This is a genomic window from Nocardioides luteus (assembly GCF_014648595.1).
Classification (GTDB): domain Bacteria; phylum Actinomycetota; class Actinomycetes; order Propionibacteriales; family Nocardioidaceae; genus Nocardioides; species Nocardioides luteus.
Genome location: NZ_BMRK01000009.1, coordinates 111,971 through 163,192, shown reverse-complemented (window position 1 = coordinate 163,192; position 51,222 = coordinate 111,971). Strand labels below are relative to the sequence as shown.

Annotated in this window: 51 protein-coding genes (1 of these 51 running past the window's edge); 32 read left to right on the top strand and 19 right to left on the bottom strand. The window is 69.6% G+C overall.

Annotated features, from left to right (window positions below):
- Positions 1 to 297 precede the first annotated feature (297 nt).
- From clpB to IEY81_RS13340, 4 genes are all read left to right on the top strand, one after another.
- Positions 298 to 2,880: an ATP-dependent chaperone ClpB gene (clpB, locus tag IEY81_RS13355; protein ID WP_189118964.1), complete on the top strand. Its 2,583-nt coding sequence runs from the start codon at positions 298 to 300 to the stop codon at positions 2,878 to 2,880.
- A gap of 189 nt (positions 2,881 to 3,069) precedes the next feature.
- A complete protein-coding gene (locus IEY81_RS13350) occupies positions 3,070 to 3,702 on the top strand; it encodes a chloramphenicol phosphotransferase CPT family protein (RefSeq protein WP_189118963.1) in 633 nt (210 codons plus the stop codon).
- Between the two features lie 90 nt (positions 3,703 to 3,792).
- Complete coding sequence (locus IEY81_RS13345) at positions 3,793 to 4,881, top strand: hypothetical protein (protein ID WP_189118962.1); 1,089 nt, start codon at positions 3,793 to 3,795, stop codon at positions 4,879 to 4,881.
- Between the two features lie 41 nt (positions 4,882 to 4,922).
- The gene (locus IEY81_RS13340; RefSeq protein WP_189118961.1) at positions 4,923 to 5,669 is read left to right on the top strand and encodes a hypothetical protein; all 747 of its coding nucleotides are present in this window, start codon (positions 4,923 to 4,925) and stop codon (positions 5,667 to 5,669) included.
- Here the strand turns inward: IEY81_RS13340 and IEY81_RS13335 are convergent.
- Together IEY81_RS13335 and pyrE are read right to left on the bottom strand one after the other, a co-directional pair.
- Positions 5,666 to 6,340 carry a DedA family protein gene (locus IEY81_RS13335; RefSeq protein ID WP_189118960.1) on the bottom strand — a complete coding sequence of 225 codons (675 nt, stop codon included), beginning with the start codon at positions 6,338 to 6,340 and terminating at the stop codon, positions 5,666 to 5,668. The two genes, IEY81_RS13340 and IEY81_RS13335, sit on opposite strands and share 4 nt — an antisense overlap.
- Before the next feature lie 70 nt (positions 6,341 to 6,410).
- On the bottom strand, positions 6,411 to 6,947 hold the full coding sequence (gene pyrE / locus IEY81_RS13330; protein WP_189118959.1) for an orotate phosphoribosyltransferase: 537 nt from the start codon (positions 6,945 to 6,947) through the stop codon (positions 6,411 to 6,413).
- 19 nt (positions 6,948 to 6,966) lie between these two features.
- Here pyrE and IEY81_RS13325 point away from each other — a divergent pair, with 19 nt between their 5' ends.
- A complete protein-coding gene (locus IEY81_RS13325) occupies positions 6,967 to 8,157 on the top strand; it encodes an aminotransferase class I/II-fold pyridoxal phosphate-dependent enzyme (protein WP_229787826.1) in 1,191 nt (396 codons plus the stop codon).
- 4 nt (positions 8,158 to 8,161) lie between these two features.
- Here IEY81_RS13325 and IEY81_RS13320 read toward each other — a convergent pair whose 3' ends face one another.
- Positions 8,162 to 8,920, bottom strand: a complete 759-nt coding sequence (locus IEY81_RS13320) for a DedA family protein (RefSeq protein ID WP_229787824.1) — start codon at positions 8,918 to 8,920, stop codon at positions 8,162 to 8,164.
- 86 nt (positions 8,921 to 9,006) lie between these two features.
- Here IEY81_RS13320 and IEY81_RS13315 point away from each other — a divergent pair, with 86 nt between their 5' ends.
- Complete coding sequence (locus IEY81_RS13315) at positions 9,007 to 9,696, top strand: TrmH family RNA methyltransferase (RefSeq protein WP_189118957.1); 690 nt, start codon at positions 9,007 to 9,009, stop codon at positions 9,694 to 9,696.
- Between the two features lie 71 nt (positions 9,697 to 9,767).
- On the opposite strand, the gene IEY81_RS13310 is transcribed toward IEY81_RS13315, so the two are convergent.
- From IEY81_RS13310 to IEY81_RS13295, 4 genes are all read right to left on the bottom strand, one after another.
- Positions 9,768 to 10,544 carry a septum formation family protein gene (locus IEY81_RS13310; RefSeq protein WP_189118956.1) on the bottom strand — a complete coding sequence of 259 codons (777 nt, stop codon included), beginning with the start codon at positions 10,542 to 10,544 and terminating at the stop codon, positions 9,768 to 9,770.
- A 207-nt stretch (positions 10,545 to 10,751) separates the two neighbouring features.
- The gene (locus tag IEY81_RS13305; protein ID WP_189118955.1) at positions 10,752 to 11,315 is read right to left on the bottom strand and encodes a dihydrofolate reductase family protein; all 564 of its coding nucleotides are present in this window, start codon (positions 11,313 to 11,315) and stop codon (positions 10,752 to 10,754) included.
- A 53-nt stretch (positions 11,316 to 11,368) separates the two neighbouring features.
- Positions 11,369 to 11,869: a SigE family RNA polymerase sigma factor gene (locus tag IEY81_RS13300; protein ID WP_189118954.1), complete on the bottom strand. Its 501-nt coding sequence runs from the start codon at positions 11,867 to 11,869 to the stop codon at positions 11,369 to 11,371.
- On the bottom strand, positions 11,866 to 13,005 hold the full coding sequence (locus tag IEY81_RS13295) for a hypothetical protein (RefSeq protein WP_189118953.1): 1,140 nt from the start codon (positions 13,003 to 13,005) through the stop codon (positions 11,866 to 11,868). The genes IEY81_RS13300 and IEY81_RS13295 overlap by 4 nt, the downstream gene beginning before the upstream one ends.
- A 161-nt stretch (positions 13,006 to 13,166) precedes the next feature.
- Between IEY81_RS13295 and fbaA the strand changes: the two genes are divergently transcribed.
- From fbaA to IEY81_RS13275, 4 genes are all read left to right on the top strand, one after another.
- Positions 13,167 to 14,189, top strand: coding sequence for a class II fructose-bisphosphate aldolase (gene fbaA, locus IEY81_RS13290; protein WP_189118952.1), 1,023 nt, complete (start codon positions 13,167 to 13,169; stop codon positions 14,187 to 14,189).
- Positions 14,190 to 14,379: 190 nt separating this feature from the next.
- Positions 14,380 to 16,170: a fibronectin type III domain-containing protein gene (locus IEY81_RS13285; protein WP_189118951.1), complete on the top strand. Its 1,791-nt coding sequence runs from the start codon at positions 14,380 to 14,382 to the stop codon at positions 16,168 to 16,170.
- 625 nt (positions 16,171 to 16,795) lie between these two features.
- Positions 16,796 to 17,518 carry a FadR/GntR family transcriptional regulator gene (locus IEY81_RS13280; RefSeq protein WP_189118950.1) on the top strand — a complete coding sequence of 241 codons (723 nt, stop codon included), beginning with the start codon at positions 16,796 to 16,798 and terminating at the stop codon, positions 17,516 to 17,518.
- Positions 17,515 to 18,174, top strand: coding sequence for a cache domain-containing protein (locus IEY81_RS13275; RefSeq protein WP_189118949.1), 660 nt, complete (start codon positions 17,515 to 17,517; stop codon positions 18,172 to 18,174). The genes IEY81_RS13280 and IEY81_RS13275 overlap by 4 nt, the downstream gene beginning before the upstream one ends.
- Here the strand turns inward: IEY81_RS13275 and IEY81_RS13270 are convergent.
- Positions 18,171 to 19,673, bottom strand: coding sequence for a DHA2 family efflux MFS transporter permease subunit (locus IEY81_RS13270; RefSeq protein WP_189118948.1), 1,503 nt, complete (start codon positions 19,671 to 19,673; stop codon positions 18,171 to 18,173). The two genes, IEY81_RS13275 and IEY81_RS13270, sit on opposite strands and share 4 nt — an antisense overlap.
- A gap of 87 nt (positions 19,674 to 19,760) precedes the next feature.
- On the opposite strand from IEY81_RS13270, the gene IEY81_RS13265 reads away from it, so the two are divergent.
- The 5 genes from IEY81_RS13265 to IEY81_RS13245 all read left to right on the top strand — a co-directional run bounded on the left by IEY81_RS13265 (position 19,761) and on the right by IEY81_RS13245 (position 25,387).
- On the top strand, positions 19,761 to 20,174 hold the full coding sequence (locus IEY81_RS13265; RefSeq protein ID WP_229787822.1) for a DUF3151 domain-containing protein: 414 nt from the start codon (positions 19,761 to 19,763) through the stop codon (positions 20,172 to 20,174).
- Between the two features lie 111 nt (positions 20,175 to 20,285).
- Positions 20,286 to 21,755, top strand: coding sequence for a lysine--tRNA ligase (lysS, locus tag IEY81_RS13260; RefSeq protein ID WP_189118996.1), 1,470 nt, complete (start codon positions 20,286 to 20,288; stop codon positions 21,753 to 21,755).
- 155 nt (positions 21,756 to 21,910) lie between these two features.
- On the top strand, positions 21,911 to 22,894 hold the full coding sequence (locus IEY81_RS13255; RefSeq protein WP_189118947.1) for a response regulator transcription factor: 984 nt from the start codon (positions 21,911 to 21,913) through the stop codon (positions 22,892 to 22,894).
- Positions 22,895 to 23,085: 191 nt separating this feature from the next.
- Positions 23,086 to 24,384 (top strand): adenylosuccinate synthase, encoded by a 1,299-nt coding sequence (locus tag IEY81_RS13250; RefSeq protein ID WP_189118946.1) that lies wholly within the window; start codon positions 23,086 to 23,088, stop codon positions 24,382 to 24,384.
- A gap of 175 nt (positions 24,385 to 24,559) precedes the next feature.
- Positions 24,560 to 25,387 carry a putative endonuclease domain-containing protein gene (locus IEY81_RS13245; RefSeq protein WP_189118945.1) on the top strand — a complete coding sequence of 276 codons (828 nt, stop codon included), beginning with the start codon at positions 24,560 to 24,562 and terminating at the stop codon, positions 25,385 to 25,387.
- A gap of 2 nt (positions 25,388 to 25,389) precedes the next feature.
- Here IEY81_RS13245 and IEY81_RS13240 read toward each other — a convergent pair whose 3' ends face one another.
- The 3 genes from IEY81_RS13240 to IEY81_RS13230 form a co-directional block, all read right to left on the bottom strand.
- A complete protein-coding gene (locus tag IEY81_RS13240) occupies positions 25,390 to 25,671 on the bottom strand; it encodes a hypothetical protein (protein WP_189118944.1) in 282 nt (93 codons plus the stop codon).
- Positions 25,672 to 25,692: 21 nt separating this feature from the next.
- Positions 25,693 to 26,979 (bottom strand): phosphoribosylamine--glycine ligase, encoded by a 1,287-nt coding sequence (purD, locus tag IEY81_RS13235; protein WP_189118943.1) that lies wholly within the window; start codon positions 26,977 to 26,979, stop codon positions 25,693 to 25,695.
- Between the two features lie 76 nt (positions 26,980 to 27,055).
- A complete protein-coding gene (locus IEY81_RS13230; protein WP_189118942.1) occupies positions 27,056 to 28,270 on the bottom strand; it encodes a DUF4032 domain-containing protein in 1,215 nt (404 codons plus the stop codon).
- Positions 28,271 to 28,324: 54 nt separating this feature from the next.
- Between IEY81_RS13230 and purB the strand changes: the two genes are divergently transcribed.
- From purB to IEY81_RS13215, 3 genes are all read left to right on the top strand, one after another.
- Positions 28,325 to 29,740 (top strand): adenylosuccinate lyase, encoded by a 1,416-nt coding sequence (purB, locus tag IEY81_RS13225; RefSeq protein WP_444544154.1) that lies wholly within the window; start codon positions 28,325 to 28,327, stop codon positions 29,738 to 29,740.
- Positions 29,741 to 29,790: 50 nt separating this feature from the next.
- The gene (locus IEY81_RS13220; protein ID WP_229787820.1) at positions 29,791 to 30,165 is read left to right on the top strand and encodes an NUDIX hydrolase; all 375 of its coding nucleotides are present in this window, start codon (positions 29,791 to 29,793) and stop codon (positions 30,163 to 30,165) included.
- Between the two features lie 141 nt (positions 30,166 to 30,306).
- Entirely contained in the window at positions 30,307 to 31,206 is a 900-nt protein-coding gene (locus IEY81_RS13215; RefSeq protein WP_189118940.1) for an oxygenase MpaB family protein, read from the top strand.
- A gap of 4 nt (positions 31,207 to 31,210) precedes the next feature.
- Here IEY81_RS13215 and IEY81_RS13210 read toward each other — a convergent pair whose 3' ends face one another.
- On the bottom strand, positions 31,211 to 31,528 hold the full coding sequence (locus IEY81_RS13210) for an antibiotic biosynthesis monooxygenase family protein (RefSeq protein ID WP_189118939.1): 318 nt from the start codon (positions 31,526 to 31,528) through the stop codon (positions 31,211 to 31,213).
- 57 nt (positions 31,529 to 31,585) lie between these two features.
- Between IEY81_RS13210 and IEY81_RS13205 the strand changes: the two genes are divergently transcribed.
- A complete protein-coding gene (locus IEY81_RS13205; RefSeq protein ID WP_189118938.1) occupies positions 31,586 to 32,164 on the top strand; it encodes a putative antibiotic biosynthesis monooxygenase in 579 nt (192 codons plus the stop codon).
- Between the two features lie 8 nt (positions 32,165 to 32,172).
- Here the strand turns inward: IEY81_RS13205 and IEY81_RS13200 are convergent, their stop codons facing one another.
- Complete coding sequence (locus tag IEY81_RS13200; protein WP_189118937.1) at positions 32,173 to 32,490, bottom strand: ArsR/SmtB family transcription factor; 318 nt, start codon at positions 32,488 to 32,490, stop codon at positions 32,173 to 32,175.
- Between the two features lie 86 nt (positions 32,491 to 32,576).
- On the opposite strand from IEY81_RS13200, the gene IEY81_RS13195 reads away from it, so the two are divergent.
- Complete coding sequence (locus IEY81_RS13195) at positions 32,577 to 33,785, top strand: MFS transporter (RefSeq protein WP_229787818.1); 1,209 nt, start codon at positions 32,577 to 32,579, stop codon at positions 33,783 to 33,785.
- Positions 33,786 to 33,800: 15 nt separating this feature from the next.
- Here IEY81_RS13195 and IEY81_RS13190 read toward each other — a convergent pair whose 3' ends face one another.
- A complete protein-coding gene (locus IEY81_RS13190) occupies positions 33,801 to 34,400 on the bottom strand; it encodes a cytidine/deoxycytidylate deaminase family protein (protein ID WP_229787816.1) in 600 nt (199 codons plus the stop codon).
- An 8-nt stretch (positions 34,401 to 34,408) separates the two neighbouring features.
- Positions 34,409 to 35,005 (bottom strand): HIT family protein, encoded by a 597-nt coding sequence (locus tag IEY81_RS13185; RefSeq protein WP_189118934.1) that lies wholly within the window; start codon positions 35,003 to 35,005, stop codon positions 34,409 to 34,411.
- A gap of 150 nt (positions 35,006 to 35,155) precedes the next feature.
- Between IEY81_RS13185 and IEY81_RS13180 the strand changes: the two genes are divergently transcribed.
- Positions 35,156 to 36,064 carry a phosphoribosylaminoimidazolesuccinocarboxamide synthase gene (locus tag IEY81_RS13180; RefSeq protein WP_189118933.1) on the top strand — a complete coding sequence of 303 codons (909 nt, stop codon included), beginning with the start codon at positions 35,156 to 35,158 and terminating at the stop codon, positions 36,062 to 36,064.
- A gap of 93 nt (positions 36,065 to 36,157) precedes the next feature.
- Positions 36,158 to 37,720, top strand: a complete 1,563-nt coding sequence (locus IEY81_RS13175) for a long-chain-fatty-acid--CoA ligase (protein ID WP_189118932.1) — start codon at positions 36,158 to 36,160, stop codon at positions 37,718 to 37,720.
- A 214-nt stretch (positions 37,721 to 37,934) separates the two neighbouring features.
- Here IEY81_RS13175 and IEY81_RS13170 read toward each other — a convergent pair whose 3' ends face one another.
- Positions 37,935 to 39,155 carry an MFS transporter gene (locus IEY81_RS13170; protein WP_189118931.1) on the bottom strand — a complete coding sequence of 407 codons (1,221 nt, stop codon included), beginning with the start codon at positions 39,153 to 39,155 and terminating at the stop codon, positions 37,935 to 37,937.
- A 79-nt stretch (positions 39,156 to 39,234) separates the two neighbouring features.
- On the opposite strand from IEY81_RS13170, the gene purS reads away from it, so the two are divergent.
- Together purS and purQ are read left to right on the top strand one after the other, a co-directional pair.
- Positions 39,235 to 39,498 (top strand): phosphoribosylformylglycinamidine synthase subunit PurS, encoded by a 264-nt coding sequence (gene purS / locus IEY81_RS13165; RefSeq protein WP_189118930.1) that lies wholly within the window; start codon positions 39,235 to 39,237, stop codon positions 39,496 to 39,498.
- Positions 39,495 to 40,163 carry a phosphoribosylformylglycinamidine synthase subunit PurQ gene (gene purQ, locus IEY81_RS13160; RefSeq protein WP_189118929.1) on the top strand — a complete coding sequence of 223 codons (669 nt, stop codon included), beginning with the start codon at positions 39,495 to 39,497 and terminating at the stop codon, positions 40,161 to 40,163. The genes purS and purQ overlap by 4 nt, the downstream gene beginning before the upstream one ends.
- A 74-nt stretch (positions 40,164 to 40,237) precedes the next feature.
- Here purQ and IEY81_RS13155 read toward each other — a convergent pair whose 3' ends face one another.
- The gene (locus IEY81_RS13155) at positions 40,238 to 41,686 is read right to left on the bottom strand and encodes an MFS transporter (RefSeq protein ID WP_189118928.1); all 1,449 of its coding nucleotides are present in this window, start codon (positions 41,684 to 41,686) and stop codon (positions 40,238 to 40,240) included.
- Positions 41,687 to 41,861: 175 nt separating this feature from the next.
- Between IEY81_RS13155 and IEY81_RS13150 the strand changes: the two genes are divergently transcribed.
- From IEY81_RS13150 to IEY81_RS13135, 4 genes are all read left to right on the top strand, one after another.
- Positions 41,862 to 42,413 (top strand): TetR/AcrR family transcriptional regulator, encoded by a 552-nt coding sequence (locus IEY81_RS13150; protein WP_189118927.1) that lies wholly within the window; start codon positions 41,862 to 41,864, stop codon positions 42,411 to 42,413.
- A gap of 35 nt (positions 42,414 to 42,448) precedes the next feature.
- Complete coding sequence (locus tag IEY81_RS13145) at positions 42,449 to 42,955, top strand: YflT domain-containing protein (protein ID WP_189118926.1); 507 nt, start codon at positions 42,449 to 42,451, stop codon at positions 42,953 to 42,955.
- 134 nt (positions 42,956 to 43,089) lie between these two features.
- Positions 43,090 to 43,701, top strand: coding sequence for a hypothetical protein (locus tag IEY81_RS13140; protein WP_189118925.1), 612 nt, complete (start codon positions 43,090 to 43,092; stop codon positions 43,699 to 43,701).
- Positions 43,701 to 44,324 (top strand): hypothetical protein, encoded by a 624-nt coding sequence (locus tag IEY81_RS13135; protein ID WP_189118924.1) that lies wholly within the window; start codon positions 43,701 to 43,703, stop codon positions 44,322 to 44,324. The genes IEY81_RS13140 and IEY81_RS13135 overlap by 1 nt, the downstream gene beginning before the upstream one ends.
- Before the next feature lie 46 nt (positions 44,325 to 44,370).
- Here the strand turns inward: IEY81_RS13135 and IEY81_RS13130 are convergent, their stop codons facing one another.
- Entirely contained in the window at positions 44,371 to 45,687 is a 1,317-nt protein-coding gene (locus IEY81_RS13130; RefSeq protein ID WP_229787815.1) for a glycoside hydrolase domain-containing protein, read from the bottom strand.
- 201 nt (positions 45,688 to 45,888) lie between these two features.
- On the opposite strand from IEY81_RS13130, the gene IEY81_RS13125 reads away from it, so the two are divergent.
- A complete protein-coding gene (locus IEY81_RS13125; RefSeq protein WP_189118922.1) occupies positions 45,889 to 46,533 on the top strand; it encodes a hypothetical protein in 645 nt (214 codons plus the stop codon).
- Between the two features lie 38 nt (positions 46,534 to 46,571).
- On the top strand, positions 46,572 to 48,860 hold the full coding sequence (gene purL, locus IEY81_RS13120; protein WP_189118921.1) for a phosphoribosylformylglycinamidine synthase subunit PurL: 2,289 nt from the start codon (positions 46,572 to 46,574) through the stop codon (positions 48,858 to 48,860).
- On the opposite strand, the gene IEY81_RS13115 is transcribed toward purL, so the two are convergent.
- Entirely contained in the window at positions 48,779 to 49,537 is a 759-nt protein-coding gene (locus tag IEY81_RS13115) for a DUF2306 domain-containing protein (protein WP_189118920.1), read from the bottom strand. The two genes, purL and IEY81_RS13115, sit on opposite strands and share 82 nt — an antisense overlap.
- Before the next feature lie 102 nt (positions 49,538 to 49,639).
- Here IEY81_RS13115 and IEY81_RS13110 point away from each other — a divergent pair, with 102 nt between their 5' ends.
- Entirely contained in the window at positions 49,640 to 50,371 is a 732-nt protein-coding gene (locus tag IEY81_RS13110; RefSeq protein ID WP_229787814.1) for a TetR/AcrR family transcriptional regulator, read from the top strand.
- A 41-nt stretch (positions 50,372 to 50,412) separates the two neighbouring features.
- A protein-coding gene (locus IEY81_RS13105; protein WP_189118918.1) for a CAP domain-containing protein crosses the window boundary here: on the top strand, positions 50,413 to 51,222 show its 5' portion. Its footprint extends 267 nt past the window's final position; the window shows 810 of its 1,077 coding nt (coding positions 1-810); its start codon is at positions 50,413 to 50,415; its stop codon lies off the right edge, out of view.

The window sequence follows — 51,222 nt, the reverse complement described above, 5'->3', positions numbered from 1 at the left end:
CGAGTCGGCGCATCTGCCCCGCTGTAGGTCGCCGAGTCGGCGCGTCTGCCTCGTTGTGAGACGCCGAGTCGGCGCGTTTGCCCCAAATCCCTGAGTCTACGGGCGTTTTGTGAGGCAGTTGCGCCGACTGGGCGTCCGTACGTGGGGCAGATGCGCCGAGTCGGCGGATTGACAGCGACCGCCTAGACTTTTCAAAGTTGAGTGGAACAGACTCAACTTTGGTTGTGTTGAGATGGATGCGGGTGATGGGCACTCGCGACAGACTTGGGCGTTCACCCGGGAGGAGTGCAGACACTGATGAGCCAGTTTTCGGCAGACAAGTTCACCACCAGGGCTCGCGAGGCGATCGAGGCCGCGCAGCTCTCCGCCACGACGGCGGGCAACACCTCGACCGAGCCGGTCCATCTGCTCGGCGCGCTGCTGCAGGACGAGGGCACCGCGACCTCGATGGTCAGCAAGTCCGGGGTGGACGCCGACGAGCTGAGGCGTGCGGCCGAGGCCGAGCTCGCCGGGCTCCCGCGTGCCAGTGGGTCGACGGTGCAGCAGCCCGCGGCCTCGGGTGCGCTGACCCGCGTCCTGGCGGGGGCGATCACGCTGGCCACGTCGATGAAGGACGACTACGCCGCGACCGAGCACATGCTGATCTCGCTGGCCACGGTCGAGTCGTCGGCGCAGAAGGTGCTCAAGAAGGCCGGGCTCACCGAGAAGGGCCTTCGTGAGTCGCTCACGGCAGTACGCGGCAACCGCCGGGTGACCAGCCAGGACGCCGAGGACTCCTACGAGGCGCTGGAGAAGTACTCCCAGGACCTCACCGAGGCCGCCGAGCGCGGCAAGCTCGACCCGGTCATCGGCCGCGACTCCGAGATCCGCCGCGTCATCCAGGTCCTCAGCCGCCGCACCAAGAACAACCCGGTCCTCATCGGCGAGCCCGGCGTCGGCAAGACGGCCGTCGTCGAAGGCCTCGCGCAGCGGATCATCGCCGGCGACGTACCCGACTCCCTGAAGGGTCGCCGCGTCCTCTCGCTCGACCTGGCGGCGATGGTCGCCGGTGCGCAGTACCGCGGCCAGTTCGAGGAGCGCCTCAAGGCCGTCCTGGAGGAGATCAAGGCCGCCGAGGGGCAGGTCATCACCTTCATCGACGAGCTCCACACCGTCGTCGGCGCGGGTGCCGGTGGCGACTCCGCGATGGACGCCGGCAACATGCTCAAGCCGATGCTCGCCCGAGGTGAGCTCCACATGATCGGCGCGACCACGCTCGACGAATACCGCGAGCGCATCGAGAAGGACCCCGCGCTGGAGCGCCGCTTCCAGCAGGTCTTCGTCGGTGAGCCGTCGGTCGAGGACACCGTCCAGATCCTGCGCGGCATCCAGGAGAAGTACGAGGCCCACCACGGTGTCCGCATCACCGATGCCGCGCTGGTGGCCGCGGCGTCCCTCTCCGACCGCTACATCACCGGCCGCCAGCTGCCCGACAAGGCGATCGACCTCATCGACGAGGCCGCCTCCCGGCTGCGGATGGAGATCGAGTCCTCCCCGGAGGAGATCGACCAGCTCCGCCGCAGCGTCGACCGGCTGAAGATGGAGGAGTTCGCGCTCTCCAAGGAGTCTGACGACGCCTCGCTCGAGCGCCACGCCGCGCTGCGCAAGGAGCTCGCCGACAAGGAGGAGGAGCTGCGCGCGCTGGAGGCTCGCTGGGAGCAGGAGAAGGCTTCGCTCGAGGGCGAAGGCGCCCTGCGCAAGCAGCTCGACGCGCTGCGCATCGAGGCCGAGCGGCTGCAGCGTGAAGGCTCGCTGGGAGAGGCCTCCGAGATCCTCTACGGCAAGATCCCGGCCCTCGAGGAGCAGATCGCCAAGGCAGCCGCCGTCGAGGACGAGGTCACCGACCGGCTGGTCGGCGAGGAGGTCGCGGCCCAGCAGATCGCCGAGGTGGTCGAGGCCTGGACCGGCATCCCGACCGGCAAGATGCTCCAGGGCGAGCAGGCGAAGCTGCTCGAGATGGAGAAGGAGATCGGTCGCCGGCTGATCGGGCAGAAGTCCGCGGTCACCGCGGTCGCCGACGCCGTACGCCGCTCCCGAGCGGGCATCGCCGACCCCAACCGCCCCACCGGCTCGTTCCTCTTCCTCGGGCCGACCGGCACCGGTAAGACCGAGCTCGCCAAGTCGCTGGCCGACTTCCTCTTCGACGACGAGCGCGCGATCGTACGCATCGACATGTCCGAGTACTCCGAGAAGCACTCGGTCGCCCGGCTCGTCGGAGCGCCTCCGGGCTACGTCGGTTACGACGAGGGCGGTCAGCTCACCGAGGCGGTGCGCCGCCGCCCCTACTCGGTGGTGCTGCTCGACGAGGTCGAGAAGGCCCACCCCGAGGTCTTCGACATCCTGCTGCAGGTGCTCGACGACGGCCGGCTCACCGACGGCCAGGGTCGCACGATCGACTTCCGCAACACCCTCCTCATCCTCACCTCCAACCTCGGCTCGAACTTCCTGGTCGACCCGGTCATGGAGGACCACGAGAAGCGGGAGTCGGTGATGGCGGTGGTTCGGGCGTCGTTCAAGCCCGAGTTCCTCAACCGCCTCGACGAGGTCGTCATGTTCGACGCCCTCTCGCTCGCCGACCTCACCAAGATCGTCGACATCCAGCTCGGCATGCTCGAGAAGCGCCTCGCCGCTCGTCGCATCTCGATCTCCGTCACCCCCGAGGCTCGGGAGTGGCTCGCCGAGACCGGCTACGACCCGGCGTACGGAGCCCGGCCCCTGCGCCGCCTCATCCAGTCCGCCATCGGCGACCCGCTCGCCCGGATGCTCATCGGCGGTGAGATCTCCGACGGTGGCGAGGTCATCGTCGACCGAGACGGCGACGGTCTCACCCTGAAGGGCTGACCCCACCCGCCGAGTCGGCACTTCTGACGGTCGAAACAGCACTTGTGGGCGACGAAACTCCAGTTTCGTCGCCCACAAGTGCATTCTTGGCGGGATGATCGAACCCCTGCGCGCGCCCTGCACGCCCTGGGCGAGGACCCGACAGACCATCTCGAGGTGCGCTGAACCGCCGGGCACTAGGCTCGCCGCGTGCCCACCGGACGGATCATCCTGCTCAACGGCGCGTCGAGCTCGGGCAAGAGCAGCGTCGGGCGCGAGCTGCTGCCGCTGCTGGAGGACCCGTGGTTCTTCGTGCCGGTCGACGAGATCAGCGGGATGCGGTCGACGGTGCACACGCGGGTGCTCGACGACACCGAGATCGCGGAGATGCTGCGGCGTACGCGACTCGGCTACCACCGCGCCGTCGCCGCGCTGGCCTCGGCCGGCAACGACGTGATCATGGACTACCCGCTCAGCGAGACCTGGCGCCTCGACGACCTGCTCGAGGTGCTCGACGGCTACGACGTCACCCTCGTCGATGTCTGGTGCGCACCCGACGAGCTCGAACGGCGTGAGACCGCCCGCGGCGACCGGCCGGCCGGGCTCGCCAGGTCTCAGACCCTCGTGTACGCCCACGGCGACCGCGACCTCCGGGTCGACACCACCACGGCCACCCCCGCCGCGTGCGCGAAGGAGATCGCCGCAGCGCTCCCCACGATCGTCGCGCCCAAGGCTTTCGACCGCCTTCGCGCAGACCGTGCCGAGGCGTCACCCCCGTCGGCCGAGGCGTCACGTACGTCGGCCGAGACGGCAGCCACCCGCCCACTCGACCAGCGCGAGTGACGCCTCGGGCGACCGGGGCGCCCTCTCGGCAGACCGGGGTGCGCCCTCGCCGCGAGCAGGGTTGGCCGGGATGAGAAAATGACTTCCAACATGTCTGAAACGAAGCTTCCCCGCCCCGGTCAGGCCACCCTCGCCGGGTGGCTCATCGTGCTCGGCTCCCTGCTCACCGTGGTGACGGCCTGGGACCAGATCGCCGGGCTGCGCAGCCTGGACACTCGGGAGCGGGTGGAGAAGGTGCTGGCCGAGCCGCCGCTGGCCGGTACGGGCATCGACCTCAACAGCATCCTCGACATCATGCACGTGATGGCGCTGGTCACCGGTGCGATGGCGGCCGCGGCGGTGATCCTCGGCTGGCACGTGCTGAAGCGCAGCAAGCAGGCCCGGCTCGCGCTCACGGTCATCGCGGCGCCGCTCTTCTTCACCGGGATGTTCGCCGGAGGCTTCTGGTCGACGATGGCGGCTGTCGCCGTCGTGCTCCTGTGGATGTCGCCCACGCGTGACTGGTTCGACGGGGTCGCGCCGGTCGAGCGGGAGGCCTCGGCAGCCTCGACCACCGGGACGCGGGAGGTCTCGACAGGCTCGACCACCGGGGAGCGGGAGGTCTCGACAGGCTCGACCACCGGTCCTACAGAGGTGTCGTCCGGGGTCCGGCTCTCCGAGCGCCAGCCGCCGCCGTGGAGCGGCCCGGTGGCCCAGCAGACCGCCGCAGCGCCGACGCGCCGCCCGGGTGCGGTGATGGCCGCGGCCGCGCTGACCTGGATCGGCTCCGGGTTCACCGCGCTGATGATGCTCGCCTCGGCGGTGACCGCGACGGCCAACCCCGACCTGATCCTCGAGCAGGTGCGCAAGCAGGCGGAGAGCGACCCGGCGATGCGCGAGGTCGCGCAGCTCTACACCACCGACGTCATCGTCGCCTCGGCCTGGGTGATGGCCGTCCTGGTGACCCTGGTCTGCATCGCCGCGGGAGTCTTCGCGGCCCTCGCGCTGCGCCGCCACTCCTGGGCCCGGGTCGCGCTGATGATCTCCGCCGGTGTCTCGGGGCTCACCCTGCTCCTCTTCGCCCTCGCGTTCCCGCCGGCGGTGGTCCTCTTCGGTGCCGCGGTGGCGACCTTCTCGTTCCTGCTGCGTCCCGAGGTCAACGCGTGGTTCCGCGGCCGAAGCGAAGGGTCGAGGGCTTAAAGCCGCGCCGGTGACCCCACCGGCCGGATAGGCTCCGCCGCATGTCAGATCAGTACGGCTCCTTCGACAACCCCTACGGCGGCAAGCCGCCGTTCCAGGGGCAGGAGCCGCCGCCCCCGACGCCGTACGCCTCGCCGCAGCAGCCCACACCCCAGCAGCCGGCACCCCAGCAGCCGGCGCAGCCCCAGGGGTGGGGCCAGCAGCCCCAGGGCTACGGCCAGGTGCCGCCCGCGTACGGCCAGGTGCCCCCGGCCTACGGTCAGTACGCGATGGGGCAGCAGCCTCCGGCGTACCGTCCCTACTACCCGCCGCCCGACCCCGACGCGCGCCCGGGAACGGTCACCGCGGCCTCGGTGATGACGATCGTCGGCTCGGTGACCGCGCTGCTGATCACGCTGTTCATGGTGCCGGCGGGAATCTCCGACTACAACGACCCGACGTCCTCGGACAAGGACGTCACGCTGGTGATGGTGATCTGGTTCATCGTCTGCGGCGTGCTGAGCCTGATCTCGACCGTGCTGGGGATCTGGGTGCTCTTCCGCTCCAGACCCGCCCGCATCCTGCTCACCGTCGTCGGCTCGCTGGCCGCGCTGCTCTCGCTCATCACGATCGTCTACCCGGCGCTGATCATCGCCGCGCTGGTGATGTTGTACGCAGGCAGAGCAGGTCACTGGTTCGCCCACCGGACCCCCGGCGACCCCCTGCAGCCCCAGTCGGTCCCGGGCGCCCCGCCCGTGGGGCCGACGCCGCCGGCGGGTCCGACCCCACCGACGCATCACCAGCTCTAGGAGACGTAGGTGTCGTCCTTGGCGCCGTTCTCGGTGCCGCGGACGAGCTTGTAGATTCGGAACCCGACCCAGGCCACGACCGCGATGACGACGACGGCGATGACGATGTTCTGGAAGCGACCGACGATCGGTTCGACCTTCTCCCAGTTGTCGCCGAGCTGGTAGCCGGCGACGACGAAGATGGTGTTCCAGACCGCGGAGCCGATGGTGGTCAGGAGCAGGAACTTCCAGATCGGCATCCGGGTGACCCCGGCCGGGACCGAGATCAGGGACCGGAAGATCGGGATGAAGCGGCCGAAGAAGACCGTCCAGGCGCCGTACTTCTCGAAGAAGGCTTCGGTCTTCTCCAGGTCGGAGGTCTTGACCAGGGGGAGCTTCTCGCCGACCCAGTAGACGCGCTCGCGGCCGATGAGGGCGCCGACGAGGTAGAGCGCCAGCGCACCCACGACCGATCCCAGCGTGGTCCAGATCAGCGCCTCGGCGATGGTGAAGCGTCCCTGGGCGGCGGTGAACCCGGCCAGCGGCAGGATGATCTCGGAGGGCAGGGGCGGGAAGAGGTTCTCCAGGGCGATGCCGAGTCCGGCGCCGACGGGGCCGAGCTTGTCCATCAGGTCGACCGCCCAGCCGGCGACGCCGGTGAGCTCCTCGGGCTGGGTGGCGGTGAGGATCATGAGGCTCTCTTCGAAGTGGTTCGGGGTGGGGCCGGGCGGCCGAAGCCTAGCGACCGAGGTCTTGGAGCCCCTAGGAGGCCGCGTTGACCGCGTCGAGGTCGGCCCGGGTCAGCACGGAGCGGATCTCCAGCGAGACGTCACGCAGGGACTCACCGGGCTCGGGCGACCGGTCGATCGCACACACGACAGTGTCCACGATCGCGCCAAGCGGCCGCAGCGCGTTGACCGCGTCACGCACGGCACCACCGGAGGTGATCACGTCCTCGATCAGCGTGACCTTCTTCCCGGAGAAGGACGGCCCCTCGGCGAGCTTGGCCGTGCCGTACTCCTTGGCCTTCTTCCGGATGAAGGTCGCCGGGATGCCGGTCTTGGCCGACACCATGGTCACGATCGGGATGCCGCCGAGCTCGAGACCGCCGAGCAGCTCGGTGTCCTCCGGCAGCAGCTCCACCATCCGCGCCGCCACCCGGTCCAGCAGAGCCGGGTCCGCCTCGAAGAGGTACTTGTCGAAGTAGGTGTCGCTGACCTGCCCCGAGCGGAGGGTGAACTCCCCGTGGAGGCGGCAGGTGGCGTCGATGTCGGCAGCGAGGGCAGCGTCGGTTGTCACGGTGAATAGCCTAAGTCCCATGAGTGAGCGCCAGCGAACGACCGTGACCGCGCGACGACTCGACGGCATCCCGCCGACGATCTTCTCCCAGATGTCCGCGCTGGCGGTCGCCACCGGCGCCGTCAACCTCGGCCAGGGCTTCCCCGACGTGGACGGTCCGGAGCGGATCATCGAGGAGGCCGTCTCCGCGCTGCACGACGGACGCAACCAGTACGCCCCGGGCCCCGGCATCCCGGCGCTGCGGGAGGCGGTCGCCGCCCATCAGCAGCGCCACTACGACCTCACCTTCGACCCCGCGCGCGAGGTGGCGGTGACCACCGGTGCCACCGAGGGGATCGCGACGGCGATCCTCGCCCTGGTCGACCCGGGCGACGAGGTGATCCTCGTCGAGCCCTACTACGACAGCTACCCGGCCATGGTGCAGTTCGCCGGCGGCGTACGTCGCCCGGTGACGCTCAGCCTGGACGCCTCGGCCGAGGGTGGCCGGCTCCCGCGCGAGGCCCTCGAGGCAGCCGCCTCGGAGAAGTCGAAGATGCTGCTGCTCAACTCCCCGCACAACCCGACCGGCACCGTGCTCACCCGCGAGGAGCTCGAGACCGTCGCCACCTTCGCGCGCGACCACGACCTCGTCGTCGTCTCGGACGAGGTCTACGAGCACCTGACGTTCGACGGCACCGATCACATCCCGATCGCCACGCTCCCCGGCATGCGCGAGCGCACCCTGACCCTGTCGAGCATCGGCAAGTCGTTCTCGTTCACCGGCTGGAAGGTCGGCTGGGCGACCGGCCCGGAACACCTCGTCCAGGCGCTGCTCGGCGCCAAGCAGTGGATGACGTTCACCTCGGGTGCGCCGCTGCAGCCGGCCGCTGCGTACGCCCTCGACCACCTCGACCGCTGGCCCAAAGAGCTCGCGCTCGACCTGCAGGAGCGGCGCGACCTCCTCTGCGACGGGCTGAAGCAGATCGGCCTGGACGTGACGATCCCGGAGGGCACCTACTTCGCGGTCTCCGACATCTCCGACCTGGGCTGGCGCGACGGGCTCGAGTTCTGCGAGGCGCTGCCCGACCGGGCCGGGGTCGTGGCGATCCCGCTGCAGGGCTTCTACGATTCCGACGCGGGCAAGCACCTGGTCCGGTGGACCTTCACCAAGCAGCGCGACGTGATCGAGGAGGCCCTCGACCGGCTCGCGCGCGGCACGCTGAAGAAGTAGCGCCTCAGCGGTCGGCGCCGCGCTCGAGGCGGTGGTCGGCCTCGTCGTCGGCCGGGGCGCGCGGTGCGACCGCAGAGTCGAGCGAGGGCCCGTCCGAGCCCGACGTGTCGCCGTCCGCCGCCAGCCGCGCAGCCGTACGCCGCCGGCGGAACCACTCCACCATCGCCGGCGCGAACGCGAGCGCGAAGAGCAGCAGGATCAGGTAGTCGATGTTGTCGGCCAGCCAGGGCCAGCGGGCCCCGACGAAGAAGCCGAACAGCGTGATCGTGAGCACCCAGAGCGCGCCGCCGACCAGGCTCCAGACGTAGAACTTGCGGCGGTCCATGTGGGTGACGCCGGCGACGACGGTGACGTAGGTGCGGATGAAGGCGATGAACCGGCCGATCACCAGCGCCTTGCTGCCGTGCTTGTCGAAGAACTCACGGGTCTGGTCGAGATGGCTCTGCTTGAGGAGCCGGCCGTTGCGTTGATAGAGGCGCGGCCCGATCTTGCGACCGATCTCGTAGCCCGTCACGTTGCCGGCGAACGCGGCCGCGAGGAAGAAGAGCATCGCGATCACGATCTCCAGCCCCGGCGGCCCGAAGAAGATGTCGATCTTGCCGGTCGCGATGAAGATCCCGAGGGCGATCAGCAGGCTGTCGCCGGGCAGGAACGGGAAGAAGAGCCCGCACTCGACGAAGATGATGACCAGGCTGATCCAGAAGAGCGGCTCGCCGAATGTCGCCAGGAGGAAGTCCGGACTCATCCACTCCAATCCGGCCATCATCGGAGCAAAGCTCCCCACACCTGTCACGGCCACTACGGTACCCATAGGTAACAACTCTTGTTGTCGAATAATGTGACTCGGCGATGAACGAGACACCACCGTCCGAGGACGAGCCCAGAGCGCCGTACGACCCGATGCCCCATGGGCAGCCGGAGGTCGGTGTCGGCCCGTGGCAGGGGGAGTGGCCCGAGGGCGACCACTGGGACCCGGAGCTGCTCGCGAGGGGCGACCGCCGCAACGTGGTCGACCGCTACCGCTACTGGAGCCTCGAGGCGATCGTCGCCGACCTCGACACGCGCCGCCACGACTTCCACGTCGCGATCGAGAACTGGCAGCACGACTTCAACATCGGGACGATCGTGCGCACCGCCAACGCCTTCCTCGCCGCCGAGGTCCACATCGTCGGCAACCGCCGCTGGAACCGGCGCGGAGCGATGGTCACCGACCGCTACCAGCACGTCCATCACCACCCGGACGTGCCGGCTCTCGCCGCGTACCTCCATGAACGAGACGTACGCCTCCTCGGCATCGACAATCTGCCAGGCTCGCTCCACCTGGAGACGATGGAGCTGCCGCGGTCGGTCTGCTTCCTCTTCGGGCAGGAGGGCCCCGGTCTCTCCGAGCAGGCCCGGGCGAGTGTCGACGGCACCTTCTCGATCGCGCAGTTCGGCTCGACCCGGTCGATCAACGCCTCCGCCGCTGCGGCCATCGCGATGCACTCCTGGGTGGTCCAGCACGCCGACCTCTCCGGCGAGGAGACCTGGCGCGGCTGACGGGCGCGCGTGAAAAGCAACGGCCCCCCGGGCGAAACCCGGGGGACCGAAAGCGGCGAGCGATCAGCGGGTCACTTGCTGGTCTTCGCGAAGCAGACGACCCAGTGGTCGCCGGTCTGCCACTCGTACTTGCTCGGGGCCACGAAGGCTCGCGTCCGGCTCGGGCACTTCTTGGCGACCGCGCGCTGGAACGACGCCATCGAGGGATAGGCCGTGCCCGACTTCTTGACCGCGGAGATCGACTTGTAGCTGTGCGAGCTCAGGCAGGAGTACGGCCCGAGGAGCTTCCCGCTCAGGCAGCCGCGCGTGCGCTGGGTCAGCGCGACGCCCTCGAGGAACTTCGACCGGTTGGTCGGCAGGTTCTTCAGCGAGCCCTTGCCCGGCAGCACGACGTCGCAGCGGAACCAGCGCTGACCGGCCTTGAACTGCGCGGCGTTCGGCACGTAGAAGGCGGTGGTGTACGCCGACTGGTTGCGCTTGGCGTACGTGCTGCCCAGCTTCGCCTTCAGCGCGCGGATGCACGTCTTGGAGATGTGCTCCGCGCTGGCCGGCCTCAGGATGGAGGCCTCGGTGCGGGTCGTGCCCGAGAGGAGCTTGCCCACCGCGATCGTCTTGGCGGTGTGGGCCTTGCCGCAGGAGACCTTCTTGCCGGTCTGCGACATGGCCTGGTAGGCCTGCCAGCCGTAGTTGTAGCAGGTGCCCACCTTGGGCTTCGACGCAACGGCCGCCCCGGCGGGGGCGGGGGTGAGGCCGATGAGGGAGAAGACGCCGACGATGAGCCCCAGGACGAGGGGGAGCATCATCGGCTTCTGCGCAGGCGCGACGGCGCCGGCACGAAGACGAGTCATTGATCGTGCTTTCGATTCAGTCGGATGTGGCCGCTGAATCTTCCCAGCGGTATGCCCATCGGGGCATAGTCAATTCGGGTGGTTGTAATCGAGTTACGCCCCGCTGGCCAGCGCCCCTTGCCCGACCCGCTAACGTTTACTTTGGGTCGCCCGGATGTGCTCCTTCAACAGGAGTGTGGCCTCGGGGCCGGGCGGCAGCGGGGGTCCTCAGGCCCGGTCCACCTGATAGCGGATCTTCACCTGCTCGCCGGACCGCATCACGTCCAGAACCCGCATCCGCTCGCTGGTGATCCGGCGGGGGAGCAGCGGCGCTCCGGCCCCCAGCGTGACCGGGCAGATCCCGACCACGACCTCGTCGAGCAGCCGGGCGTCGTCGAACTGGCCGACCAGGTCCCCGCCGCCCACGATCCAGATCCCGCCGTCGACGGTGGCCGCGACCTCGTCGTACACCGGTCGCACGTCGCCCTGCACGAAGTGCACCTCCGTCCCCTGGATCGCCGGCAGGTCGGTCGCATGGGTGAACACCCACGCCGGCCGGTCCTCGTAGAACTGCTGCCACTGCTCCGGTCCAGTGAGCATCTCCGGGTGATGGTCGATCATCCAGCGGTACGTCGTGGCGCCGATCACCAGCGCCGCCGACTCCGCCATCAGCCGCTCCCAGGACGTCTCGTCGTCGCCGTGGGGCGTCTCGTAGAGCCACTCCAGCCCGTTGTTCTCGTCGGCGATGTAGCCGTCCAGCGATGTCGCGGTGAAGTAGGTGACCTTGGGCATGCTCCTGAGGCTAGGACGCTCAGGAGCATGCCCGCCCGACCGTTCTTGCTCGATCAGGCTCGGGACGCGTCCCCCGACTCCATACGGGTACGCAGCGCCGCGAGGCCGCGCGAGGAGTGGCTCTTCACGGTGCCCTCGCCGATGCGGAGCTCCCGCGCCGTCTCGGCGACCGACAGCTGCAGCCAGTGGCGCAGCACGACCACCTTCCGCTGCATCTCGGGCAGCGCCTGCAGGGCCTCGAAGAGCTCCGACCGGTCCTCGACCTGCTCGGTCTGCGCAGCCGGGCCCGCCCGTTCCGGCAGGTCGCCCGAGCGCTCCCGCTTCCACCACGGCCGCCGGGTCTGGTCGATGTGCGCCCGGACCAGGATCGTCCGGACGTACGCCTCCTCCGATCCCGGCGTCACCCGCCGCCACGAGGCGTACAGCTTGACCAGCGCGGTCTGCACCAGGTCGTCGGCCCGGTGCCAGTCACCGCACAGCGCGTACGCCACCCGCACCAGGTGCGGTCGCCGAGCGGCGACGAACGCGGTGAAGGTCTCGTCGTGCGCGCTCATCGCCACAGCCCCTGTCCCGGGGAGCTGCTCTGGTTTAGCGCAGCGGCGAACTCCGCGAGGGTGAGCGGCCGGCGGTCCTCGGCGCGCGGAGCAGGGACGACGGAGTACGCAACGGCCATCGTGACGCCGTCACGCTCGCGGGCCAGGACGTAGCGCTCCTGCTCTCCGACCTGGATGCGAGCGACCGCGGTCCGTGACGCCCGCTCGGAGAAGGCGGGGTCGGCAATGTCCGGCTCAGCCGCCTGCTCGAGGATCGCGACGTTCTCCTCGGCAGGGACTAGCTCCGAGCCGGAGCCGAACTCGACCGTGGTGGTCGTCGTTCCGCTGAAGGGGGAGTGCTCGGGGCTGAGTTGCGGACGACTCTTCTTCTCGTAGTCCGACAGCCACTCCTCGAAGGTCTGGCCCGGGATCGCGTAGAGCTCGATGTCGGCCTCGGCCTCGGACATCCCGACTCGGGCGCCGCTGTGGACGAGCCAGCGTTGGGCGCCGTCGCGCTCGACGATCGCCGCAGCGGATTCCCACGGCGCGTCATAACCGAGCGGGTTGGAGATCTCTCGGACGACATCCCAGCCGCCGCTGCCGACCTCGAGCTCGCCGTTCTCCCAGATGGGCTCGAGCGGGTTCAGCATGAGGCCGTCGACCCAGGCTCGGAGATCTTCGGTCGAGGTGCGGGCGGCGTCGACGAAGGCGATGTCGTAGGGCGTGTCGAAGAAGGCGTAGATCGTCGTGGTGCCGTCCGTCGCAGCGACCGCCAGTCTGTTGCCGGACGTGAGCGGGCCGACCCGGTCGACCTCGGTCCAGCCCTCCTGGAAGGTGGTCTCGCCGGTGCCGAAGTCATAGGCGACCGGTGCCAGGTCGCTCAACGGGATGTCGACAGGTGGCGGCCATTCCTCCTCGGCCGTCTCTTCGCCGGCTGACTGGGACGCGATCGGCGGCGTCGGGGTGGCTCGCTCGCGCGCGGGGTCGACCACCATGCCGATGCCGACCACCGCGATCACCGCGGCGACCGTGCCGGCCACGACGGCGATCCGCCGGCGGCGTACGAGCCTCTTCCCGTCCGCCACGAGCGCGGCCGGGTCCGGTCCTGCGGGCGGGGGTTGGGGGATCGCCCGTTCGAGGGTTTCCTGCCAGTCCATGATGCCTCCAAGGTCAGTCTCACCTGTGGATACGGATCTCGTGGCAGATCGGTTGTCCTGCTTGATCGATCCAACTCCGAGCGTTGGTACCGGGCGGTAGAACGCCCATTACGCTGGCCACCAGCGCACCGGTCGACAACGGATCTCAAGGAGACCCCCAGATGCCCATCGCCACCCCCGAGAAGTACGCCGAGATGCTCGCGACCGCGAAGGAGAAGGGGTTCGCCTTCCCGGCGATCAACGTCTCCTCGTCGCAGACGCTCAACGCGGCGCTGGCCGGCTTCGCGGAGGCGGGCTCGGACGGCATCATCCAGATCTCCACAGGTGGCGCGGAATACCTCTCCGGCCCCACGGTCAAGAACATGGTGACCGGCTCGGTGGCCTTCGCGGCCTACGCGACCGAGGTCGCCAAGTCCTACGACGTCAACATCGCGCTGCACACCGACCACTGCCCCAAGGACAAGCTCGACGGCTTCGTACGTCCTCTGCTCGAGCTCTCCTCCGAGCGCGTCCAGCGCGGTGAGCTGCCGCTGTTCCAGAGCCACATGTGGGACGGCTCCGCGGTGCCGCTCGACGAGAACCTGCAGATCGCCGAGGAGCTGCTGGCGCTGGCCAAGTCGGCCCACATCCTGCTCGAGATCGAGGTCGGTGTCGTCGGTGGCGAGGAGGACGGCATCGTCGGCGCGATCGACGACAAGCTCTACTCGACCCCCGAGGACGCCATCGCCACCGCCGAGGCGCTCGGCACCGAGGGCTACCTGACCGCGCTCACCTTCGGCAACGTGCACGGTGTCTACAAGCCGGGCAACGTCAAGCTCCGTCCCTCGATCCTGCGCGACGCCCAGGACGCGGTCGTCGCCAAGCTGGGTCTGCCCGCCGGCTCCAAGCCGTTCGACCTCGTCTTCCACGGCGGCTCGGGCTCCAGCGCCGAGGAGATCGCCGAGGCGGTGTCCTACGGCGTGGTCAAGATGAACATCGACACCGACACCCAGTACGCCTACACCCGACCCGTCGCCGGCCACATGCTGGCCAACTACGACGGCGTACTCAAGGTCGACGGCGAGGTCGGAAACAAGAAGCAGTACGATCCTCGCGTCTGGGGCAAGCTCGCTGAAGCCGGAATGGCTGCTCGGGTGGTCGAGGGAGCCCAGCATCTCGGTTCTGCGGGCAACTCCATCGGCTGAGCAACACGCCGGGGATGGGCCAATGGTCCCGGTTCGGAAAACGTTGTGGCACACGGCATAGCAAACTCGGGCTTATGTCGTTGTGCCGGTCATTGGTAAAGCGATTCAATGCCCTGGCTGGACGGCGACCCTCGGGTAGTTGAGGTCGGACCGTCCCCTCGGCGTTGATCTTGGGAGGGACATCCTCGGTATGGAAACCACTGCGCGAAACCGCACAATCGGCGGGATCGTCATAGGCGCAATCATTCTGATTCTGCTGCTCGTCTTGTTCTCGTGCACCGTCAACGGTGACCCGCAGAGCTCGCCGGAGAAGAAGGATCCGACGACCGGGGAGTCCTCGCTCCCCAGCGATCCTGACACGCTGGAGCCCGAGGAGAAGCCGTCGGAGTCCGAGTCCGCTTCGGACGAGGCCGACCCGAACGACATCGTCCCGGCCGCCAACACCGGCGTGACCTTCATCCCTGCGGGCAACGTCCCCTCGGGCAGCACCCCGACCTGTGAGCTCGACCCGAGCGCCTGTGAGGACACTCGTCCTCCGGGTGCCGGTGTGGACGTGTGTGAGATCCGTCCGGATCTGACGATGTGCCAGGAGCCGGAGCCGACTCCGACGGACCCGCCGACGGACCCGGGTGAGGGTGACGGTGGCGACGAAGGCGAGGACGAGACCTGCTGGCTTCCGCTCATCTGCCCGCCTGGTGATGGCGATGGCGATGGCGGTGGCGACGACGATGGCGGCGACGACGAGGACAACACGTCTCCCAACCCCGTCATGGGCGATGTGAAGTGTGAGGTCCTCAGCCCGACCGAGATTCGTCTGTCTTGGCCGAAGGCGAAGGACGACAAGGACGAGGACGTTTCTTACACCATCGATGGTCGTCCGCGCATCGACCGGCAAGAGACCATGGGCCTCGGTGGCGTGTTCAAGGGGCTAACCCCTGGCACGGACTACGAGTTCGAGGTAAGGGCCACCGACAGGGATGGCAACAACTCCGATTGGTCTGAGGTTCAGTGCTCGACGAAGGACGACACCGAGAACCCGTCCGAGCCGGGGCAGTTGAAGATCGAGCACATCACGAGCACGACGGCTGACCTGTCGTGGAAGTCGTCGACCGATGACTCTGGCGTTGACCACTACGAGATCAATTGGATGCCGGAAGACGGTGGTCGAGGTGGATCCGACGAGACCGACGGAACGGACCTCTACATCGAAGGCCTCGATCCTGAGACGACCTACATCTTCAACGTCGTTGCTGTAGACATCGTCGACAAGTCGTCGAGCATCGCCTCTATCAAGGGCACCACGCTCGTTGAAGACACTGAGGCGCCGAAGGTTCCGTCAAACGTCAAGATCGAGCGCATCGACAACGACACGGTCCGTGTGTCTTGGGGTGCCAGCACTGACAACCAGTCGCGCGCATCGTCCATCAAGTACGACGTCACGGTCACTGGGGGGCTCCTCCCGGCGCGCGGTTCCGTGACAGGCGAGACGAGCGTCAATGTCGATTACCTCGCACTGTTGGCGGGCGACATCACCGCTGCGGTAACCGCGACTGACGAGGCAGGCAACACCTCGGAGGCCGGAACGGGTCAGGAGACTGAGACTGAGCCTGCGGAGCGGCAGCGTCCCACGATTCGTTCGAGCACTCCGGGCAAGGACAGGTCCGACGCTCCGGCCGACGAGCCGAGCTCGACGGAGCCGTCCGAGGAGCCCTCGGAGGAGCCGTCCGAGGAGAAGTCGCCGCTGCTCCCGGGTCTGGACAAGGTTCTGCCGGGTGGCGACGAGAAGCAGTCCGAGGCCCCGGTTGAGGAGAAGTCCGAGGAGCCTGTCGAGGAGGCGGAGCCGACCAAGTCGGAGAGCCCCGCTGAGAAGGCCACCGAGGACGCCGCCGAGGAGGAGGAGACTCCTGCCGAGGAGGACGACCGCAACCTGCTCGAGAAGATCGGTGACTCGCTGACCAGCGCCGTCGCTGCGGTGTTCTGACCGATCACACGCTGAAAGACAGGGCGGGAAGAGTCGAGAGGCTCTTCCCGCCCTGTTGCGTACTGGAACGGTTGCGCTCGGCGCGGCCGGACGCTCGCCCGAGGTACTTCGCTACGCACCACCCCTCGGCTGGCCGGGCCGTTCACCGAGTTACCTCGGCGAGCGCGCACTTCCTTCGTGGAGTTCGCCGAGGGAGGTGACTGTTCACCGAGGTACCTCGGTCAGCATCCGCCTCGGCCGCCCCGCCCCGGCCGTTCACCGAGTTACGTCGGTGCGCATGCACTTCCTTGGTGGAGTTCGCCGAGGGAGGTGACTGTTCACCGAGGTACCTCGGTGAGCGGGCGGGCCTCGACGGGCTCGACCACCGGGACGGGAAGGCTCGGGCGAACCGCAAAACCAAGGAGTCGGATGCCCAGCGCCCCCCACAAGCCCTGGACATCCGACGATCTTGGGCGACCGACTCAAGTTTGCTTCGGCCGTGCGCTCAGGTTAGGCATAGAAACGCCCGCGAATCCAGAAAGTTAAGGCGAAATTCATAAAAAACCGTGCCGATTCGAACAGAATCGAACACAACTGTCAGACGAAACATCTGGATCCATACATTAGAGTCTCGGATGTGCGCGTCATGACGTCACGAGCCCGTGCGGCCATCTTCGCCCCGATCGGCGACGAGGGCCGAGCGACACGCGTCGAGAACCGGCTGGCCGAGGCGATCCGCTCCGGAGTGCTCGCTCATGGCGAGCGGCTGCCGAGCGAGCCCGAGCTCGCCCAGATGCTCGGCGTCGCGACGGTGACGGCGCGGGAGGCACTGGTCGCGCTGCGCGCGAAAGGTCTGGTGGTGACGTCGCGTGGTCGCGGTGGCGGGTCGTTCGTCCGTGCTCCGAAGAGCGTAGACCTGGTCGAGGACCGGCTCGCGGCGATGTCGCGGATCGAGCTGCGCGACCGGGCGACCTTCTACCAGGTGGTGCTGGCCGGGTGCGCGGAGATCGCGGCGGAGCGTACCGACCCTGACGAGGTCGAGGACCTGCGTGACCTGCTGATCCCGCTCAACGTCAGCGACGTGGCGCGCTGGCGCAGCGCCGACAGCGAGCTCTACCTCTCGGTGGCCGCGCTGACGCAGTCGGCCCGGATGACCCGCGAGGTCGTCCGCCAGGAGGCCGACTTCGGTGCGCTGCTCCGGATCCCGCTCAACGAGCCGGGCTTCCGGGAGGCGACGGCGATCCGTCATCAGGAGCTTGTCGATGCCCTCGCTTCGGGGGATGCTGTCAGAGCACGCGAGAGCGTACGTGAGCACATCGCTCACTCCCTCGAACGCTTGGCCGAGATCCATGAGGCGGTGCGACGATGACCGAGACGATGACCCCGATCGACTGCGTGACCCAGGTCGAGCAGCATTTCGGGCCGATCGTGACCGAGCTCGAGCGCGTACGCAGCGAGGTGACCGCCCTCTTCGAAGCCGGCCAGGTCACCGCTGCCGCGCTGCGAGACCGGCTCGAGCCCGGGTCGCTGACGTTCCTGCGCAACCCCAACCTCGTCGGCGGCGGCTTCGTGGTCACCCCGGGCGTGCTCAGCGACCGCCGCCTCTACCTCGCCTGGTGGCAAGGGGAGGAGCGCGAGTTCCTCGGCGACGCCGATGCGCCGGCCACAGGAGAGGCGATCGACTACACCCGCCAGCCGTGGTACCGCACCCCCGAGCGCACCGGCGAGATGACCCTCGTCGGGCCGTACGTCGACTTCGTCTGCACCGACGAGTACGTCATGACCACGACGATGCCGGTCTACGCGGGCGGCCGCATGGTCGGCGTCGCCGGGGCGGACACCCTGATCGAGACGCTGGAGACGATGTTGCTGCCCGGGCTGCGCGAGGCGGGCGCGACGCTGGTCAACGGCGCCGGCAAGGCGGTCGTCTCCGCCGACCCGCAGCTGGCCACCGGTGACCCGCTGACCACCGCGCGCGACATGATCCCGTGCCGCGGGCTGCCGCTCTCGGTCGCGCTCTCCTAGACCGCCGGGCTCGCGGGAGCCGCCGGGCTCGCCGGCTTCGCCATGTGGCGCGGAGTCGTGAAGAAGAGCACCGCGACGAACCCGACCGCCAGCGCGACCGCCGGCAGCAGCATCACCTCGGACATCGACTCGGCGAACTTCGAGGCGACCGCCGGCGGGATGGCGGAACCGGTCGCGTTCTCGTGCCCGCCCGCCAGCGACCCGCCCAGCCCGTGGGCGTTGAGACGGAGGTCGATGAGCACGGCGACCGCGGCAGAGCCGATCACCGAGCCGACCAGCCGGGTGGCGTTGTAGACCCCGGAGCCGGCCCCGGCCACACGCATCGGCACGTTGCGGGTGGCGGTCGCGGCCAGCGGTGACCAGACCGCCGCCGAGCCGAGCCCGAAGACCGCCATCGGCAGCAGCAGCTGCCACAACGGGGAGTCGACGGTCATCGGCACCGAGAGCCAGAAGAGCGAGACGGAGCAGAGGAAGAACGCGGCGCCGGTGAGCAGGCGCGGGTGCATCCGGTCGGTCAGCCGGCCGACGAACGGCGCGGCGACGAAGGAGACCGCGGCCATCGGCACCAGCAGCAGCGAGGCCTCGAGAGCGGTGTAGCCGCGGACCAGCTGGGCGTAGAGCATCAGGGGGAAGCCCTGGGCGACGGCGGCGAAGCCCATCGTGGAGATCGCCAGGCTGGAGACGGAGAAGTTGCGGTCGGTGAAGATGTGCAGCGGCACCAGCGGCTCCTTGCGGTTGCGCGCCTGCCACCACACGAAGAGCCCCATGATCGCGACACCACCGATCACGAGGGCCCAGGTGAGAAGGTCCCACCCGCGCTGCTCGCCGTTCTGCAGGCCGAAGACGACGCAGAACATCCCGACGCCGCTGAGCACCACCCCGAGCCAGTCGAAGACGTGGGCATGGGTCTCCAGCCGGGGGACGAGGATCCAGTTGAGGACGATCGCGACGACGCCGATCGGCACGTTGACGAAGAAGATCCACTCCCAGCCGCCGGCGGCGACCAGCGCACCACCGGCCAGCGGCCCGACCAGCGTCGCGATGCCGGCGGTGGCGCCCCACAGCGCCATCGCCGAGCCGCGGCGCTCGGACGGGAAGATCCGGGTGATCGTCGCCATCGTCTGCGGCGTCATCATCGCCGCACCGAGCCCCTGCACGGCCCGAGCGGCCACCAGCGACTCGATGCTCCCGGCGAGCCCGCACCACAGCGAGGAGACCGTGAAGACGGCCAGACCGGCGAGGTAGACCCACTTCGGGCCGAACCGGTCACCGAGCCGGCCCATGATCAGCACCGGGATGGCGTAGGTCAGCATGTAGGCGCTGGTCACCCAGAGCACGGCGTTGGCGCTGGCGTCGAGCTCGGCCATGATGTCGGGCGTCGCGACGGTCACGATCGTCATGTCGACCAGCAGCATGAAGAAGCCGATGCACAGCGCGAACAGCGCCCGCCAGGGATGCTCGGTCGTGGCCGAGGTCGGGGCGCCGGTCGTCTGGGTCATGGTCACAGTCAACACCCGACCACCCACATTCCCGGGATCGCTCTGCCCGCCGAGGAGCTGTCGGTGACGACGGGCACAATGGTGGTCATGACGCACCAGGACCTGATGGCCGGCCCGCCGCCGACCCACCTCCCCGCCGACCCCGCGACCGACGAGCTGACCGCCGGCACCGATCCCGCCGAGGTCGTCCGCAACCACCCGGCCTCGCCCGCCGCCTGGGCCGCCCTCGCCACCGCCGCCAAGGAGTCCGGCGCCGAGGACGTGACCATCTACGCCTACGCCCGCGTCGGCTACCACCGCTCGCTCGACATGCTCCGCCGCAACGGCTGGAAGGGCCACGGCCCGGTGCCGTGGGAGCACGAGCCCAATCGCGGGTTCCTGACCAGCCTCGCCCTCCTCGCCGAGCAGGCCAAGGCGATCGGTGAGACCGAGGAGTGGGAGCGCTGCAGCGAGTTCCTCCGCGACAGCAGCCCGACGGCGTACGACACCCTTCTGGGGTGACTTACCGAATCGCGTAGGACCAGCGATTTCGCCTAGCCTTGCCCTGTGACTGAGCAGACCACCGACGCCGCTGTCCCGGGCCCCGACGAGCCCAGCTTCGACGAGCAGAGCATGGTGCGCCGCGAGAAGCGCGAGCGCCTGCTGGCCGAGGGCAAGAAGGCGTACGCCATCGAGGTCGGCCGCACCCACACGCTCGCCGAGGTGCGCGAGGCCTACGCGGACGAGCTCGAGGCCGGCGAGGAGACCCAGGACGTGGTCACCGTCGCCGGCCGGGTCATGTTCGTCCGCAACACCGGCAAGCTCGCCTTCGCGACGCTGCAGGAGGGCATCGGCACCCGCCTCCAGGTGATGCTCTCGCTCGCCGAGGTGGGCGAGGAGGCGCTGGCCGAGTGGAAGAGCCTGGTCGACCTCGGTGACCACGTCGCCGTCACCGGCCGGGTCATCTCCTCGCGTCGCGGCGAGCTGTCCATCATGGCCTCGAGCTGGCAGATGGCCTCCAAGGCGCTGCGCCCGCTGCCGGTGCTCCACAAGGACCTCTCCGAGGAGGCGCGCGTCCGCCAGCGCTACGCCGACCTGATCGTGCGCCAGGAGGCGCGCGACATGGTCCGCACCCGTGCGGCGATCACCCAGGCGGTGCGCCGCCGCCTGGAGGACGACGGCTACCTCGAGGTCGAGACGCCGGTCCTGCAGCTCATCCACGGCGGCGCCCACGCGCGTCCGTTCAACACCCACATGAACGCCTTCGACCAGCAGATGTCGCTGCGGATCGCGCTCGAGCTCAACCTCAAGAAGGCTGTCGTCGGCGGCGTCGACAAGGTCTACGAGATCGGCCGCATCTTCCGCAACGAGGGTGTCGACTCGACCCACAGCCCCGAGTTCACGATGGTCGAGGCCTACCAGGCCTACGGCGACCAGTTCACCATCGCCGAGATGCTCAAGGGCCTCTTCCTCGCCGCCGCCGACGCGGTCGGCTCGCGCCAGATCGAGGTGTCGACGGGCGAGACCGGCGAGACGCAGGTCATCGACCTCGACGGCGAGTGGACGTGGCTCCCGGTCTACCAGGGCGTCTCTGAAGCGGTCGGCGTCGAGGTCACCCCCGACACCGACCTGGACACGCTGCGGGCCATCGCCGACAAGCACGGCGTCGAGCTCGACCCGGCCTGGGAGGCCGGCAAGGTCGTCATGGAGCTGTGCGGCGAGCTGGTCGAGCCCCACCTGCTGCAGCCGACCTTCCTGTGCGACTTCCCGGCCATCGCCCAGCCGCTGGCCCGGCTCAATGACGACGAGCCGCGCCAGGTGCTCGCCTGGGACCTGATCATCGGCGGTGTCGAGCGCGGCACCGGCTTCACCGAGCTGATCGACCCGGTCGTGCAGCGCGAGATCCTCACTGCCCAGTCGCTGATGGCCGCCGGCGGCGACCCCGAGGCGATGCAGCTCGACGAGGACTTCCTGCGCGCGCTGGAGTACGGCGCCCCGCCGATGGGTGGCATGGGCTTCGGGCTCGACCGGATGATCATGCTCTTCACCGGCGCCGGGATCCGGGAGACGATCCTCTTCCCGCTGCTCAAGCCGGAGGCCTGAGGCGGCGGGGCGAGCCTGCTCGCTCCGCCGACCCGAAGGGATCGAGCGAGCCCCGCTACCGCGAGCGTGCGAGCGGTGGCGACGGGCGGGTCGAGATCCACGCTCGGAGTGACGCTGAGGCGAGCGGCGCTTCCTGAGCATCTAGAGTGCCAGGTATGGAGATCGGCCGGTCGCAGACGCTGATGACCGCGCTCGGGTTCGACCCGGGCTCGGCACAGCTCTACAGCCGCCTGCTTCCGCTCAACGGCTGGCCGTTGGTGGTCGTGGCGGCGACGCTCTCGACCTCCGAGGAGGAGCTGAGACAGGAGGCCGCGCCGCTGATCGAGAGCGGCGTCATCTGCGTCGGCGAGACGCTGACCGTGCTCAGCCCGCCCGCGGTGGTCGCCCACATGCTGGAGCGCGCCGCGACCAGGGCCCAGGACGCCCACGACCACCTGCTCAAGATCTCCCAGTCGGTGCCCTACGTCGCCGGCACCGCCGCCCGGATCCCAGGTCCGATCGGCGAGGAACACCCGATCGACGGCGAGGTGATCGCCACCGAGTTCACCCCCGAGACCTTCGAGCGGCTCGTCTCGGCGACCTCAGGGGAGATGATGTGGCTGCGCCCGTCGGTGACCGTGCACCCCTCGGAGATGCGGTTCATCTCGGTCATCGAGGCCACCATCAAGGCAGGCCGCCGCTGCCGCGGCATCTACCCGGCGACGGCGTGGAAGAACTCGCCCGACGTGCTGCGGATGCGCGCCGAGATCGGCGAGGAGATCCGCATCCTGCCGCGCGTCTCCACCCACCTGATGGTGGTCGGCAGCACCCATGCGATGTTCCCGGACCCGCTCGGTCCGGTCCAGCAGCCGATGGTCAACGTGCGCCAGCGCGGCATCGTCGAGGTCGTCACCAACTACTACGAGGAGCTCTGGCGACGGGCGATGCCGGTCGACGGTCTCGACGAGGAGCCGTCGGCCGAACGCCGCCTGCTGCTCGCCGAGCTGGCCAGCGGCGCCCAGGACGAGCAGATCGCCCGGCGGCTCGGGGTCTCGCTGCGTACGGTCCGTCGAAGGGTCGCCGAGCTGCTCGAGGAGCTCAACGCGACCTCCCGTTTCGAGGCCGGTGTGGAGGCCGCCCGGCGCCACTGGATCGACTGAGGATCACGTCCACCGGCGCGCTTCGTTGTGACCCGGAGGCGTACGTCTTGCTAGTGTGTTGTCGCAAGAGCCCTGGTCTTGCCGGGGTTTTCTGCATTTCAGATGGATTCAGCACACACACACTAATTGAATGGTGCGTCGAGCAGCCGCCGGAAGGCGGAGGGACTCCGTCCGCAGCGAAGGAGCAACACATGCCCGCGATCACGATCATCGGAGCCCAGTGGGGCGACGAAGGCAAGGGCAAGGCGACCGACCTTCTCGGTGAGCACGTCGACTACGTCGTGAAGTTCAACGGCGGCAACAACGCGGGTCACACGGTGGTGATCCCCCAGGAGAACGGCCCGAGCGAGAAGTACGCCCTCCACCTGCTGCCCAGCGGCATCCTGACCCCGGGCGTGACGCCGGTGATCGGCAACGGCGTCGTCGTCGACCTCGCCGTCCTCTTCGAGGAGCTCAACGGTCTGGAGGAGCGCGGCGTCGACATCACCAAGCTGAAGCTCTCCGCCAGCGCCCATGTCATCGCCGACTACAACCGCCAGCTCGACAAGGTCACCGAGCGGTTCCTCGGGTCCCGCAAGATCGGCACCACCGGCCGCGGCATCGGCCCGACCTACGCCGACAAGGTCAACCGTGTCGGCATCCGCGTCCAGGACCTCTTCGACGAGAAGATCCTGCGCGGCAAGGTCGAGGGCGCGCTCGAGCTGAAGAACCAGGTGCTCTCCAAGATCTACAACCGCCGCGGCTTCACCGTCGACGCGATCGTCGAGGACCTGCTCTCCTACGCCGACCGCATCGCGCCGATGGTCTGCGACACCGGCCTGCTGCTCCACGAGGCGCTCGACAAGGGCGAGACCGTGCTGCTCGAGGGCGGCCAGGCGACCCTGCTCGACGTCGACCACGGCACCTACCCGTTCGTGACCTCCTCCAACGCCACCTCGGGCGGTGCCTGCACCGGCTCCGGCATCCCGCCGACCCGCATCGACCGCGTGGTCGCGATCGTGAAGGCCTACACCACCCGCGTGGGCGAGGGCCCGTTCCCGACCGAGCTCTTCGACGCCTCCGGCGACTACCTGCGCGACAACGGCCACGAGTTCGGCACCACCACCGGCCGCCCGCGCCGCTGCGGCTGGTACGACGCCGTCATCGCCCGCTACGCCGCCCGCGTCAACGGCGTCACCGACTTCGTCCTCACCAAGCTCGACGTCCTCGGCGGCCTCGACGAGATCCCGGTCTGCGTGGCCTACGACGTCGACGGCGTCCGCCACGACGAGATGCCCGTCAACCAGTCCGACTTCCACCACGCCAAGCCGATCTACGAGATGCTGCCCGGCTGGAAGGAAGACATCTCCGGCGCCCGGTCGTTCGACGATCTGCCCGCCAACGCCCAGGCCTACGTGAAGTACGTCGAGGAGATCTCCGGCGCCCCCATGTCCGTCATCGGAGTCGGCCCGGCGCGGGACGAGACGGTCATCATCAACTCGCTGACCTGAGGTTGTGAAGCTGAGCGTGGCCCATAGATCACGCTCAGCTTCACAGCTCGGCGTTTTCCACAGCCCTCCCTCTTTGGCGTTGCGGCATCCCGTTTCCCGAGGTCTCGTGTTCGCATGAAGGAGCAGGGATGGCGAGCGGTCGCGGCCGCGCAGGCCGGGTTGATCACCCGTCGGGATGACGAGATGGAGCATCGCGCACCGCGTCGCGTCCGAGCGCTGGCAACTGCTGTCGCCGACCGTGGTCGCGACTGTCACCGGCGAGCTCACGGACGAGCAGCGGATCTGGAACGCAGTGCTGCACGCCGGCCCCGGCGCGATGGCCGGTGGGCTCACCGCGGCCTCGCTCGCCGGCCTGAGGAACTGGGATCGGGACCAGATCACCGTCCTCGTGCCGTATGAGCGCGGCCGGCCGAGTGCGCTCGACGGCGTCGGGTTCGTGCGGAGCCGGCGACGGTTGCGATCCGTCGGCTCGCCGCCACGATGCCGCGTCGAGCCGGCGGTGCTGCTCTTCGCCGCCTCCGACCGGTCGGAGCGGTCGGCTCAGGGCGTGCTCGCAGCCGCGGTCCAGCAACAGCTCACCAGCCCGCAGCGCCTGCTGGAGTGGCTGGATCGACTGGCGCCGCTGAGGCGCGCCGCGACGTTGCGACGGGCTGTCGAAGACATCGAGGGAGGTGCTCAGTCGCTTGCGGAGATGGATGTTCGGCGGATGTGCCGCGACCTCGGGCTGGCCAGACCGACGCGCCAGGTGAAGCGCCGCGATGCCGACGGGCGGGTCCGCTACACCGACTGCGAGTGGCGGCTTCCCAGCGGCCGAATCCTCGTGCTGGAGGTCGATGGTGGGTTCCACATGGAGATCGAGCACTGGGAGGACGACCTGGCGCGGCAGCGGGCACTCACCGCCCCCGATCGGATCATCGTCCGCTGCACAGCCCGTGAGCTCCGCGACGAGCCGGAGCGGGTGGGGCGAGACCTGCGTGCGCTGGGCGTGCCGCTCGCGGCGTGAGGTCAGCTCGTCGGGCGTCGGATGGTGATCCGTCCGGCGCGCAGGTCCACCTCGCGGGGACGATCGCCGTCAGGTGAGGGGACCACGTGGCCGATGTTGTCCTGCTCCTTCAGCTCCCGCGCGGCGCGGGCGTTGCCGGGGTCGAAGACGTCGATGAAGCTACCGAGGCCGTCGCCGATACCGGAGGAGACGCCGCGTCGCGACGAGCGGAGGAGCCTGGTTCCTGCCGCGATCATCAGTCCGAGCACGGCGACGACGGCGACGCCGAACACGACCCAGGTCATGTCCGGCAGGCTACGCCTCGCTCAAAGCAGCGAGGCGCCCTCGACGACACCGAGAGGTTCGGCCGCGATGTCGGAACGACGCTGGAGACCGTCGAACGAGATCAGGTCGGCGGCGGCGTACGCCCGCGAGCGCGCGTCGTCGATGTCGTAGCCCTTCGCCCGGACGGCCAGCACGCGGCCGCCGGCAGTGACGAGGTGGCGGTGACCCGGCTCCTCGGGGGTGGAGGCGTCGACGATCGCGGTGCCGGCGTGGATGACGTCGACGTCGTTGACGGAGTTGGCGTTGCCGACGCCGGTGATGAGGTCGCCCTTCGAGGAGGACTCGGGGTAGCCGGCCGAGGCCAGCACGACCGTGACCGAGGCACCGTCGGAGAAGGTCGGCGCCTCGACCGTGTCCAGTGCGCCGGTGGCCGCCGCGAGCAACAGGTCGCCGAGCGAGGACTCCAGGAGCGCGAGCACGGGCTGGGAGTCGGGGTCGCCGAAGCGGCAGTTGAACTCGATCACCTTCGGCCCCTTCGCCGTGAGCGAGAGCCCGACGTAGAGGCACCCGACGAACGGAGCGCCTCGCTTCTCCATCTCGGCCAGGGTCGGCTCGACCACGGTCGCCAGCACGACCTCGGCGAGGTCGGGCTGCGCCCACGGCAGCGGTGAGTAAGCGCCCATCCCGCCGGTGTTGCCGCCCTTGCCGCCGTCGAAGATCCGCTTGAAGTCCTGGGCGGGCTGCAGCGCGTAGGCGCGCGACCCGTCGCAGATGGCGAACAGGGATACCTCGGGGCCGTCGAGGAACTCCTCGATGACGACGCGCTCGCAGGCCGCGGCGTGCGCCAGCGCCTCGTCGCGGTCACGCGTGACGACGACACCCTTGCCGGCGGCGAGCGCATCGTCCTTCACGACGTACGGAGCCCCGAACTCGTCCAGCGCCGCGGCGGCCTCCTCGGGCGTGGTCGCCACCCGCGATCCGGCGGTCGGCACGCCGGCGGCGGACATCACGTCCTTGGAGAACGCCTTGGACCCCTCGAGCCGCGCGGCCGCACCGGACGGCCCGAAGACCGCGATCCCGGCTTCTCGGACGGCGTCGGCGACACCCGCGACGAGCGGCGCCTCGGGGCCGACGACGACCAGGTCCGCACCCAGCTCCTCGGCGAGCGCGGCCACCGCGGGACCGGACATGATGTCGACCTCCCGCAGCGTGGCGAACTCCGCGATGCCCGGGTTCCCGGGCGCGGCGTACACCTCGTTCCCTTCCTGGGAGAGCTTCAGCGCGAGCGCGTGCTCACGACCACCGGTGCCGACGACGAGGATCTTCACGCGCCCACCTTATGCGCGTTCGGGTTGTGAACCCGAGCGTGGTCCATGGGTCACTCTGAGGTTCACGACCCTGCGGTCACTCTTCCGGCGGTGGCGTGACCGCCTCGTCGGGCCGGTGCGCGATGACGTCCTCGTAGTAGGACTCGGCCGCGTTGATGAGCTTGACCCACTCGCCGGCGAACTGGGAGAGCACCCAGCGGTGCTCGAGGATCTCGTGGAACATCTGCGCCGGGGTGAGCTTGGCTGCGGCGCCGGGCGGGCGCATGGCCACGATGGGCTCGTAGATCTCTCGGCGCCAGCGGCTCGCGGCGACCTCGATCGGCAGGTCGCCGAGCTCGCGGGTGGCGCGGTAGGCGGCGATGTCGTTGAGGATCCGCCGCGCCTGGGCGTCCTGGACGTCGAGGCCGGTGAGGTTGCGCAGCTCGCGGCGGTGGTGGCCGAGCTCGACCACCCGCGGCCGGAGGGCGACGGTGTCGCCGTCCTCGCTGGTGGTGATGTCGAGCTCCTCGACGTCGAAGCCGAGGTCGTGGAGGCGCTCGATCCGCTGCTCGATGTGCCACATCTCCTCGGCCGAGAAGACCTGCTCCTCGGTGAGCTCGCGCCACAGCGCGTCGTAGCGGTCCTGCAGCCGTTCGACGATCGCGTCGATCGGGAAGGCCTCCGGCAGCGACTCGCTCGCCTGCAGGTCGAGCAGCTCGCCGTAGATGTTCTGGTAGGCGACGTCGAGGTCGTACTCCCGCAGTCGGTCGGAGAGCTCCTGCTTGAGCTCACCGGTCTCGGCGTCGACCAGGAAGGCGGCGAAGCCGGCGGCGTCGCGCACGAAGAGGACGTTCGAGAGGGATACGTCGCCCCAGTAGAAGCCGGCCAGGTGGAGCCGGACGAGCAGGACGACGAGCGCGTCGATGAGGCTGGGGAGCCGGTCGGCGGCCAGCCCCCGCTCGAAGAGGGCGCGGTAGGGGAGCGAGTAGGTGAGGTGGTCGGTCATCAGCGCGGCGCCGAGCTCCTCGCCGTCGTGGTCCTTGCGGCCGGTGACGACACACTTGGGGACCACCGTCGGCAGGCCGAGGCGCTGCAGTTCGCGCAGCATGTTGTATTCGCGCCGGGCGATGTCGGCCTGGGTCTCCTTGACCGCGTAGACGTTGCCGCGCACCCGCACGATGCGGACGACGTGGCGGCTCAGCCCGCGGGTCAGCGGCACCACGACGTCGTCCGGCCACTCCTCCAGCGGGAGGGACCAGGGCAGGGTGTAGATCGCCGGGTCGGGCCGGCTGGCGAGGATTCGCAGGGCCATACGGTCACGTTAACGGGGTGGGGGCCGGGGCATGGGAGAATGTCGGCCGTGACTGTGGTGCCCAACGTTCTCGCCAACCGCTATGCCGCTGCCGACCTCGCCGGGATCTGGAGTCCCGAGCACAAGATCGTGCTGGAGCGTCAGCTCTGGATCGCGGTGCTCAAGGCTCAGAGGGATCTCGGCATCGACGTCCCCGACGGGGTCGTGGAGGCGTACGAGAAGGTCGTCGACGACGTCGACCTCGACTCGATCGCGGCGCGTGAGCGGGTGACCCGCCACGACGTGAAGGCGCGGATCGAGGAGTTCGCCGCGCTGGCCGGCCACGAGCACATCCACAAGGGGATGACCTCGCGCGACCTCACCGAGAACGTCGAGCAGCTCCAGGTCCTCTCCAGCCTGAAGGTGATCCGAGACCGCGCCGTCGCGACGCTGGCCCGCCTGGCCCGCCTCGCGACCGAGCATGAAGCCACCGTGATGGCCGGCCGCTCCCACAACGTCGCCGCCCAGGCGACGACCCTCGGCAAGCGGTTCGCGACCGTCGTCGACGAGATGCTGGTCGCGCTGCAGCGGGTCGAGGAGCTCATCGCCCGCTACCCGCTGCGCGGGATCAAGGGCCCGATGGGCACCGCCCAGGACATGCTCGACCTGCTCGACGGCGACGAGAGCAAGCTGGCCGCCCTCGAGGAGCGGGTCGCGTCCCACCTCGGCTTCGAGAACGTCTTCACCAGCGTCGGCCAGGTCTACCCGCGCTCCCTCGACTTCGACGCGGTCTCGGCGCTGGTCCAGCTGGTCTCCGGCCCCTCCAACCTGTCCACGACGATCCGGCTGATGGCCGGCAACGAGCTGGTCACCGAGGGCTTCAAGGAGGGCCAGGTCGGCTCGAGCGCGATGCCTCACAAGATGAACTCGCGCTCCACCGAGCGGGTCAACGGCCTCTCGGTCGTGCTGCGGGGCTACCTCTCGATGATCTCCGAGCTCGCCGGTGACCAGTGGAACGAGGGCGACGTCTCCGACTCGGTCGTGCGCCGGGTCGCGCTCCCGGACGCCTTCTTCGCCGCCGACGGTCTCTTCCAGACCTTCCTGACCGTGCTCGACGAGTTCGGCGCGTTCCCGGCCGTCATCCAGCGCGAGCTCGACCGCTACCTGCCGTTCCTGGCCACCACCAAGGTCCTGATGGCCGCCGTCCGCAACGGCGTCGGCCGCGAGGAGGCCCACGAGGCGATCAAGGAGGCCGCGGTCGGCACCGCGCTGTCGATGCGCAAGGGGCAGGCCGAGAACGACGTCTTCGCCAAGCTCGGCGCCGACTCCCGCCTCGGGCTGACCGAGGAGCAGATCCAGTCGCTCGTCGCCGAGCCGATCGAGTTCACCGGAGCCGCGGTGGCGCAGGTCCAGGAGGTCGTACGCCGGGTCGAGGCCGTCACCGCCCGCCACCCCGAGGCCGCCGCCTACGCGCCCGGGGAGATCCTCTGAGCACCGTCGCCGGCTCTGTCTCCGGCCCGGTCGTCGACCCCGTCATCACCGTGGCGGCCGTCGTCTTCCGTGACGCGGAGGGGCGACTGCTGACCGTCCGCAAGAACGGCACCTCCAAGTTCATGCTCCCCGGCGGGAAGCTGGAGCCGGGGGAGTCGGCCGCGGAGGCGGCCGTCCGTGAGGTGGCGGAGGAGCTCGGCGTACGTCTCCGGGTCGAGGAGCTCGCGCTGCTCGGTGAGTTCGAGGGTGATGCGGCCAACGAGCCGGGTCATCTGCTGCGCTCGACGGTCTTCACGTGGGCGGGCGAGGTCGCCCCGGACGCGGCCGCCGAGATCGCGGAGCTGCGCTGGGCGAGTCCCGGCGAGATCGCTGACGGGGCCGAGTTCGCGCCGCTGACCAGGGAGTGCGTCGTACCGGCGCTGTGATCGCGGGTCTCGACAGGCTCGACCTCCGGGGGACAGGGGTCTCGACAGGCTCGACCTCCGGTGGGGGTGGGTTTCGACCGGCTCGGCCTTCGGTGGGACGACGGTCTCGACAGGGGCGACGGCCGACGGGAGACTGTCGGTATGCCGGGGTATTTCGCTGCTGATTCGATGGTGGTCCGTGCGATGCGGCAGCGGGCCGTCGGGCTGACCTGGGGGCAGCGGGCGCTGGTGATCGGCGGTCTGCATCCCCGGCTCTTCGTCGGCACCGCGCAACACACCGCCCACCGGGCGACGCCCTACACCCGGCTGGCGCTGACCGCGCGGCTGATGGAGACGGTCTTCCTCGGCGCCAAGGAAGAGGCCGACCGTGCGCTCGCGTTCACCGCACGCCGCCACGTGCCGGTCGAGGGCACCATGGAGGTCGACGGCGGCCCGGCCCATCCGGTGGGGGCGCACTACTCGGCGGCCGACCCCGGCCTGATGTGGTGGACGGCGGCGTTCGCGCTGGACGCGGTCGAGTTCATGTACGACGCGCTGGTCCGCCCGCTCCGGCCGGACGAGCGCGAGGAGCTCTTCGAGGGGTTCGTGACCTGGGCCGGTCTGTTCGGGATGCCGGCGTCGGCGGCGCCCGCTTCGTACCCCGACTTCCGGCGTCGCTTCGACGCCTGGCTCGCCTCCGACGAGCCGCACCTGGTCGAGGAGGCGCGGCTGGTCGGGCGCCACATCGCCGGCACCGCCGGCTACTACCTGCCCGGTGGCTCGGCGACCTCGGCGACGCTGCGCACCGTCGTCCAAGGCAGCCTTCCGCCGCTGGTCCGGGAGCGCTACCGCATCCCGTGGTCGGACGCGGACGAGGCGAGATGGCGGGCGGTACGCACCGCCAGCCGCCTCGCCCACGGCCGGTTGTCGCTGCTCGGCGCCACGCCGGTGCTGCGCGGGCGGAGCGAGCCGTTCTACAAGGTCGTGCAGAAGGGCGAGCAGGCGCTGGTGCGCCGGGGAGGCGTGAGCATCCCCGGCGTCTCCGACGTCACGCCGGCCTGATCGGCTACGAAGGCTTGACGTCCAGCGCGACCTCGAACTCCAGCAGGTCGGCCCCGGTGGCGACCGGCTTGCGCGGCTCCTCGCCCGGCGGGGTCGCGTGGGCGGCACGGGCGTCACCGTCGCGCCAGGCCGCGAAGGACTCCTCCGAGTCCCACTGCGTCACCACGAAGTAGCGGTCGTCGCCGGCGACCGGGCGCAGCAGCTGGAAGCCGAGGAACCCCGGCGACTTCTCGACGGTGCCGGCCCGCGCCGCGAACCGCTTCTCGAGCTCCGGGCCCGCGCCCTCGGGGACGCGGATGGCATTGATCTTCACCACAGACATACCGCCAACCTATGCGAGGGCTGGGGACGCGAGGGTGGTGACTGCGACGATGGCGGCATGTCAGATCCGGTAACCGTGACCATCGCTCGTCGAGTCTCCGTCGAGCGTCGCGACGAGATGGTCGCCTGGATGCAGGCCGGGATCCGGTTGGCCAGCGAGTTCCCGGGCTTCCTGGGTGCGGGCTGGGTGCGGCCGGCGCCGGAGTCCGACCAGTGGCACCTGCTCTACCGCTTCGACTCCCACGAGACGCTGGGTCGCTGGGACAACAGCCGTCAGCGCGGCTGGTGGCTGGGCGCGGGCGAGCCGTTCGTCGAGGAGACCACCGTCGAGCGGCGTACCGGGATCGAGGGCTGGTTCGACCCGCCCTCCACCTACGACGTCGAGCAGGTCTCCGGCGTCGCGACCGCGCCGCCGCGGTGGAAGCAGACGATCACGATCTTCCTGATGTTCTTCCCGGTGAGTCTGCTCGCGAACTGGGCGCTCGGGCCGCTGGTCGAGGGGTGGGCCCTGCCGCTGAAGGTGCTCGGCGTGATGGCCGTGACGCTCCCGTTCATGACCTACTTCGGGTTGCCGTGGATCACCCGCAACATGGAGTGGTTCCTGCACGGCCGTCCGGCGCCCTGGCGGCGTCGCTAGGCTCGCGGCTACGTCTCGGCGGAGAGCACGGCGTCGAGCAGACCCGGGAACTTCGCGTCGAGGTCCTCGCGGCGCAGCGAGAGTCGCCGGGCGCGACCGTTGGCCTCGTTGCGCACCACCCCGGACGTACGCAGCACCTTCATCAGGTGGGACTTCGTCGACTTCGGCACGTTCGGGTTGCTCAGGTGGCACTCCGCCATGTCGAGAGGTCCGTCGACCAGCTGGCGGGCGATCGCCAGGCGCTCGGGGTCGCTGAGCGCGAAGAGCACACCGGTCAGTGAGATCTCCGACCGCTCAGGATGTGGAAGGTCCGGGGAAGAACTCATGGTTCGATAATAGTTGCACAGTCGAGAGAAGGCACGTACGCTCCTTCGATGGTTTGAAAATCTTCGAACCATTGAAGGGAGTGATGATGTCGACAGAGGTAGTGAGCGGGGCGACGACAGGCGTCCTCGCGGGACGGCGGCTCGGCGCCGGGCTGGCGCTCGGGGCGGTCGTGGTGATGATGGCGGGGGCCAGCGCCCCCTCGCCCTTCTATCCCGGCCTGCAGGTGGATCTGGGGCTCGCGCCCTGGGTGATGACGGCCGTCTTCGCGGTCTACGCGGTCGCGCTGCTGGCCACCCTGCTCGTGGTCGGCTCGATCTCCGACCATGTCGGTCGGCGCCCGGTGGTGACCGTCGGGTTCGTGCTCCTGGCGGCCGGCTTCGCGCTCTTCCGTGGCGCCGACAGTGCTGCGGTCCTCTTCGAGGCGCGGATCCTGCAGGGGCTGGCGAGCGGACTGCTGCTCTCGACCCTCTCGGCCACCGTGACCGACTTCGAGCGGCCCTCACGGCCCGGCTCGGCGGCGATGGTCAACGCCATCGCGCCGACGGCAGGACTCGCGGTCGGTGCCGTCGTCGCCGGGGTCGTCCTGGAGGCCCTCGCGGACGCGCGGCTCGTCGTCTTCGACGCCCTCGTCGTGCTGTCGCTCGTCATCGCGGCGGCGGTCTGGCTCGTGCCGGAGACTGCCCCGCGCCACGAAGGGCTGCTCGCCTCGCTCCGCCCGCGGGTCGCCGTACCGCCCGCGATCCGTGGTCTGCTCGCGCTCAGCGCACCGGCGATCTTCGCCGGCTGGGCCACCGGCGGGCTCTTCCTCTCGCTCGGCGCGGCGATCGTACGCAACGAGCTCGGCGCCACCAGCCACGTCCTCCAGGGGCTGGTGATCGGTGCACTCTCGGGTGCCGGCGCGATCGCCGTCTATCTCTTCCGGGGCCGCACTGCGCGGGCGACGACGCTCTACGGCACGGCGGCGCTGGCCGGCGGCACGGTGCTCAGCCTGCTCGCGCTCGCGAGCGGGTCGGTGGCTGCGTACCTGATCGCGGTGGTCGTCGCCGGCACCGGCTTCGGCACGGCGTTCTTCGGCATCCTGCGCACCATCACCCCGCTCCTGCCGGCCCACGAGCGGGCGGAGGTCTTCGCGGTGATCTTCGTGATCTCCTACCTGGCCTTCGGCATCCCGGCCGTCGTCGCCGGGCTGCTGACGCCGCAGATCGGCCTCGCGGCGACGACCTACGGCTACGGCGCGGTCGTCGCGCTGCTCTCCGCGACCGCCGGGCTGCTGCGCTGGCGCAGCGCCCACTGAGCGGGGTGGGTCCGGTCAGGGGTGCGCGATCGCGCCGCCGCCCTTGTGCTCCTGGTAGGCCGCGGAGAGCTCGTCGTAGGTGCGGCTGATCCGGGCGAGCTGCTCGGCGTCGGCGAGCGGGGTCAGGGCAGTGCTGGCGAAGTAGTCGTTGACGCGGTTGTAGAGGTCCCGGTCCGCGGCCGGAGCGTCCCGGTCGGGGTCGGGCACCGCGTAGACCGCGCGCAGGATCGCCAGGTCGTGCGGGATCGCGAAGGAGTCGGCGGAGTCCTGGTGGCTGAAGAGGTAGGCGAAGGCCGGGAACCCCGACCAGGCGATGCCGGACAGGCACAGCGAGCACGGCTCGTGGGTGGCCAGCAGCAGGCAGTCGGCGGGCGCGGGTCGCTCCTCGGCCTGCAGCTCGAAGAACCGCTTGATGGCATAGATCTCGCCGTGCCACAGCGGGTTCTCGATCTCGTTGTTGGTCTCGGCCACCACCACCGACAGGTCCGAGCGCCGCACGATCGCGGCGCCGAAGATCTTGTTGCCGGTGGCCACCCCGGCACGGGTCCGCGGGACGATCTCCTGCTCGATGATGTCGAGCAGGCGGCGTACGTCGGCCGCGTCGGGAGGGCTCACCGGCCCCATCAGACCAGCGCCTCGCCGCCGTGGGTGGCCAGCTTGCGGGCGACCTCGGCGAGGTCGGCGCGCCAGATCTCCTCGGGTCCGGGCGGCAGGATGTCGTCCCAGTCGGGCGAGAAGCTGCCGCGCACCGAGGGCAGGCCGGCCGTGCGGGCCAGGAACCACATGTGCAGGTGCTCGGCGCCGTCGCCGATGCGCATCGAGTGACAGCGGCCGATGTTGGGCAGGCTCTCGATGATCCGTGCGAGTCGCACGGTGAGGATGCCGAGCTCCGCGGCCTGGTGTTCGTCGAGGTCGGGGAGGTCGTAGTGCTCCACCGGCTCGAGCGAGAGCACCAGCGGGAGACCCGACTGCTTCAGGTGCTTCACCCGCCAGCTCTCGTCGCGCCAGATCACGCCGGGCAGATCCTCGCCGCACAGCTTGCAGTCGACCCCGTCCTCGCCGATCCGCGGCTCCTCGGGGGCGGGCGGGGCGAGCGGCTTCGGCGCGATCGCCCCGTCACGTACGACCCAGGGGAAGATGTCCCACTCGGTCACGCTCGGCGCGGGTAGGTCGCCCTCGGCCTGGACGCGGGCGTAGATCTCATCTGCAGTCTCGGCCATGGCTCGAACGATGCCACAGCGGGCGGAGATGTAACACGCTGTTCGTAGGTCTATCCGGTCGTTCCGATAGGGCGAACAGTCCTACGAACGACGTGTTACCGGAGTTCAGGCGAGAAACGGATCCGAACGTGGATCTCTTAGGCTGATCCCGTGGCTGAACTCAACATCCCGCCGGCGCCGGCGATCCCGGGCGCGAAGCACCTCCACTCGGGCAAGGTGCGCGACCTCTACGAGCTCGAGGAGGGTCCCTACGCGGGCCAGCTCCTGATGGTTGCCAGCGACCGCATCTCGGCCTTCGACCACGTCTTCGACACGGTCATCCCGGACAAGGGCGAGATCCTCACGAAGCTGTCGCTGTGGTGGTTCGAGCAGTTCGAGGACCTGGTCCCGACCCACGTCCTCTCCACCGACGTCCCCGAGTCGGTGGCCGGCCGCGCGGTGGTCGCCCAGAAGCTCCACATGCTGCCCGTCGAGTGCGTCGCCCGCGGCTACCTGACCGGGTCCGGACTGCGCGAGTACGAGTCGACCGGCGAGGTCTGCGGCATCCGGCTTCCCGACGGCCTGGTCGACGGCTCCCGCCTCACCCCGCCGATCTTCACCCCGGCCACGAAGGCCGAGCTCGGCGACCACGACGAGAACGTCACCTACGAGTACGTCTCCAGGCTGATCGGCGAGGACGACGCCGCCGCGCTGCGCCGGCTGACCCTGGACGTCTACCAGCGTGCCGACGAGATCGCGCGGGGCCGCGGCCTCATCCTGGCCGACACCAAGTTCGAGTTCGGTGTGCGCCAGGACGACCTCGGCATCCGCACGATCGTGCTCGCCGACGAGGTGCTCACCCCCGACTCCTCTCGCTACTGGGACGCGAACCAGTGGCACCCCGGCACCGCCATCCCGAGCTTCGACAAGGACGTCATCCGCCGCTGGCTGCTCTCGCCCGAGGCCGGCTGGGACCGGGCCGCCGGCGACCCGCCGCCCGACCTGCCTGCGGAGATCGTCGAGCGCACCCGGGCGAGGTACGTCGAGGCGTACGAGAGGCTGACCGGCCACCGCTTCTGAGGGGTGTGTGGTGCTCGGCGGCGAGACCGTGTTCGTCGCCGGGCTACGCGCGGGTAGGTTGTGATGCGTAACACGCACACCACTGGAGGCCATGTGTCCACGTACAACCTTGCGTCGCTGCTCGAAGACACCGCGACGAAGAACCCGGAGCGCACCGCGATCGTCCTCGGCGACATCCGGCTGAGCTACGCCCAGGTCAACGGCGCCGCCAACCAGGTCGCGAGCCTGCTGGCGAGCAAGGGCATCGGCGCAGGCGACCGGGTCGCTCTGATGAGCCCGAACCTGCCGTACTTCACGATGGTCTACTTCGGCATCCTCAAGGCCGGGGCGACCGTCGTGCCGCTCAACGTGCTGCTGAAGAGCCGCGAGGTGGCCTACCACCTGCAGGACTCCGGCGCGAAGGCCCTCTTCGCCTTCGAGGGCACGCCGGAGCTCGCCATCGGCGCCGAGGCGCATGCGGGCGCGCAGGAGGCCGGGGTCGAGAACCTCTTCCTGATCACCGCCGACCCCACCGCCGCATCGCCGATCGAGGGCGTGACCACGCTCGGCCAGGGCATCGGCACCCAGCCGCCCACCTTCGACACGGTGGCCACCGACGAGGACGACACCGCGGTCATCCTCTACACCTCCGGCACCACCGGGCGGCCCAAGGGCGCCGAGCTGCGCCACCGCAACATGCGCGACAACGCGCTCTCCGGCGGCGACCTCTTCGGTGCCTCGGAGGACACGGTCGACACCTACCTCGCCGTCCTCCCGCTCTTCCACGCCTTCGGTCAGACCGTCGTGCAGAACGGCGCGATCGCCTACGGCGGCACCATCGTGCTGCTGCCCCGCTTCGACGCCTCGGCCGCGCTGGCGACCATGCTCAAGGAGGGCGTCACCTTCTTCGCGGGCGTCCCGACGATGTACTGGGGCCTGCTCGGCGCCCTCTCCGACGACATCGACGTGACCACGCTCGCCAAGAACCTGCGCGTCGCCGTCGCCGGTGGCTCGGCCCTCCCGGTCGAGATCCACAAGGAGTTCGAGAAGCGCTTCGGGGTGACCATCCTCGAGGGCTACGGCCTCTCCGAGACCTCGCCGGTGGCGTCGTTCTCCGTCTTCGGCCAGCCGGTGCGCCCGGGCTCGATCGGCGTACCGATCCCCGGCGTCGAGATGAAGCTCGTCGACCCCGCCTCCTGGGACGAGGTCGAGTGGACCCCCGACGCGATCGGCGAGATCGCGATCAAGGGCAACAACGTCTTCAAGGGCTACTACAACCGCCCCGAGGCCACCGCCGAGGTGCTCACCGAGGACGGCTGGTTCCGCTCCGGTGACCTCGCCAAGCGCGACGAGGACGGCTGGTACTACATCGTCGACCGCGCCAAGGAGCTCATCATCCGCGGCGGTTTCAACGTCTACCCGCGCGAGATCGAAGAGGTGCTGCTCACCCACCCGGCCGTCTCGCTCGCCGCCGTCATCGGCGTCCCGCACGACTCCCACGGCGAGGAGGTCAAGGCAGTCCTCGTCCTCAAGCCCGGCGCCTCCGCCACCCCGGAGGAGATCGTCGCTTGGTCGAAGGAGCAGATGGCTGCTTACAAGTACCCGCGCATCGTCGAGATCGTCGAGGCCCTCCCGATGACCGCGACCGGCAAGATCCTCAAGCGCGAGCTGAAGTAGCTCGGTTCGTACGCCGGCAGGTGCTGGCGATCTTCGGGTCCAGGGATACCCGGTCGACCGGGTATCCCTGGACTTGACGGGCACTGAAACACCCGACAAGTCCACAAAGTGCCCGTCAAGGACCTCCAGCTGTCTCACATGATGGTCATCTCGGTCAGGACGATGCCGGCCGGCGATCAGTCGGTGGCGGCGGACCCCGGCCCGCGAGGCACCCTCAGCGAGTGCGGAAGGTGAGCATCGGGCGCGAGGTCGCACCGATGGCGGCGAGGGCGAGGAGGCAGGCGATGCCCCCGCTGACCAGGGCGAACGAGCCGGAGGTGAGCTGGGCGACCGCGCCACCGCGGAGGTTGCCGACCTCCGGGCCGCCGGCACCGACGATCATCTCGATCGCCGCGGTGCGGCCGCGAAGGTCGTCGGGGACAGCGAGCTGGACCAGGGTGCCGCGGGTGACGACGCTGACCGAGTCGGCCGCGCCGGCGACCGCGAGCAGTGCGAGGCAGAGCCAGGGCGAGGTGACCACACCGACGAGGCCGAGAGCGAGCCCCCACACGGCGGCGGCCCCGATCGTGATCACGCCGGGGCGGCTGCGCCGGGTGAACGAGCCCGAGACGAGCGAGGCGGCGACACCGCCGACCGCGATGGCGGTCAGGAAGAGCCCGAGCGTACGCGGGTCGCCACCGAACCTCTCCTCGTTGACCAGCGGGAACAGGCTCACCGGCATCGCCAGGACGGTGGCTGCCAGATCGACGAGCAGCACGCCGCGTACGACGGGCTGGGTGGCCGCGAACCGCAGCCCGTCGAGGACACCACCGCCGCCGGTGCGGGTCACGGGGGCGAGCGCGGGGAGACCGACGACGCCGAGGAACCCGGCAGCGAAGGAGGCGGCGTCGAGTGCGTACGCGATCTCCAGGCCGGCATAGCCGATGACCAGCCCGCCCAGCGCCGGGCCGAGGAGCACCGCCCCCTGGAATCCGAGCCGGTTGAGGGCGAGGCCGGCGGCGACCTGGTCGGCGGGGAGCAGGCGCGGGATCAGGCCCAGGCTCGCCGGGGTGGCGACCGCGCCGGTGGCGGCCATCAGGGCGACCAGCACGAGCACGGGACCGAGAGAGGACGCCGAGGTGCCCAGCCAGAGAGCCTGCGTCATCAACAGCAGCGCCAGCACCAGCTGGGTCACGTTGGTCGCCAGCAGGATCGAGCGGCGGTCGGCGCGGTCCGCGATCGAGCCGCCCCAGAGGCCGACGACGAGCATCGGGACGAGCTCGGCGATCGCGACGCTGCCGGACCACAGCGGGCTGTGGGTCGCCTCCCAGACCTGGTACATCACTGCCAGGACCGTGAGCTGCCCACCGATCCCGGAGACTGCGCGCCCGATGAAGAAGCGACGGAACGCCGGCGACGTACGCAGCGGCGTGATGTCGATCAGCAGTGAGCGCACGAGGAGCGATCGTAAAGACGGCGATGACCAGGCGCGAACGGTTTAGGTCCGGGGCGCTCGCCCGACCTAGACTGCAGCCATGCCTCGCGTTGTCGTCGACGTCATGCCCAAGCCCGAGATTCTCGACCCGCAGGGGAAGGCCGTCCTCGGCGCCCTGCCGCGGCTCGGGTTCACCGGGGTCACCGAGGTCCGTCAGGGCAAGCGGTTCGAGCTGGAGATCCCCGAGGTCACCGACGAGGCGCTCGCCCAGATCGACAAGCTGGCCGAGACCTTCCTGGCCAACACGGTGATCGAGAACTACGTCGTGCGCGTCGAGGAGCCCGCCGAGGAGATGGCCAAGTGAAGATCGGCGTCATCACCTTCCCGGGCACGCTCGACGACGTCGACGCCCAGCGCGCCGTGCGCGTCGGGGGCAACGAGGCCGTCGCGCTCTGGCACGGCGACCACGACCTGCAGGGTGTCGACGCGGTGATCCTGCCGGGCGGCTTCTCCTACGGCGACTACCTGCGCTGCGGTGCCATCTCGCGGTTCGCACCGATCATGACCGAGGTCATCGAGGGTGCCCAGAAGGGTCTCCCGGTCCTCGGCATCTGCAACGGCTTCCAGATGCTGGTGGAGTCTCACCTGCTCCCCGGCGGCCTGCTGCGCAACGACCACCTCAAGTTCATCTGCCGCGACCAGAAGCTGCGCATCGAGAACGCCTCGACCGCCTGGACCTCCGCGTTCAGGAAGGACCAGGAGATCGTCGTCCCGCTGAAGAACGGCGAGGGGCAGTACGTCGCCGACGACGAGACCGTCAAGCGCCTCGAGGGCGAGGGCCGCATCGTCGCACGCTACGTCGACGTCAACCCCAACGGCTCGATCAACGACATCGCCGGCATCACCAACGAGGCCGGCAACGTCGTCGGCCTGATGCCCCACCCCGAGCACGCCGTCGAGAGGCTCACCGGCTCCGGCACCGACGGGCTCGGCTTCTTCACCTCGCTGGCCGAGAAGGCCTTCGCCTGATCATCGGCACCTGAAACGGCCCGGCTCGCGATCGCGAGCCGGGCCGTTCGGGTTCCACCGAGCGGTCGGTGTGCTCACTCCGCCGCGGCGACCACCGGCTCCGGAGCGTACGCAGGCACCCGGGTCGGCCGCCGGATGACCAGCGTGAGCGAGGCGATGATGCCGATCGCCGCGAGGGAGGCCGCGGCGAGGAAGGCCTCGCGGAGGCCGGGTACGACCTCGCCGGGGGTGCCGTTGGCGACGTAGACCGAGGCGATCACGGCCAGGCCGATCGAGCCGCCGAGCTGCTGCATGGTCTGCACCAGACCCGAAGCGGAGCCGGCGTGGGCGGCGTCGACGCCCTCCAGGGCGAGGGCCGTGGTGGAGGTGAAGACGAGCGAGGCGAAGGCGCCGTTGAGGATGAACGGAGCCAGCACGGCACCGGCGTACGTGCTCGTCTCGGACAGCGTGCTCAGCCAGACGAACGACGCGGTGAGACCGACGGCGCCGACCACCAGCACCCGGTGCATCCCGATCCGCCCTGCGATCCGCGGAGCGATGCGGGACATCGTGAAGATCGTCAGGGACAGCGGCAGGAAGGCCAGCCCCGAGGCGAGCGGACCGAGGCCGAGCACGCCCTGCAGGTAGATCACGGTCAGGTAGAACGTAGAGAACTGCGCCCCGACCAGACCGAGGGTGGCGACGAGCGCGGCGACGCGGCGGTGGCTGGTGAAGAGCTGGAGCCGCAGCAGCGGGTGAGCGACCCGGCGCTCGGTGAGTACGAGGGCGACCAGCAGGAGCAGGCCGACCGCGATGCCGCCGATGGTGCGGGGGGAGGCCCAGCCGTGCTCGGGTGCGCCGATCAGCGACCAGACGATCGCGGCCGCACCGCCGGTGGCGGTCAGCGCGCCGACGACGTCGAAGCGTCCCGGCCGACGGTCGGTCTCGGAGACGAGCCGGCCGACGAGGGCGAGGACGACGAGGCCGATCGGCACGTTGATGAACAGCGTCCAGCGCCACGACGCGATGTCGGTGAGGATGCCGCCGAGGATCAGGCCGATCGACGCACCGCTGGAGGAGACGGCCGCGAAGAGCGCGATCGCCCGCGCCCGCCCGGCCTCGTCCTTCGCCGAGGTGGTGAGCAGGGCGAGCACCTGAGGTGCGGCGATGGCGGCGCCGAAGCCTTGCAGCGCGCGGGCGAAGACCAGCAGGTCGTCGGTCGGCGCGAGACCGCCCGCGAGAGAGAAGAGGGTGAAGACGGAGAGTCCGATGATGAACATGCGGCGACGACCGAAGACGTCACCGAGCCGGCCGCCGAGAAGCAGCAGGCCTCCGAAGGCGAGGGTGTAGCCGTTGAGGACCCAGGTGAGGGCGGCCGGCGTGAACTCGAGGTCGGCGGCGATCCGGGGGAGTGCGACGTTCACGACCGCGGAGTCGAGCACGATCATCAGCTGGGCGACCAGGACCAGGGCGATCCCGGCGCCGGCCGCTCTGGCGGCCGTCGGGGCCGGGGGTGGCGTGGGTGGTGCCACGGTGGATGTCATTCGAGAGCTCCTGTTGGAGACGGAGAAGGAGTACAGTGAAGCGGAGGAAGTCTCCGCTTGATTGGAACACTACCGGAGAGTGTCTCCGGTTGGCAATCTATTTAGTTCTTCGAGCGGTGCTTGCTGTTAACTTGAGGCCCCGGCACGCCCGACGGGTGCCACTGAGGAGGTCAAGATGAGAGCCGACGCGCAGCGCAACCGCGAGCGGCTGATCGAGGTCGCTCATGCGGTGTTCAAGGAGCGCGGTCTCGACGCCCCGCTCGACGAGGTCGCCCGCCGCGCAGGCGTCGGCCCCGGCACCCTCTATCGCCATTTCCCGACGCGGGAGGCGCTCCACGAGGCGATCTTCTCCTCGTGGATCGAAGAGGTCTTCACCCACGTCGACAAGGCCCTCGCGACCGAGGGCGGCTGTCGGGAGAAGCTGCTCGCCTGGTTCGAGGAGTACATCGCCCTGCTGACCCGCAACCAGGGCGCCGCCGCCAAGATCACGGCCTCCCTCGGCTGCCAGGACTCCCCGCTGCGTACGAAGTGTCAGGCCTACGCCGACGCGAACGAGCGCGTCCTCGACGCCATCGCTGCCGGCGACGCGCTCCGCGAGGACGTCGACAACCTGGATGTCTGCCGCCTCCTCGGCGGCGTCGCGACCATGGCCGACCAGGCCTCGCTCGAGCCCGAGGACGTACGTCCCATGCTCGACGTCATCGCCAACGGCGTGCTCAAGAGCTGACGCGTTTCCCGCCCGGTCTGCGGCACACTGGGAGTATGTCCTTCTCTTCGCCGGTCAGCGGCCCGCAGCGCCCGCTGAAGCTGGAGTTCCCTCAGTCGCTCGCGACCTACGACGACTACGCGGCTGCGCAGAAGACGGTCGACTTCCTCGCCGACAAGGAGTTCCCGGTCGAGAACTGCATGATCGTCGGCACCGAGCTGAAGCAGATCGAGCGGATCACCGGCCGCCTCACCTGGAGCAAGGTCGCCCTCGCCGGTGTCCTCTCCGGCGCCTGGCTCGGCGTCTTCGTCGGCCTGATCATGTCGCTCTTCGGCGGCGAGAACTTCCTCTTCATCCTGCTCTCGACGGTGCTCCTCGGCGTCGTCTTCGGCCTGATCTGGTCGCTGATCGGCTACGCCGCCACCCGTGGCACCCGCGACTTCTCGAGCGTGAAGGTCGTGGTGCCGACCAAGTACGAGGTGCTGGTCGAGCACAAGGTCGCCGCCCGCGCCCGCGACCTCCTCGCGGAGCTCCCCGGCGCCCTGCCCAACCCGTTATCATGACGCGGCTGCACGACATCGTCCCGGATTTCGGGGCGAGTGCGACGTTTCGGGGTGGCCGCGCGTGTTCAAGGGAAGAGCTCGCCGCACACTTCAGCACGCCCGAGCTGATCGACCCGGGATCGGAGCCTCGCACAGTGACCGCCACCAGATCGACCCTGCTCGGGGCTTCGCTGATGGTCGGAGGTCTCGTCACGGCTGGTTGTGCGAAGGTTCCGGAGGGCGAGCGGGAGGTCGACGGCGTCCGGTTCGAGTCCGAGGTCACTCGCTCGGGCAGTGCGCTCGAGGTCAGCTATCGGGTAGCGAACCGCGCTGACGTCGATGTCTACGTGGTCGACGCGATTCCGGCGTACGCCAACGGGTCGCTGCAGGCGAAATCGGCCAACACGGTCTACGTCCTGGGCAGCGGCGGCGATCGGGCCGAGGTGAGCAAGCGGGTCTTCGCGCTGCCGGACGACAAGACGTTTGCCCAGATGCCGGCGGTCGGTTGGGCCGAGGTGGCGGCGGGCGAGGAGCTGAGGCGAGACGTAAGCGTGCCGCTTCCGCTCGACGAGTACCGCCCGTTCACCGACGACTCGGTCCCGAAGCTTCCGGACTCGGTAGAGGAGGTCATCTTCTGTGTCGGTGTCCTCGACCTCCGCGACGTCTACCCCGAGGGTGTGCCGACCGAGATGACCGGTCTCGCCCATTCCGACTCAGCCGCCGAGGCCCAGCAGATCTTCTGCTCGGACCCGGTACCCCTGGGCTGATGGTCCGCGTCTTCGTTCCGGCAGTCGCGCTGATGCTGGCCCTCAGCGGCTGCGCGCATGACGAGCCATATGGCGAGCACGGGCCGTCGAGCACCGCCTCCGCGCCCGAGGCGCGCTTCGACGTCGAAGTGACGCCCGGGAACACCGAGGTCGAGGTGCGCTACCGGTTCTCCAACGATGGTGACGAGCCGCTGATGCTCGTCAACCGGCCGGCGGTGCCGTCGGGTGGTGGTGTCCGCCACCGCGAGGACACGGCGTACGTCACCGAGGACGCGGGCGGCGGAGCCCTGCTGTCGCAGGCGCTCTTCGGCTTCCCGGAGTCGGACCACATCTGGGAGTCAGTCCCGAGAGTCGGAGTCACGATGGTGAAGCCGGGGGAGACCGTAGAGGTCGACGTGAGGTCGGCGCTTCCACTGACCTGGTTCCATCCGTTCGGGAACGACTTCGGTTCGGGGACGCTGTCGGTGCCGAGCGACGTCGAGGAGGTCCGGTTCTGCCTCGGCGTGGTCTCCTCGCCGTTCCCTGAGTCGATGACTCCGCGCACGGAGGAGGACGGCACCCGGACCGTCGGGCATGCGAGTGCCGATCAGCACCTGTTCTGCTCGGACCCCGAGGAGTTGTGAAGCCGAGCGTGACCGATGGGCCACGCTCGGCTTCACAGCTCGGGACTCAGCGGCCGTGGGCCAGGTCGTACCAGGTGACCTCGGTGGCCATCCCGTTGGCGGTGCGGCCGAGGCGCTTCTGGTAGGCGACGAGGGCGACGTGGGTGTTCCAGTCGAGGGTGCCGGTGACCTTCGCGCGCTCGCGGGCGGTGGTGGCGTTGAGGGCGCGCTGGAGGTCGCGGACGCGCTCGCCGGTGGAGCCGCGCTTGAGGAGCGGGCGGCTGTTGGCGGCCCACAGCGTCTTCCAGGCGGCCCTCGTCCAGGTCTTGCGCACCGACAGCCCGTGCGAGCGCTGCCAGGCGTTGACCGACCGGACCAGCCCCGCGTCGTACGTCCCGTCGATGGGACCGCGGAATCCGCCGCGCTCGCGCAGCATGCACTCGAGCGCCTTCACGTAGACGGGTGAGGGCTGGTAGGAGCTGGTGCGGGGCTTCAGCTCGGGGTAGCTGGTGAAGCTGACCGGGACGCCACCGCAGTGGGTCATCGCCCGGGCGGACGAGCCGCGACCGACGTCGACGTAGTTGGAGTCGATCTCGATCGTGACGCCGCCGTGGGTCTCCTTGTGGGGGCCGCGGTACTGCTTGACCCTTCGGTGCGGGCTCCACGGCTTGGCGGGGATGTACTTCGTCGAGGTGCCGGCGCGACCGTCCCAGTCGGCGATCCAGATGTCGGCGGGGTAGACGAAGCCGCGCGGCTGGGCGTGCCAGACGTCCCACATCGCCTTGATGCCGGAGGAGGCGCTGGAGTACATCGCCGGGCGGTAGCCGAGCTTCTTGATCCGGTGGCTCCAGGCCGAGACGAACCACATCGCCGACTCACGGCACCGCTTGTTGCGGATGTCGAAGCCCTCGAGGTCGTAGAACATCGTGCTGCCGCGAGCGATGCCGTAGCGCTTGGCCGCGTCGGCGGTCGCGTTCGCCTGCTTGACGCCCTGGCTCTTCGCGGCGGCGTACTGGTTGGTCGACTTCGCGCTGATCCGCGGGTCGTCGCGATAGCGCGGGAAATGCGGGTTGCACGAGGCCTGCGGTCCGAGCGTGATCGGCAGCAGCCGCCACCCGCGGGCCTGCTGCTTGCGGACCCAGGTCGCGCTGAGGTTGGTCTGCTTGCGGCAGCCGCGGGAGTTCCCGGCGATGTAGATGCCGACCGCGCCGAAGTTGGAGTGCTTCCACCAGCGGTCCATCGCCGTCTGGGACGGCGCGTTGCACTGGTCGAAGCCGAAGCCGGTGAAGTTGCCCGGCGTGACCGGGTTGGCGGCGGCTGCGGGGCTCGGGACCACCATGCCCGCGACACCGACCACGCCGGAGATCAAGCTGACACCGAGCACCCGTCTGACGTACCTGAATCTTCTGTAGTCCCCCATAGTTTCGTCACGGTAGTCACAACCGTCACTCTGACACCAGAGGACTCGCGCACCGACGACCGCTTGGTTGACCTGACATCAGTTGTCTCCGGCCCTTGGGCCCTAACCAAAGCGGCGCTGCGGCGTTACCTTGGTAAAGGAGCGATCGCAAGGGGGTGGGGGCCTGTGCAGCGACGACGAGACTGGATCACGCCCGTCCTCTTCGCGATCACCGTTCTGCTCGCGCTGACGGTCGCCGGGATCATCCACCTCGCCCACGGCGGCGAGGTGATCGGTCCCTTCGCGGTCGCCGACCAGGTCAGTTCGACCACCCAGCGGACCAACACGCCCTACGTCTGCTGGGACGGCGACGGCTCCGGCTCGCTGACCCGCTGCCCGGACCCGCGCGGCGAGGACGGCATGAAGTGGGTCTTCCCTGGCTACGTCGACGCCGCCCGCGGGGGTGAGTGCACCCGTCGCGAGACCGGCGAGCGTGACCTCTTCGTGGAGTGCTCGATGACCTGGGAGGGCAGCCAGGTCTACCTCCACTACGCCTACTGGAGCGAGTGGACCACCGGCCGGCAGAAGTACGCAGCCACCGGCTCGACCCCGAAGGTCGAGCAGCGTCCCGACGGCGGGATGTCGCTCTCCTGGCGACCGCGACGACTGCCCACCCCGCACGGCGAGGCCTCCTGGATCACCGCCGAGATGGTCGAAGGGCACGGCTGGACGGTCGCGGCCTACGCCGGTGACGGCGAGATCGCCAGGCAGGCGCTGGCGGAGTTCGGGGAGATCCGAGACCTGCGGGAGTGGCGGGGGCTGCCTCGCTGACTCGGGGGATCGGCACCTTCTGACGTAGATTTCTGCCCGTGACCGAGACTTCGTCCGCCGCCGTTGAGTCCGATCTTCCGCTCCTGGACACCGTGCACCACGCTGCCGGTGACCCCGACCGCGAGCAGCCCTGGGCCGAGCTCGGTCTGAAGGAGGACGAGTACGCCGAGATCAAGAGCATCCTCGGCCGCCGGCCGACCGGCGCGGAGCTGGCGATGTACTCGGTGATGTGGTCGGAGCACTGCTCCTACAAGTCCTCCAAGGTCCACCTCAAGCAGTTCGGCGAGATCCCGCAGGAGACCCCGGCCGGCAAGATGCTCGCCGGCATCGGCGAGAACGCGGGCGTCCTCGACGTCGGCCAGGGCTACGCGGTCACGTTCAAGGTCGAGTCCCACAACCACCCCTCCTACGTCGAGCCCCACCAGGGTGCGGCGACCGGCGTCGGCGGCATCGTCCGCGACATCCTCGCGATGGGTGCCCGCCCGGTCGCGGTGATGGACCCGCTCCGGTTCGGCCCGCTGGCCGAGGAGGACACCCACCGGGTGCTGCCCGGCATCGTCTCCGGCATCGGCCACTACGGCAACTGCCTGGGCCTGCCCAACATCGGCGGTGAGGCCGTCTTCGACGCCTCCTACCTCGGCAACCCGCTGGTCAACGCGCTCTGCGTCGGCGTGCTGCGCCACGAGGACCTTCACCTCGCCAAGGCGAGCGGCGCCGGCAACCTGGTCATCATGTACGGCGCCCGCACCGGTGGCGACGGCATCGGCGGTGCCTCGATCCTGGCGTCGGTCGAGTTCGACGAGGACGGCCCCGCCAAGCGGCCGAGCGTGCAGGTCGGCGACCCGTTCATGGAGAAGCTGCTGATCGAGTGCACCCTCGAGCTCTTCTCCGCGGGCATCGTCCGCGGCATCCAGGACTTCGGTGCTGCCGGGATCTCCTGCGCCACCTCCGAGCTGGCCGCGGCCGGTGACGGCGGCATGCACGTCCATCTCGAGCGGGTGCCGCTGCGCGACTCCACGCTCGCTCCGGAGGAGATCCTGATGAGCGAGTCCCAGGAGCGGATGATGGCGGTGATCGCTCCCGAGGACGAGGCGACCTTCATGGACATCTGCGCCAAGTGGGACGTCGAGGCGGCCGTCATCGGCAACGTGACCGGCGAGGGCCGGCTGCGCGTCGACTGGCACGGCGAGACGATCGTCGACGTCGACCCCACCACCGTCGCCCACGACGGCCCGGTCTACGAGCGTCCTTACGCCCGCCCGTCGTGGCAGGACTCGCTGCAGGCCGACGTCGCCGAGAAGCTGCCGCGCGCGGCCTCCGCCGACGAGCTGCGCGAGACGATCCTGAAGCTGGTCGCCTCGGAGAACCTGTGCGACAAGTCCTGGATCACCGAGCAGTACGACCGCTACGTCCGCGGCAACACCGTCCTCTCCCAGCCCGCCGACGGCGGCATGATCCGCGTCGACGAGTCGACCAACCTCGGTGTCGCGCTCGCGACCGACGCCAACGGGCGCTTCGCCAAGCTGGACCCGTACGCCGGTGCGCAGCTCGCCCTCTCGGAGTCCTACCGCAACGTCGCCTCCGTCGGTGCCCAGCCGCTGGCCATCTCCGACTGCCTCAACTTCGGCTCCCCGGAGGACCCCGACGTGATGTGGCAGTTCGCCGAGGCCACCCGCGGCCTCAAGGACGCCTGCCTCGAGCTCGGCATCCCGGTCACCGGCGGCAACGTCTCGCTCTACAACCAGACCGGCGAGGTTGCCATCCACCCGACGCCGGTGGTCGCCACGCTCGGTGTGATCGAGGACGTCACCACGCGTACGCCGTCCGACTTCCAGGCCGCCGACGAGGTCGTCGTCCTGCTCGGTGAGACCCACGAGGAGCTCTCCGGCTCGGAGTGGGCCCACGTCGTGCACGGCCACCTCGGTGGTCTGCCGCCGAAGGTCGACCTGGCCGCGGAGAAGGCGCTCGCCGAGCTGCTCGGCGAGGCCCGCTTCATCACCTCGGCCCACGACCTCTCCGACGGCGGCCTGATGCAGGCGCTGGCCGAGCCGGCGATGTCGTCCGGCATCGGCGTCTCCGTCACGCTCTCCGGCGACTCGTTCGTCGCGCTCTTCTCCGAGTCGGTCGCCCGCGCGATCGTCACCGTGAAGGCCGACGACGTCGAGCGGCTCACCTCGCTGGCCGAGCGCCACGGCGTCGCGGCGACACAGCTCGGCACGACCGGCGGCGCCACCTACTCGATCGCCTACGACGGCGGCACCGTCGAGATCCCGCTCGAGGAGCTCACCGGCGTCTGGCGCTCGACGCTGCGCGAGGCGCTGGCCTGACGGTTCCTGGAACCGGCCCGCCGCCGTGACGTGCGCTGGATGATCCACTCGGCGATCAGCAGGTTCACGACCCAGCTGACCCAGGCCGAGGCCGCGGCGGCGCTTGCGAAGGTCGGGTCCGCCGGGCTGAGGTCCGGGTTGGTCATGACCTCGGGGACGTACAGGATGATCAGCGCCACGCCCCAGAAGCGGTTGACGACGATCGAGAAAGCCAGCGCGTAGCTGCGGTACATCCACGCGCGGTGGTCCTTGAACCGGCGCTGGCGTGCGGCGCGATAGCCCTGCACGGTGCACAGCAGGAGCAGCGCCGCCCCGAAGGTGTTGCCGACCTGCTGAGCCGGGCCGGCCGCGGGGAACTGGCTGGTGACCAGCGCCGCGACGGCCGTCGGGATGCCGGTGGCCACGTAGGCGCGCCCGCTCCAGCGGTGCACCGTGGGGTGGTGGGCCCGCAGCCACGGCCACAGCTGGAGCACGCCGCAGGTGAGCATCACCGACCCGAAGAAGATGTGTGTCACCAGGGCCGGGTAGAAGGCCGCGCCACGGTCGGTGGGACTGAGCGACTGCGACGGGTCCAGGCCGACGTAGCGCGGCAACGCCGTGACCAGGAAGATCACCGTCGTCGCGGCCAGCGGGAAGACCCACCATTGATTCAGCAGAGGTCTGTTCGAGGATCTCATGGGGTGCCCGATCTAATAGCGTATGATGTTAACTGTTTATAGAGTACGCAAATGGAGAGCGGGGTCAACACGTTTCGACGGGATCAGGGCATGATGGAGGCGATGAGTTCCGATCTGATCCCGCGCCTGTGGGGCAAGTCTCCGGCCGGCCGACGCGGCCCGAAGCCGGCGCTGAGTGCCGCCCAGATCGTCGAGGCGGCCTACGTCATCGCCGACGATCAGGGGCTCGCCGCGGTCTCCATGGCCCGGGTGGCCGAAGAGGTCGGCTGCTCCCCGATGGCGCTCTACCGGCACGTGAAGAACAAGGACGAGCTGCTCATCCTGCTCGCCGACCGCATCAGCGCGGAGCTGACTCCGCCCCCGCGCGATCTCGGCTGGCGCGAGGGGCTGGCGGCGTGGATGCGCGCGCAGGTCGACCTGGCGCTGAGCAAGCCCTGGTTCCTGGACCTGCCGCTCGGCTCCGCGCTGCCCGGCCCCCGCCGGCTCGCCTGGCTCGATCTGGGCTTCTACTACCTGCGCGATGTCACGCTGCCGGCCGACGAGAAGCTGGCGATCCTCGGCATCGTCTCCCAGTACGCCCTGGGTGAGGCACGGATCGAGGTCGACGCCGCTCGGCAGCCCGAGAACCCCTATGAGGCCTTCGAGCAGACGCTGGTGACGTACGCAGATCCGGAGCGTTTCCCCAACCTGATGGGGGTGATGGCCGGCTGGGAGCCGAGCCCGCCCGGTGGGGAGCTGGAGTCGGACGACGCCTCGGCGTTCGGGCAGAGCCTGCTGATGGCCGGGATCGCGGCCCACATCGAGCGCCATCTCTCATCAGGCGATTCGAAGTAAAGGTAGATACCCTGGAGGGGATGTTCCCCCACCATCGCCCCGTGTCCTACGTCCTCGCCCTCCTGCTCGCCGTCGGCGCACTGTTCATCAGCGCCGGCCCCGCGGTGGCAGGGGAGGGCGGCGCCATCAAAAGGCTGGCGAACTCGGCCCGCGCCGACGCCGGGCTGAAGCCGCTCACCCGCGATTCCGCGCTCGACGAACTGGCGCGGAAGTGGGCCGACAAGATCGCCGCCGACGGTGCGCTCTCGCACAACCCCAACCTGGCCGACCAGGTGCCGAAGGGATGGCAGGGCGTCGGTGAGAACGTCGCGATGGGCTATCCGACCGGCGCCGCGATGCACCGCGGCTGGATGAACTCCGACGGGCACCGGGCCAACATCCTGGGCGACTACACCCACATCGGGATCGCGTTCATCGTGGTCGACGGCACCAGTTGGGGCGTCCAGGTCTTCGCGAAGTACCCGCCGGGCGCACGCCCGACGGATCAGCCGAAGGCCACGTCGGCGCCGGAGCCGCCGCCGACGACCAAGGCTCCGAGCCCTCGTCAGACGCCGAAGCCGAAGTCGTCGACGACGTCGTCACCCACCCCGTCGCGTACGCCATCGGCTGCTGCCTCGACGTCTCCGTCGGAGTCTCCGTCCCCCTCCGAGTCGCCTTCGGAGTCGCCATCCGCCTCCGAATCGGAGTCGGACTCGGCTCTCGCCGGCGACGACTCGGAGACGGCTGGACCGGTGACGTTCTCCGACGCCGGCGGGCCGACCCCCGCCTCGAGCGGGCTCTTCGGGATCGGCATCGTCGAGCTGGCGCTCGCCGTGCTCGGCCTCTCCGGGCTGGGCCTGATCATCGCCTTC

What these genes read in the sequence shown, in the direction of transcription:
- IEY81_RS13280 (WP_189118950.1), top strand. Translation starts at nt 16,796, where the DNA reads ATGACGTCACGAGCCCGTGCGGCCATCTTCGCCCCGATCGGCGACGAG.
- IEY81_RS13335 (WP_189118960.1), bottom strand. Translation starts at nt 6,340, where the DNA reads ATGATCCTCACCGCCACCCAGCCCGAGGAGCTCACCGGCGTCGCCGGC.
- IEY81_RS13210 (WP_189118939.1), bottom strand. Translation starts at nt 31,528, where the DNA reads ATGTCTGTGGTGAAGATCAATGCCATCCGCGTCCCCGAGGGCGCGGGC.
- IEY81_RS13200 (WP_189118937.1), bottom strand. Translation starts at nt 32,490, where the DNA reads ATGAGTTCTTCCCCGGACCTTCCACATCCTGAGCGGTCGGAGATCTCA.
- IEY81_RS13240 (WP_189118944.1), bottom strand. Translation starts at nt 25,671, where the DNA reads ATGACCTGGGTCGTGTTCGGCGTCGCCGTCGTCGCCGTGCTCGGACTG.
- IEY81_RS13275 (WP_189118949.1), top strand. Translation starts at nt 17,515, where the DNA reads ATGACCGAGACGATGACCCCGATCGACTGCGTGACCCAGGTCGAGCAG.
- IEY81_RS13215 (WP_189118940.1), top strand. Translation starts at nt 30,307, where the DNA reads ATGCCGGGGTATTTCGCTGCTGATTCGATGGTGGTCCGTGCGATGCGG.
- IEY81_RS13110 (WP_229787814.1), top strand. Translation starts at nt 49,640, where the DNA reads ATGAGTTCCGATCTGATCCCGCGCCTGTGGGGCAAGTCTCCGGCCGGC.
- IEY81_RS13345 (WP_189118962.1), top strand. Translation starts at nt 3,793, where the DNA reads ATGTCTGAAACGAAGCTTCCCCGCCCCGGTCAGGCCACCCTCGCCGGG.
- clpB (WP_189118964.1), top strand. Translation starts at nt 298, where the DNA reads ATGAGCCAGTTTTCGGCAGACAAGTTCACCACCAGGGCTCGCGAGGCG.
- IEY81_RS13250 (WP_189118946.1), top strand. Translation starts at nt 23,086, where the DNA reads ATGCCCGCGATCACGATCATCGGAGCCCAGTGGGGCGACGAAGGCAAG.
- IEY81_RS13115 (WP_189118920.1), bottom strand. Translation starts at nt 49,537, where the DNA reads ATGAGATCCTCGAACAGACCTCTGCTGAATCAATGGTGGGTCTTCCCG.
- IEY81_RS13265 (WP_229787822.1), top strand. Translation starts at nt 19,761, where the DNA reads ATGACGCACCAGGACCTGATGGCCGGCCCGCCGCCGACCCACCTCCCC.
- IEY81_RS13195 (WP_229787818.1), top strand. Translation starts at nt 32,577, where the DNA reads ATGTCGACAGAGGTAGTGAGCGGGGCGACGACAGGCGTCCTCGCGGGA.
- IEY81_RS13205 (WP_189118938.1), top strand. Translation starts at nt 31,586, where the DNA reads ATGTCAGATCCGGTAACCGTGACCATCGCTCGTCGAGTCTCCGTCGAG.
- IEY81_RS13325 (WP_229787826.1), top strand. Translation starts at nt 6,967, where the DNA reads ATGAGTGAGCGCCAGCGAACGACCGTGACCGCGCGACGACTCGACGGC.
- IEY81_RS13255 (WP_189118947.1), top strand. Translation starts at nt 21,911, where the DNA reads ATGGAGATCGGCCGGTCGCAGACGCTGATGACCGCGCTCGGGTTCGAC.
- IEY81_RS13320 (WP_229787824.1), bottom strand. Translation starts at nt 8,920, where the DNA reads ATGGCCGGATTGGAGTGGATGAGTCCGGACTTCCTCCTGGCGACATTC.
- IEY81_RS13270 (WP_189118948.1), bottom strand. Translation starts at nt 19,673, where the DNA reads ATGACCCAGACGACCGGCGCCCCGACCTCGGCCACGACCGAGCATCCC.
- IEY81_RS13295 (WP_189118953.1), bottom strand. Translation starts at nt 13,005, where the DNA reads ATGGACTGGCAGGAAACCCTCGAACGGGCGATCCCCCAACCCCCGCCC.
- IEY81_RS13300 (WP_189118954.1), bottom strand. Translation starts at nt 11,869, where the DNA reads ATGAGCGCGCACGACGAGACCTTCACCGCGTTCGTCGCCGCTCGGCGA.
- IEY81_RS13230 (WP_189118942.1), bottom strand. Translation starts at nt 28,270, where the DNA reads ATGGCCCTGCGAATCCTCGCCAGCCGGCCCGACCCGGCGATCTACACC.
- IEY81_RS13245 (WP_189118945.1), top strand. Translation starts at nt 24,560, where the DNA reads ATGACGAGATGGAGCATCGCGCACCGCGTCGCGTCCGAGCGCTGGCAA.
- fbaA (WP_189118952.1), top strand. Translation starts at nt 13,167, where the DNA reads ATGCCCATCGCCACCCCCGAGAAGTACGCCGAGATGCTCGCGACCGCG.
- IEY81_RS13155 (WP_189118928.1), bottom strand. Translation starts at nt 41,686, where the DNA reads ATGACATCCACCGTGGCACCACCCACGCCACCCCCGGCCCCGACGGCC.
- IEY81_RS13135 (WP_189118924.1), top strand. Translation starts at nt 43,701, where the DNA reads ATGGTCCGCGTCTTCGTTCCGGCAGTCGCGCTGATGCTGGCCCTCAGC.
- IEY81_RS13305 (WP_189118955.1), bottom strand. Translation starts at nt 11,315, where the DNA reads ATGCCCAAGGTCACCTACTTCACCGCGACATCGCTGGACGGCTACATC.
- IEY81_RS13315 (WP_189118957.1), top strand. Translation starts at nt 9,007, where the DNA reads ATGAACGAGACACCACCGTCCGAGGACGAGCCCAGAGCGCCGTACGAC.
- purS (WP_189118930.1), top strand. Translation starts at nt 39,235, where the DNA reads ATGCCTCGCGTTGTCGTCGACGTCATGCCCAAGCCCGAGATTCTCGAC.
- lysS (WP_189118996.1), top strand. Translation starts at nt 20,286, where the DNA reads ATGGTGCGCCGCGAGAAGCGCGAGCGCCTGCTGGCCGAGGGCAAGAAG.
- IEY81_RS13185 (WP_189118934.1), bottom strand. Translation starts at nt 35,005, where the DNA reads ATGGCCGAGACTGCAGATGAGATCTACGCCCGCGTCCAGGCCGAGGGC.
- IEY81_RS13145 (WP_189118926.1), top strand. Translation starts at nt 42,449, where the DNA reads ATGTCCTTCTCTTCGCCGGTCAGCGGCCCGCAGCGCCCGCTGAAGCTG.
- IEY81_RS13340 (WP_189118961.1), top strand. Translation starts at nt 4,923, where the DNA reads ATGTCAGATCAGTACGGCTCCTTCGACAACCCCTACGGCGGCAAGCCG.
- IEY81_RS13310 (WP_189118956.1), bottom strand. Translation starts at nt 10,544, where the DNA reads ATGACTCGTCTTCGTGCCGGCGCCGTCGCGCCTGCGCAGAAGCCGATG.
- IEY81_RS13150 (WP_189118927.1), top strand. Translation starts at nt 41,862, where the DNA reads ATGAGAGCCGACGCGCAGCGCAACCGCGAGCGGCTGATCGAGGTCGCT.
- IEY81_RS13285 (WP_189118951.1), top strand. Translation starts at nt 14,380, where the DNA reads ATGGAAACCACTGCGCGAAACCGCACAATCGGCGGGATCGTCATAGGC.